The sequence below is a fragment of the Sphingobium sp. WCS2017Hpa-17 genome (assembly GCF_031843765.1).
Lineage (GTDB): Bacteria > Pseudomonadota > Alphaproteobacteria > Sphingomonadales > Sphingomonadaceae > Sphingobium.
This window is the reverse complement of sequence record NZ_JAVTIV010000003.1, coordinates 1-57,671: the sequence shown is the minus strand read 5'-3', so window position 1 is coordinate 57,671 and position 57,671 is coordinate 1. Positions and strand designations below refer to the sequence as shown.

The 57,671-nt window shown below is 64.8% G+C and carries 48 protein-coding genes (1 of these 48 running past the window's edge); 26 read left to right on the top strand and 22 right to left on the bottom strand.

Annotated elements, in window-relative coordinates:
• Together RQH62_RS07570 and RQH62_RS07565 are read right to left on the bottom strand one after the other, a co-directional pair.
• Positions 1-1,317, bottom strand: partial view of an LLM class flavin-dependent oxidoreductase gene (locus tag RQH62_RS07570; protein WP_311268159.1) — the 5' portion only. The gene continues 21 nt to the left of window position 1, outside the view; 1,317 of the gene's 1,338 nt are visible here — the first part of the coding sequence; it begins with the start codon at positions 1,315-1,317; its stop codon lies off the left edge, out of view.
• Between the two features lie 99 nt (positions 1,318-1,416).
• The gene (locus RQH62_RS07565) at positions 1,417-2,769 is read right to left on the bottom strand and encodes an FAD/NAD(P)-binding protein (protein ID WP_311268158.1); all 1,353 of its coding nucleotides are present in this window, start codon (positions 2,767-2,769) and stop codon (positions 1,417-1,419) included.
• A gap of 99 nt (positions 2,770-2,868) precedes the next feature.
• On the opposite strand from RQH62_RS07565, the gene RQH62_RS07560 reads away from it, so the two are divergent.
• Genes RQH62_RS07560 through RQH62_RS07545 form a run of 4 tightly spaced genes read left to right on the top strand, consistent with a single transcriptional unit; the run spans position 2,869 to position 6,128 of the window.
• Positions 2,869-3,006 carry a hypothetical protein gene (locus RQH62_RS07560; protein ID WP_311268157.1) on the top strand — a complete coding sequence of 46 codons (138 nt, stop codon included), beginning with the start codon at positions 2,869-2,871 and terminating at the stop codon, positions 3,004-3,006.
• Positions 2,996-3,985: an ABC transporter substrate-binding protein gene (locus RQH62_RS07555; RefSeq protein ID WP_311268156.1), complete on the top strand. Its 990-nt coding sequence runs from the start codon at positions 2,996-2,998 to the stop codon at positions 3,983-3,985. The genes RQH62_RS07560 and RQH62_RS07555 overlap by 11 nt, the downstream gene beginning before the upstream one ends.
• A gap of 6 nt (positions 3,986-3,991) precedes the next feature.
• Positions 3,992-5,179 (top strand): acyl-CoA dehydrogenase family protein, encoded by a 1,188-nt coding sequence (locus tag RQH62_RS07550; RefSeq protein ID WP_311268155.1) that lies wholly within the window; start codon positions 3,992-3,994, stop codon positions 5,177-5,179.
• A 1-nt stretch (position 5,180) separates the two neighbouring features.
• The gene (locus RQH62_RS07545) at positions 5,181-6,128 is read left to right on the top strand and encodes a D-isomer specific 2-hydroxyacid dehydrogenase family protein (protein WP_311268154.1); all 948 of its coding nucleotides are present in this window, start codon (positions 5,181-5,183) and stop codon (positions 6,126-6,128) included.
• A 60-nt stretch (positions 6,129-6,188) separates the two neighbouring features.
• Here the strand turns inward: RQH62_RS07545 and RQH62_RS07540 are convergent, their stop codons facing one another.
• Positions 6,189-7,025, bottom strand: coding sequence for a LysR substrate-binding domain-containing protein (locus RQH62_RS07540; RefSeq protein ID WP_311268153.1), 837 nt, complete (start codon positions 7,023-7,025; stop codon positions 6,189-6,191).
• Positions 7,026-7,426: 401 nt separating this feature from the next.
• Between RQH62_RS07540 and RQH62_RS07535 the strand changes: the two genes are divergently transcribed.
• The 11 genes from RQH62_RS07535 (at position 7,427) to RQH62_RS07485 (ending at position 19,550) form a co-directional block, all read left to right on the top strand.
• A complete protein-coding gene (locus RQH62_RS07535; RefSeq protein WP_405053531.1) occupies positions 7,427-8,152 on the top strand; it encodes an ABC transporter permease in 726 nt (241 codons plus the stop codon).
• A gap of 2 nt (positions 8,153-8,154) precedes the next feature.
• Positions 8,155-8,937, top strand: a complete 783-nt coding sequence (locus RQH62_RS07530) for an ABC transporter ATP-binding protein (protein WP_311268151.1) — start codon at positions 8,155-8,157, stop codon at positions 8,935-8,937.
• Entirely contained in the window at positions 8,934-9,557 is a 624-nt protein-coding gene (locus RQH62_RS07525) for a cysteine dioxygenase (RefSeq protein ID WP_311268150.1), read from the top strand. The genes RQH62_RS07530 and RQH62_RS07525 overlap by 4 nt, the downstream gene beginning before the upstream one ends.
• The gene (locus tag RQH62_RS07520; protein WP_311268149.1) at positions 9,554-10,816 is read left to right on the top strand and encodes a rhodanese-like domain-containing protein; all 1,263 of its coding nucleotides are present in this window, start codon (positions 9,554-9,556) and stop codon (positions 10,814-10,816) included. The genes RQH62_RS07525 and RQH62_RS07520 overlap by 4 nt, the downstream gene beginning before the upstream one ends.
• A 33-nt stretch (positions 10,817-10,849) precedes the next feature.
• Positions 10,850-11,938 (top strand): LLM class flavin-dependent oxidoreductase, encoded by a 1,089-nt coding sequence (locus tag RQH62_RS07515; RefSeq protein ID WP_311268148.1) that lies wholly within the window; start codon positions 10,850-10,852, stop codon positions 11,936-11,938.
• A 3-nt stretch (positions 11,939-11,941) separates the two neighbouring features.
• Positions 11,942-12,901 carry an ABC transporter substrate-binding protein gene (locus RQH62_RS07510; protein WP_311268147.1) on the top strand — a complete coding sequence of 320 codons (960 nt, stop codon included), beginning with the start codon at positions 11,942-11,944 and terminating at the stop codon, positions 12,899-12,901.
• Positions 12,902-13,027: 126 nt separating this feature from the next.
• Positions 13,028-15,607 carry a TonB-dependent receptor domain-containing protein gene (locus RQH62_RS07505; RefSeq protein WP_311268146.1) on the top strand — a complete coding sequence of 860 codons (2,580 nt, stop codon included), beginning with the start codon at positions 13,028-13,030 and terminating at the stop codon, positions 15,605-15,607.
• Complete coding sequence (locus tag RQH62_RS07500) at positions 15,582-16,547, top strand: ABC transporter substrate-binding protein (RefSeq protein ID WP_311268145.1); 966 nt, start codon at positions 15,582-15,584, stop codon at positions 16,545-16,547. The genes RQH62_RS07505 and RQH62_RS07500 overlap by 26 nt, the downstream gene beginning before the upstream one ends.
• Before the next feature lie 82 nt (positions 16,548-16,629).
• Entirely contained in the window at positions 16,630-17,421 is a 792-nt protein-coding gene (locus RQH62_RS07495) for a class II aldolase/adducin family protein (RefSeq protein WP_311268144.1), read from the top strand.
• Positions 17,422-17,435: 14 nt separating this feature from the next.
• On the top strand, positions 17,436-18,785 hold the full coding sequence (locus RQH62_RS07490) for an LLM class flavin-dependent oxidoreductase (RefSeq protein WP_311268143.1): 1,350 nt from the start codon (positions 17,436-17,438) through the stop codon (positions 18,783-18,785).
• A gap of 102 nt (positions 18,786-18,887) precedes the next feature.
• A complete protein-coding gene (locus RQH62_RS07485; RefSeq protein WP_311268142.1) occupies positions 18,888-19,550 on the top strand; it encodes a peroxiredoxin-like family protein in 663 nt (220 codons plus the stop codon).
• A gap of 32 nt (positions 19,551-19,582) precedes the next feature.
• Here the strand turns inward: RQH62_RS07485 and RQH62_RS07480 are convergent, their stop codons facing one another.
• From RQH62_RS07480 to RQH62_RS07435, 10 genes are all read right to left on the bottom strand, one after another.
• Positions 19,583-19,969: a ferredoxin family protein gene (locus RQH62_RS07480; RefSeq protein WP_311268141.1), complete on the bottom strand. Its 387-nt coding sequence runs from the start codon at positions 19,967-19,969 to the stop codon at positions 19,583-19,585.
• The gene (locus RQH62_RS07475; RefSeq protein ID WP_311268140.1) at positions 19,966-21,561 is read right to left on the bottom strand and encodes an FAD-binding protein; all 1,596 of its coding nucleotides are present in this window, start codon (positions 21,559-21,561) and stop codon (positions 19,966-19,968) included. Before RQH62_RS07475 ends, RQH62_RS07480 begins: the two co-directional genes overlap by 4 nt.
• Entirely contained in the window at positions 21,558-22,910 is a 1,353-nt protein-coding gene (locus RQH62_RS07470; protein WP_311268139.1) for an LLM class flavin-dependent oxidoreductase, read from the bottom strand. The genes RQH62_RS07475 and RQH62_RS07470 overlap by 4 nt, the downstream gene beginning before the upstream one ends.
• A 106-nt stretch (positions 22,911-23,016) precedes the next feature.
• The gene (locus RQH62_RS07465) at positions 23,017-23,703 is read right to left on the bottom strand and encodes a DOPA 4,5-dioxygenase family protein (RefSeq protein ID WP_311268138.1); all 687 of its coding nucleotides are present in this window, start codon (positions 23,701-23,703) and stop codon (positions 23,017-23,019) included.
• Positions 23,704-23,882: 179 nt separating this feature from the next.
• Positions 23,883-26,468, bottom strand: coding sequence for a TonB-dependent receptor (locus RQH62_RS07460; RefSeq protein ID WP_311268137.1), 2,586 nt, complete (start codon positions 26,466-26,468; stop codon positions 23,883-23,885).
• A 108-nt stretch (positions 26,469-26,576) separates the two neighbouring features.
• Entirely contained in the window at positions 26,577-29,798 is a 3,222-nt protein-coding gene (locus RQH62_RS07455; RefSeq protein WP_311268136.1) for a CusA/CzcA family heavy metal efflux RND transporter, read from the bottom strand.
• A gap of 3 nt (positions 29,799-29,801) precedes the next feature.
• On the bottom strand, positions 29,802-30,959 hold the full coding sequence (locus tag RQH62_RS07450) for an efflux RND transporter periplasmic adaptor subunit (protein ID WP_311268135.1): 1,158 nt from the start codon (positions 30,957-30,959) through the stop codon (positions 29,802-29,804).
• A 2-nt stretch (positions 30,960-30,961) separates the two neighbouring features.
• Positions 30,962-32,230, bottom strand: coding sequence for a TolC family protein (locus tag RQH62_RS07445; RefSeq protein WP_311268134.1), 1,269 nt, complete (start codon positions 32,228-32,230; stop codon positions 30,962-30,964).
• A gap of 69 nt (positions 32,231-32,299) precedes the next feature.
• Positions 32,300-32,629, bottom strand: coding sequence for a hypothetical protein (locus RQH62_RS07440; RefSeq protein WP_311268133.1), 330 nt, complete (start codon positions 32,627-32,629; stop codon positions 32,300-32,302).
• A gap of 83 nt (positions 32,630-32,712) precedes the next feature.
• Positions 32,713-35,514 carry a TonB-dependent receptor gene (locus RQH62_RS07435; RefSeq protein WP_311268132.1) on the bottom strand — a complete coding sequence of 934 codons (2,802 nt, stop codon included), beginning with the start codon at positions 35,512-35,514 and terminating at the stop codon, positions 32,713-32,715.
• A 336-nt stretch (positions 35,515-35,850) separates the two neighbouring features.
• Between RQH62_RS07435 and RQH62_RS07430 the strand changes: the two genes are divergently transcribed.
• From RQH62_RS07430 to RQH62_RS07420, 3 genes are read left to right on the top strand one after another with little or no spacing between them, the layout of a single operon-like run.
• On the top strand, positions 35,851-36,615 hold the full coding sequence (locus tag RQH62_RS07430; protein WP_311268131.1) for a hypothetical protein: 765 nt from the start codon (positions 35,851-35,853) through the stop codon (positions 36,613-36,615).
• Positions 36,581-38,053: a DNA polymerase Y family protein gene (locus RQH62_RS07425; RefSeq protein ID WP_311268130.1), complete on the top strand. Its 1,473-nt coding sequence runs from the start codon at positions 36,581-36,583 to the stop codon at positions 38,051-38,053. Before RQH62_RS07430 ends, RQH62_RS07425 begins: the two co-directional genes overlap by 35 nt.
• Positions 38,050-41,229: an error-prone DNA polymerase gene (locus tag RQH62_RS07420; protein WP_311268129.1), complete on the top strand. Its 3,180-nt coding sequence runs from the start codon at positions 38,050-38,052 to the stop codon at positions 41,227-41,229. Before RQH62_RS07425 ends, RQH62_RS07420 begins: the two co-directional genes overlap by 4 nt.
• 677 nt (positions 41,230-41,906) lie before the next feature.
• On the opposite strand, the gene RQH62_RS07415 is transcribed toward RQH62_RS07420, so the two are convergent.
• Entirely contained in the window at positions 41,907-42,578 is a 672-nt protein-coding gene (locus RQH62_RS07415) for a spermidine synthase (protein WP_311268128.1), read from the bottom strand.
• 129 nt (positions 42,579-42,707) lie between these two features.
• Here RQH62_RS07415 and RQH62_RS07410 point away from each other — a divergent pair, with 129 nt between their 5' ends.
• A complete protein-coding gene (locus tag RQH62_RS07410) occupies positions 42,708-43,160 on the top strand; it encodes a hypothetical protein (RefSeq protein WP_056689729.1) in 453 nt (150 codons plus the stop codon).
• Here the strand turns inward: RQH62_RS07410 and RQH62_RS07405 are convergent.
• From RQH62_RS07405 to RQH62_RS07370, 8 genes are read right to left on the bottom strand one after another with little or no spacing between them, the layout of a single operon-like run.
• Positions 43,145-44,938: a carboxypeptidase regulatory-like domain-containing protein gene (locus RQH62_RS07405; protein ID WP_311268127.1), complete on the bottom strand. Its 1,794-nt coding sequence runs from the start codon at positions 44,936-44,938 to the stop codon at positions 43,145-43,147. The genes RQH62_RS07410 and RQH62_RS07405 overlap by 16 nt on opposite strands.
• Complete coding sequence (locus RQH62_RS07400; protein ID WP_311268126.1) at positions 44,935-47,043, bottom strand: DUF4175 domain-containing protein; 2,109 nt, start codon at positions 47,041-47,043, stop codon at positions 44,935-44,937. The genes RQH62_RS07405 and RQH62_RS07400 overlap by 4 nt, the downstream gene beginning before the upstream one ends.
• Complete coding sequence (locus tag RQH62_RS07395; protein ID WP_311268125.1) at positions 47,040-48,182, bottom strand: BatA domain-containing protein; 1,143 nt, start codon at positions 48,180-48,182, stop codon at positions 47,040-47,042. Before RQH62_RS07395 ends, RQH62_RS07400 begins: the two co-directional genes overlap by 4 nt.
• On the bottom strand, positions 48,179-49,072 hold the full coding sequence (locus RQH62_RS07390) for a DUF58 domain-containing protein (RefSeq protein ID WP_311268124.1): 894 nt from the start codon (positions 49,070-49,072) through the stop codon (positions 48,179-48,181). The genes RQH62_RS07395 and RQH62_RS07390 overlap by 4 nt, the downstream gene beginning before the upstream one ends.
• An 11-nt stretch (positions 49,073-49,083) precedes the next feature.
• Positions 49,084-50,073, bottom strand: a complete 990-nt coding sequence (locus RQH62_RS07385; protein WP_311268123.1) for a MoxR family ATPase — start codon at positions 50,071-50,073, stop codon at positions 49,084-49,086.
• A gap of 51 nt (positions 50,074-50,124) precedes the next feature.
• On the bottom strand, positions 50,125-50,826 hold the full coding sequence (locus tag RQH62_RS07380) for a DUF4159 domain-containing protein (protein ID WP_311268122.1): 702 nt from the start codon (positions 50,824-50,826) through the stop codon (positions 50,125-50,127).
• A 16-nt stretch (positions 50,827-50,842) separates the two neighbouring features.
• Positions 50,843-52,177 carry a TldD/PmbA family protein gene (locus RQH62_RS07375; protein WP_311268121.1) on the bottom strand — a complete coding sequence of 445 codons (1,335 nt, stop codon included), beginning with the start codon at positions 52,175-52,177 and terminating at the stop codon, positions 50,843-50,845.
• 20 nt (positions 52,178-52,197) lie between these two features.
• A complete protein-coding gene (locus tag RQH62_RS07370; RefSeq protein ID WP_311268120.1) occupies positions 52,198-53,832 on the bottom strand; it encodes a TldD/PmbA family protein in 1,635 nt (544 codons plus the stop codon).
• A 515-nt stretch (positions 53,833-54,347) separates the two neighbouring features.
• On the opposite strand from RQH62_RS07370, the gene RQH62_RS07365 reads away from it, so the two are divergent.
• From RQH62_RS07365 to RQH62_RS07335, 7 genes are all read left to right on the top strand, one after another.
• On the top strand, positions 54,348-54,878 hold the full coding sequence (locus tag RQH62_RS07365) for a GIY-YIG nuclease family protein (protein ID WP_311268119.1): 531 nt from the start codon (positions 54,348-54,350) through the stop codon (positions 54,876-54,878).
• The gene (locus RQH62_RS07360) at positions 54,871-55,659 is read left to right on the top strand and encodes a DUF5131 family protein (protein ID WP_311268118.1); all 789 of its coding nucleotides are present in this window, start codon (positions 54,871-54,873) and stop codon (positions 55,657-55,659) included. Before RQH62_RS07365 ends, RQH62_RS07360 begins: the two co-directional genes overlap by 8 nt.
• Positions 55,656-56,153, top strand: coding sequence for an XF1762 family protein (locus RQH62_RS07355; protein WP_311268117.1), 498 nt, complete (start codon positions 55,656-55,658; stop codon positions 56,151-56,153). Before RQH62_RS07360 ends, RQH62_RS07355 begins: the two co-directional genes overlap by 4 nt.
• Positions 56,150-56,335, top strand: a complete 186-nt coding sequence (locus RQH62_RS07350) for a hypothetical protein (protein WP_311268116.1) — start codon at positions 56,150-56,152, stop codon at positions 56,333-56,335. Before RQH62_RS07355 ends, RQH62_RS07350 begins: the two co-directional genes overlap by 4 nt.
• A complete protein-coding gene (locus RQH62_RS07345; RefSeq protein ID WP_311268115.1) occupies positions 56,332-56,535 on the top strand; it encodes a hypothetical protein in 204 nt (67 codons plus the stop codon). The genes RQH62_RS07350 and RQH62_RS07345 overlap by 4 nt, the downstream gene beginning before the upstream one ends.
• The gene (locus tag RQH62_RS07340) at positions 56,535-56,987 is read left to right on the top strand and encodes a hypothetical protein (RefSeq protein ID WP_311268114.1); all 453 of its coding nucleotides are present in this window, start codon (positions 56,535-56,537) and stop codon (positions 56,985-56,987) included. The genes RQH62_RS07345 and RQH62_RS07340 overlap by 1 nt, the downstream gene beginning before the upstream one ends.
• On the top strand, positions 56,980-57,671 hold a 692-nt coding region (locus RQH62_RS07335), incomplete at its 3' end, for a hypothetical protein (protein WP_311268113.1). The genes RQH62_RS07340 and RQH62_RS07335, both read left to right, overlap by 8 nt.

Here is a 57,671-nt window from a genome sequence, read left to right as displayed (position 1 = left end):
TCGCGCTGCCGTATAGCGATTGTCCGGTATCGGCAGCCCCAGATGTTCGCGGAAGGTGGTGCCTTCATAGTCGGTGCGGAACAGGCCGCGCGCCTGCAAGATCGGGATCACCTTATCCACGAACAGGTCCAACTGGCCGGGTAGCGGTTCGAACAGCACGAACCCGTCCGCCGCGCCGCTCTCGAACCAGTCCTGTAGCCGGTCGGCCACCGTCTCGGCTGATCCGACGAACGCGCCGCGCGGTGTCGCCAGCCGCTCGGCAATCTGGCGTAGCGTCAGATTGTCCGCCCGCACTTCGGCCAATATGCGCAGCGTGCCGCTCTGCTGGCTGTTGAGGCCGATATGCTCGACATCGGGGAAGGGCGCGTCCAGATCATATTGGCGGAAATCATGGTCGTTGAAGGTCCGCGACAGATAGCCAAGGCCGGTATCGATCGACTCCAGCGCCGCCAGTTCGCGGTAACGCGCCTCCGCTTCCTCATCCGTATCGCCCACGATCGGTGCGATGCCCGGCAGGATGAACAACTGATCGGTATCGCGGCCAAAGCCCTTGGCCCGGCCTTTGACGTCGGCATAATAGGCCTGCCCATCCTCCTGCGTGGCCGCATGGGTGAAGATCACCTCGGCTCGCTTGGCGGCAAAGGCGCGACCGTCGTCCGAAGCGCCTGCCTGAAAAATGACCGGCTGGCCCTGTGGCGTGCGCTTGATGTTCAGCGGGCCGCGTACCTGAAAGAATTCCCCCTTATGGTCCAGCCGGTGCAGCTTGTCGGGATCGACGAACTGGCCGCTTTCCTTGTCGGCGACATGAGCACCATTTTCCCAACTGTCCCACAACCCCTGCACCACATCCAGATATTCGCCCGCGATGCGATAGCGCACGGCATGGGCGGGATGTTCGGCCTTGCTGAAATTGGCGGCGGTATCGCCCAGCCAGGAGGTGACGACATTCCAGCCCGCGCGCCCGCCGCTCAGATGATCGAGCGATGCGAACTGGCGCGCGACGTTGAACGGCTCGGAATAGCTGACCGTTAGCGTGGCGACCAGGCCGATGCGCGATGTGGTGGCCGCCAGTGCGGACAGGATCGTGATCGGTTCGAAGCGGTTCAGATAATGCGGGCTGGATTTCTCGTTGATCGACAGGCTGTCGGCGACGAACAGGAAATCGAACTTGCCGCGCTCTGCGGTTGCGGCCTGCCTCTGATATTGGGCCAGACTGGTGCTGGCATTATTGTCCCGATCGGGGTGGCGCCAGTCGTTCCAGGTGCGCCCCACGCCATGCAGGATGAAGCCGAGCTTGATGTGCCGCTGTTGGGCCATGGAGCGTCCTTTCCAGAAGAAATTGAAAGGCGCAAATTAGGCCGCCGCCGGGCAGCGAACCAACGCGGACTGCTTGGCCATTTATGATTAGGCCAAATACTAAAGCCCCTCGGCCTCCACCCAATGGGCGCTGGTCAGTTCGCGGGCCAGGGTCCAGACCTGCCGCCTTATGTCCGGCACGGCGACGATTTCCCAATGGGCGCCGCGCGTCATCGGGCCGACGACATGCAGCCGCGCCTGCGCATCGCCGTGCGCGGCGATCGCGCGGCACTGGCGATCCACATCGATGCCGATCGCCAGCGGATCGGGCCTGATGTCGCCCCGGTCGAACAGGTTGCGCAGCAGCGGGTCGGTGACACGCCGCAAGTCGCCCAATGGCCCCGTGCAATTGACCACGCGCGCCACCTTCAACGTTTCGCTGTCCGACGCGCCACGTGGCCGCAAACCGATCAGCAGACCATCGCCGTCTGGCGCCGCCGTCGCCACCTTCGCGGCGCGAACCTCGAGCCGCCCCTGCGCACGCAACCCGCCCAGCCGTTCGGCCACGCCCGGCGCGACGCGATGGCGATGCACATCCCAATAAGGGCGCAGATGGCGCAGGAAGCGGCTGCGCTCGTTCGCACTGGCTGCGCGCCACATATCCGGTGTGAAGGGACGCAATTCATCCACGGCGTTACGCCAGCCAATTTCGGCCGCCCGATCGCGCAGCATGCGAACCAGCGTGGAGGCCGGGCCGGTGGGGCGTTCCTGCCGCGCGGCATAGGGCGGGGCGGGGGCGTGCGCCTGCGGGGCAAGGCCACGGCGGGACAGGGCAATGATCTTGCCCTTGTAACCCGCGCTGTCCAGGCTCAGCGCGCAATCCACGGCAGTCAGGCCGCTGCCCAGCAACAACAGAACATCGTCCCGCCCAAGGCCGGCGGCGATATCCGCCGCCCAGGGATCGTTGACATAAGCGGGGCGGCCAAGCCCAGCAAAAGCGGGCAGATCATGCGGCGGCAGATTGCCCGGCGCGATCACGGCGACATCCGCTTCCAATACGCCACCCGATCGCAACCCGACAAAGGCGCCATCATCCCGCACGACCAGATCGACAGCTTCATCGCTGACGATCGCAAAGCGGTCCCCCGCCGCCGTTCGCGCGTCATCCAACATCGCGCACAGATAGGCGCCATAATCGCGCCGGGTGGCAAAACTGCCTTCCTGCCCCAATCCTTGTGCCGTCAACCACTCCACGAAATGGCCGGGCTGGTCGGGCAGCGCGCTCATATTGGCGGCACGCACGTTCAGGATATGGTCCGCCTGCGCCGCGCCATAGGCCAGACCGCGCCCCAGTCGGTCGGGCCGCCGCTCCACCAGCGTCACCCGCACATTGCCGTGCCGCAACAGGTTGATCGCCAGCAGCACGCCGCTGAATCCGCCGCCGATGATGGCGACATGATCGACCTTCAGCATGGATCAAGCATTTCTAATGGTTCCACCAGCATTGCTTGTGGGACATATCTCTACTGCTAAAATAGATAAAGTCCTATCTGCATCGAAGGAAGGACGATCATGAGCCTGTTGCGTTCCCTGCCCCAGCGATGGGCGCGCCTGCGCGAAGCCGCACGCCGGGAATTTCTGCGCGACCCTGACGTCGTGCTGTTCGAACGCGCCGGTGGTCCTGTTCGCGATGGTGTACATGGTCGCTGATCGTCTGTCGCGGCGCGGCTTCATCGGCGCCGGTGCCGCCTCCTGCCTGATCCTGGCTGGATGCAGTGCGGCCAAGGGTGGCAAGCCGAAATTGCGCGTCTCCGTCACCGGCAAGGGTGAAGGCGACACGCGCCTGCTGTTCAAGGCTGCCGGCATCGTGCCCGAAGGCTTCGATCTCGCCTATAGCGAGTTTCAGTCCGGTCATCTGGTGGTGGAGGCGCTGAACGGCGGCTCGCTCGACTATGGCGGGATGAGCGAAATCCCGCCCATCTTCGCTGCCGCTTCCACCATACAGAGCTTCCGCCAGATCGCCGTCGCCCATGGCGACGTCAACAATCAGGTGGTGCTGGTGCCCAAGGGATCGAAGGCGAAGAGCATCGCCGATTTGAAGGGCAAGCGCGTCGGCTATGTCCGCGCCACCACGTCCCAATATTTCCTGATCCGCATGCTGGAGGAAGTCGGCCTTGGCTGGGACGATATCACCCCGGTCGCGATGGGCGTGTCGGACGGTGCGGCTGCTTTCTCGCAAGGCGCGCTCGATGGCTGGGCGATTTACGGCTTCCCGATCCAGCGCGCCATCGCCACCGAGGGCGCCCGCATCCTCAAGACCGCCTATGGCATCTTGTCGGGCAACTATCTGGTGTCGGCCCATGTCGATGCCTTGGCCGATCCCGAAAAGGCGAAGCTGATCGGGGATTATCTGGCGCTGGTGCAAAAAGCCTATGGCTGGGCGGCGGCGCATCAGGATGAATGGGCGGCCATCATCGCCCAGGATATCGGCGTGCCCCGCGACTATGTGCTGGATCAGTTCAAGCGCAAGAGTGCGAACTATGAACTGCGTCCCGTCACGGACGAGGCCATCGCCTCGCAGCAGCAGGTCGCGGATCTTTTCTATCGGCAGAAGCTGTTGCCCAAGGCGATCGATGTGCGTCCGCTCTGGGACGCGCGCTTCAACGATACCATTCCCAAGAGAGGCTGAACCATCATGGCCACACAGGCACTTCAGCAGGACCACGCGCCAGCCCATTCGGCCGGCCCCATCAGCGCCGATCAGCTCGATCGGCTGACCCGGCGTCTCGCAGAAACGGCGGAGCAGTATGACCGCAGCGGGGAGTTTCCGCGCGCCAGTTTCGATTATCTGGCGAGCGAAGGGCTGATCGGCCTGACCGTGCCGCGCGACCTTGGCGGCCGGGGCGCTGGTATTGTCGAAGCGATCCGGGTGCTGGGCGCAGTGGCGAAGGGCGATCCCTCGACCGCCCTGATCCTCTTCATGACCTACCATTATCACGCCACGCCAACCCGTGCGCGCACCTGGCCGCAAGCCATTTACGAACGGCTGGCGCGCGATGCCGTCGCCGGTCGTGGCCTGATCGGCGGTCTGCGGGTGGAGCCGGAACTGGGCACCCCGGTGCGCGGTGGCCTGCCCGCGACCATCGCCCGGCGCACCGCCGACGGCTGGGCACTGACCGGCACGAAAATCTATTCGACCGGCTCGACCGGCCTCGACTGGTTCTCTGTCTGGGCCAGGACCGACGAGGCGGAGCCGCGCGTCGGCAATTTTCTGGTACGGTCGGACAGCGCGGGCATCGACATCGAACCCGCCTGGGATCATCTGGGCATGCGCGCCACGGTCAGCCATGCGGTGCATTTCACCGATACGCCCACGCCGCTCGACCATGCGGTCGATATCCGCCGGCCCGAACAATGGGCGGCCGGCGCAGGCGATCCGGGCCTTGCCATATGGAACGCGCTCGCCATCTCGACCATCTATGACGGGGTTGCTCGGGCGGCGCGGGACTGGCTGCGGGCCTATCTCAATGATCGGGTGCCGACCAATCTTGGCGCCTCGCTCGCGACCCTGCCGCGCGTGCAGGAAAAATTCGGCGAGATAGAGGCGCTGCTACAGGTCAACCGCACATTGATCCGCGATGCCGCCGCCCGGCATGAAGCCGGCGATCCGCCCAGCGCGATCGAAGTGAACAACATCAAATATCTAGCCACCGCCAATGCGATCCGCGCGGTGGAAATCGGCCTCGAACTCACCGGCAATCCCGGCATCAGCCGGAAGAACCCCCTCGAACGCCATTATCGCGACGTGCTGTGCAGCCGCATCCACTCGCCACAGACCGACACCATATTGATTGCCGCCGGTCGGGCGGCTCTTGGGAACTGACATGTCATTGATCATTGCCAGCCAGCTTGACGCCGATTTCAACAAGGGCCTCAGCCAGCATCCGATTGCCCCCATATTGATCGACGTCGCCGATGAAGAGCCATGGTCTGCCGCTGCCGAAGCGGACGTCCTGCTGGTGCGCCCGTCGCCGTCTTGGCGGCAGCCTTCCATCCAGCGTCCACCCGCTTGGCCGGGCCGGCTGAAATGGGTCTATAGCGCGTCGGCGGGGATCGACTTCTATCCGCAATGGCTGCTCGACGCGCCGCTCGTCACCTGCGGTCGCGGCGTCGCGTCGGATGAGATTGCGGACTATGTCATCGCCGCCATCTACGCCCATACCAAGAATCTGGAGGGCATCACCGCCCGCTCACGCGCGCAATGGATCAACGTCCCGCTCGGCCGGGTATCGGGCACCACGATCGGCATCGTCGGCCTAGGCGCGATCGGTCAGGCGGTGGCGAAACGCGGCCTCGCGTTGGGCGCGCAGGTCGTCGGCCTGCGCCGCAGCGGTGCACAATCGGGCATCAGCGGCGTGGAACATGTCGGTGATATCGACACGCTTGTATCGCGCGCCGATCATATCATCGTCGCCGTGCCGGCCACCCCGCAAACACGCCACCTGTTCAACGCCGATCTGCTCGCCAGGGTGAAGCCCGGCGCCCATATCATCAACGTCGCGCGCGGATCGGTGATCGATCAGGACGCGCTGATCCATGCATTGGACGGGGAGGGTGGTCCCGGCTTCGCGACGCTGGACGTCACCGATCCCGAACCGCTGCCCGAAGGCCATCCGCTCTACACCCATCCACGCGTGCGCCTGACGCCGCATGTTTCCAGCAACCATACTTTGGTGCGCCATCGCCTGCTGGAGAAAGTGCGCGACGATATTTCCCGTTTCGCACGGGGCGAGGCACCCAGCGACATCGTCGATCCGGCGCGAGGTTACTGAATGCGAAAGAGGCGGCCGATCCGGATCGGCCGCCTCTTCCAATTCCGTTATAATCCGACGTCAAAGCGCCTCGACCGTCTCCCGCGCCAGTTCGGCCAGTCGGTTCGCCGCCTTGTCCAGCTTGTCGCCCGACCGCAGGATCGCGGCCACGCGCGGCAATTGCGGCAACCGCTCATGCTCCAATGCTTGGCTGTCCTCCAGAAACAGATGCGTGCGGCATGTCACGCCCAATCCTGCGCCCACGGCCGCCTTCAGCGTCGCCAGATTGGGCGTTTCCACCGCGATCCGCCATTGCAGTCCGGCATCCTCCAGCGCCCGGATCGCGGCTTCGCGGAAGCGGCACGGCTCTTCCAGCACGGCCAGCGGAATGACCTCGCGATCGACCAGATGACTGTCGCCATACCAGCTCATCGGCGCGACCGTCACCGCATGGGCATCATTCGGCGCGGCAAAGCCCAGTAATATGTCCAGTTCCCGCCGGTCCAGCAGCGCCTGCAATTCCGCCGTGCCAGCCACGCGCGCATAGATTTGCGCGTCGGGATGCAGTTCGGCAAAGCGAGAGAGCAGCCCGGTCAGCAATGTATCGGCGAAATCCTGCACCATGCCGATCCGCGCCGGCCCGGCAAAGCGCCCGGCGCTGACCGCTGCAACCGCCTCGTCATGCAGCAGCAGCACGCGCCGCGCATAATCGAGCAGCACGGTGCCTGCCGCCGTCAGGTTGAGCCGGCGCCCTTCGCGCAGGAACAGCGTCTGCTGCACCAGTTCCTCCAGCCGCTTGATTTGCAGGCTGAGGGCGGATTGCGTCACGAACACCTGTTCCGATGCGTTCAGCATCGAACCGGTGTCGACGATGGCGACGAAGCTGCGCAACAAGTTGGTCGGCAAATTGACCGGCACGATGAACCCCTTGAATTTTTGAAATGGGAGGAACCGATCCGATGCCGGAAACGGAAGATGGCTTATCGCCGATGCTTATATATCAATCAAAATAGTAGAGATTTAAACGGCCCATAAAAAACTTGGCCAGAACGAACCGTGCCGGGAAAACCGCCTATTCCTGCGGCAATACGCCCCGCAGCGGCGATAAAATGCCACCTATGATCAATGCTGATAGGTCGGCCAAGAAAAACTTAATTGAAACAGTAGACAATTCATGTTGGGCTTTACAGGACTTTACAAAAGGCCCGGACATGGCGGTTTTGACGATCAATGACACATCACAGGCTGCGCGGGGTCAGTCGGCATCGACGCGCCGGCCTTTTTCGCTGTCGCGCTTTGGCGGGCGCTGGCTGTCGCCGGTGCTGCTGCTGCTGCTGTGGGAAGCCGGTTCGAGGACCGGCCTGATCCCTGAGCGGACGCTGGCGGCACCCTCGGCGGTGATCGGCACCTTGCTCGAAATGGTGATCTCCGGCGAACTGCCATCCAACCTGCTGGTCTCCTTCGCCCGCGTTGCCGTCGGCCTGCTGATCGGCGTCGGCCTGGGTCTGGCGCTCGGCCTGATCGCCGGCCTGTCCCGCTCGGGCGAACTGGCGGTCGATCCGCTCATGCAGATCAAGCGCACCATTCCCGCGCTGGCGCTGACCCCGCTCTTCATCGTGTGGTTCGGCATCGGCGAAACGCCCAAGGTCGCGCTGATCGCCTTCGGCACCATTTTCCCGGTCTATCTCAACCTCTATAGCGGCATCCGCAGCGTCGATTTGCGCCTGCTCGATGCGGCCAAGAGCTTCGGCCTCAGTCGTTGGGAGCAGGTCTGGCATGTCGTCCTGCCCTCGGCCCTGCCGCAGCTGCTGGTCGGCCTTCGCTATGCATTGTCGGTATCGATCCTGGTGCTGGTCGTGGCGGAGCAGATCAACGCCTCGGCCGGCCTTGGCTACCTCATCAACAATGCCCGCGATTTCATGCGGACCGACATCATCGTCGTCTGCCTCATGGTCTACGCCATTCTCGGCCTCGGCGCCGACTGGCTGGTCCGTGCCATCGAAGCCCGCGCCCTTATCTGGCGCCCCAGCATAGTGGAGCAATAAGCATGGACGCTCGCCTCGGTTTTTCGGCGCTGGACAGTGCCGCTCACCAACCCCATCCAGAACCCGTCGTCCGCCTGCGCGACTTTACGCGGCGCTTCGGCGCCAACACCATCATCGACGGTCTGGACCTCGACATCGCGCCGGGCGAATTCATCGCCCTGCTGGGTCGCTCCGGTTCGGGCAAGACCACGCTGCTGCGCACGCTGGCCGGGCTGGACGAAGTGCGCGGTCAGGATGTGGAAGTCCCCGACTCCCGTGCCGTCGTGTTTCAGGACGCCCGCCTGCTGCCCTGGAAACCGGTGTGGAAGAATGTCTCGCTGGGCCTCAAGGGTAATAATGGCCGCGACCGCGCCGAAGCGGCGCTCAAGGAAGTGGGCCTTGGCCATCGACTCGACGCCTGGCCTTTGACCCTGTCGGGTGGCGAAGCGCAGCGCGTGGCGCTGGCCCGCGCTCTGGTGCGCGAACCCAAGTTGCTGCTGCTGGACGAGCCGTTCGCCGCGCTCGATGCGCTGACCCGCTACCGCATGCATGACCTCGTCCTCTCGCTCTGGCGCGCGCACAAGCCCGCCGTGCTGATCGTCACCCATGATGTCGAGGAAGCGATCGCGCTCGCCGACCGGGTGCTGGTGCTCGACAAGGGCCGGATCGTCGCCGAAGAACGCATCACCGCCCCGCGCGGCGAACGCGCCAGCTTCGCCGGCCGCCTGCGCGAAAAGCTGCTGTCCCATCTGGGTGGCGACGATCATGGCGAGGGTGTCGTGCCTTTCCCGATCGCCGCCGAATGAGTGCGCTTGCCGCCCTCGACCGCCCGGTGACGGCACCCAACACTAGTCGCCTGCGCGGTTTCGTCACTGCCTTCGCCGACCTGCTGGCCGCCACCCGCGACGAGCAGGCGATACTGGAAAGTGGCCGCGCTCTGCTCAGCCGCCTGATCGCCACCGACGACTGGCTGCCCGAGGAGTTCGCCCAGCCCAATCCCGACCGCTACCAGCAATATCTGCTCCATTGCGACAGCCGGGAACGGTTCAGCGTCGTCAGCTTCGTCTGGGGACCGGGCCAGTCCACGCCGATCCACGACCATAGCGTCTGGGGCCTGATCGGCATGTTGCGTGGTGTCGAAAAGGTGGAAAGTTTCCGCCGCCTGCCCAGCGGTGTGCTGGTCGATGAGGGCGAGGCACTGCTGCATGAAGGGGAGGTGGACGCCGTCTCCCCGCGCATCGGCGACATTCACCGCGTCACCAATGGCCTGACCGACCGGCCCTCCATCAGCATCCATGTCTATGGCGCCAATATTGGCGCGGTCGAGCGCGCGACCTATGCCCTCGACGGCACGCCCAAGACCTTCATTTCGGGTTACGCCAACAGCGTGATCCCCAACCTCTGGGACAGATCGAAAACCGCATGAGCACCGACACGCTGGACAAGATCCAGACCGCCACGCCGCAGGACATCCGCCACACCCTGCTGGTAGGCAGTGAAATCGCCGTCATCGACGTGCGTGAAGAACATGACTTCGCGCAGGGCCACCCGCTCTTCGCCGCGCAAATCCCCTTGCGCCGTATCGACGATGAAGTGCGCTGGCGTATCCCCCGCCTTGCAACCCCGATCATCGTCTATGACAATGGGGAAGGGCTGGCGCACAAGGCGGCCGTCCGTCTCGAAGGTCTTGGCTATACCGATGTGCGCGAACTGGACGGCGGCCTCTCCGCATGGCGCGATGCGGGCTATGAACTGTTCGAGGACGTCAACAGCTATAGCAAGGCATTCGGCGAACTGGTCGAACATCGCCGCCACACGCCCAGCCTCGCCGCCGAAGATGTGCAGGCGCTGATCGATGAAAAGGCCGACATCAAGATCCTCGATGCCCGCCGCTACGACGAATATAATACGATGAGCATCCCGACCGGGACCAGCGTGCCCGGCGCCGAACTGGCGCTGCGCGCGCGCACCATCGCGCCTGATCCCGACACGACCATCATCGTCAATTGCGCCGGCCGCACCCGCTCCATCATCGGCACCCAGTCGCTGGTCAATGCCGGCGTGCCCAACAAGGTGTTCGCCCTGCGCAACGGCACGATCGGCTGGACGCTGGCCGGGCAGCAGCTGGAAACCGGCCAGACCCGCGCCGCGCCCGAAATCGACGACGCCGCCATCGCCGAAGCCGACGTCCATGCCCGCGACGTTGCCTATCGCGCCGGCGTCAAGCGGATCGGCTGGGCCGAGCTGGAGGCTTTCAAGGCCGACACCGGCCGTACCCTCTACCTCTACGACGTGCGCCAGCCGCGCGAATATGAAAGCGGCCATCTGCCCGGATTCCGCAATGCGCAGGGTGGCCAGCTGGTGCAGGAAACCGACCATAATGCCCCGGTGCGCGGCGCCCGCATCGTCGTGACCGATCCGACCGGCGTGCGCGCGGCGATGACCGCCTCCTGGCTGGCGCAGTTGGGCTGGGACGTGTCGATCCTCGACGTCGACTGGTCGGCCGTGACGCTGGAAAGCGGCCCGGACGGCGCACCGTCCCCGCGTGGACCGGAAGGCCGCTACAAGCGTCCCTATGAAGGCACGGACAACAAGGCCGCCGCCATGCAGGCCTATCTCGACTGGGAATATGGCCTCGTCGCCCAGCTGGAACGCGACGGCACCCACGGCTTCAGAGTCATCTAGGTTTTTGGCATTTAAGATTTCAGGAGAGCATCCATGAGCGTCAAGTTCATCGGCTATATCGGTTTCAACAACGGGTCGGAAACCCAATCGGCGGTGCGCAGCCGCGCGCTCGACACCGACTATGTCAACGCCGCGGCCAAGGCGCAGGAAGAGGGCGGCTTCGACCGTGTCCTCATCCCCTTCGGCTCGAACAGCCCGGAAAGCCAGATCGTCGCGGCCCACGCCGCCGCCATCACCACCAAGCTCGGCTTTCTGGTCGCCCATCGCCCCGGCTTTACCCAGCCTACGGTGGCCGCGCGCCAACTGGCGACGCTGGATCAGCTGTCGGGCGGCCGCGTCGCCGTCCACATCATCACTGGCGGTGCCGATGAAGAAATGGCGCGCGATGGCGACACCAAGACGGTGAAGGCCGAACGCTATGCCCGCACCGACGAATATCTCAACATCCTGCGGCAGGAATGGACGGAGTCCAAACCCTTCGACCATCAGGGCAAGTTCTACGACATCCGTCAGGCGTTCAGCGCGATCAAGCCCGACAATCTGCCGGTCTTTTTCGGCGGATCGTCGGAAGAAGCGATCGACGTCGCCGGCCGCCATGCCGATGTCTACGCGCTGTGGGGCGAAACATTGGAAGCGGTGCAGGACACGGTGCGCGCCGTGCGCAAGTCCGCTGCCCGCTATGGCCGCGATCCGGGCTTCTCGCTCTCGCTGCGCCCGGTGATCGCCGATACCGAGGAAGCCGCCTGGAAGCGTGCGGCCGAGATCGAGGAGGAGGTGCGCGAAAACCGCACCGCTGCCGGCCTGCCGCTCACCGGCCATCGCCCGCCCAACGTCGGCGCGCTGCGCCTGCTGGAAACCGCCAGCGCCAATCGGCAGGACAAGCGGCTGTGGACCGGCGTTGCGGCCCTGACCGGCGCGGCCGGCAACAGCACCGGCCTGGTCGGTACGCCGGAACAGGTGGCCGACGCCATGCTCGATTATTATGATATCGGCATCGACCATTTCCTGATCCGCGGCTTCGATCCGCTGGGCGATTCCATCCTTTATGGCCGCGAATTGCTGCCCGTCGTGCGCCGCAAGGTGGCCGAGCGCGAGGCGGCCGGCCTCGCACTGGCAGGCTGATCCATGTCTAAGAAAAACGTCGTCATCCTGTCGGCGTCCCTTGTCGCGGTGGCGGGCCTTGCGCTCGCCGCCGCGACTTTTAAGGGCGGCGATGACAAGGTCTTGCGGGTCGCCAATCAAAAGGGGCAGGTCAAATCCATGATGATCGCATCGGGCGTGCTGAACGGCGCGCCCTATACGGTCGAATGGTCGGAATTCCCATCGGCCCAGCCTTTGCTGGAGGCGGTCGGCGGCGGTGCGGCGGATTTGGGTCTGGCCGCCGACGCTCCCTTCATCTTCGCCTATCAGAGCGGCAGTCCGGTGAAAGCGATCGGCGTACAGGCACCCGCACAACAGGCCGGCGAAGCGCTCGCCATCCTCGTAAAGAACGGATCGCCACTCAAAAGCGCGCAGGATCTGGTCGGCAAGTCGGTAGCGACCACGCGCGGATCGATCGGCCATCATCTGCTGCTTCAGGCGTTGGAGCGCGCCCATATTCCTGCGGACAAGGTGCGCGTCACGTTCCTGCCGCCCGGTGACGCAAAGGCTGCGTTCGACAGCGGGTCGATCGACGCTTGGGCGATCTGGACGCCCTATACCAATGTCGCGATCAAGGAAGGCGCGCGTACCATCGTCGATGCCAAGGACTATGGCCTGCCCATCTATATCGACATCGCCCATGCCGACAGCATCGCGCCGAAACGTGCGCTGCTTGCCGACTTCCTGCAACGTGAGGCGAAGGCCGTCGCCTGGGCGCGCGCCCATCCTGACCAGTTTGCGCAGGTGCTGGCGAAGGAAACCGGCCTCCCGCTCGACATCGCTCGCGCCAGCTTCGACCGCAACAACCGCGTGTCGCAACCGATCGATGCGAAGATCATCGCGCATGAGCAGGATATCACCGCCCGCTTTCAAAAGGCCGGTCTGATCGAAGGCACGCGCGACGTAACGCAAGCCTTCGATTCAAGTTTTCATCAAGCTCATTGAAACAATAAGTTTGAATAGGAAAAGATCATCTAAAGTTGAGTGAAACTCATGGATATTGATTGAAAGTCATTTCCCAACTAAATTTGTAGAAAATAAACGGACGGCCAGTCTGTTGGGGGAATATCCATGTTCAAGGTCGCTCATTATCTCACATCGACGGCGCTAACGGCTGTCGCACTCGCTGTCTCACCGGCGTCGGCACAAGACATCAGTCAACCTGCCGAAGCCGCCGCGACGGATGCCGGAACGATCATCGTCACCGGCGTCCGTGGCGCACCGCGTACCATCGCCGAAAGCCCGGCGCCGATCGACGTGGTCAGCGCGGACAAGCTGCAAGCCACCGGCGCGGCCGAGTTCGGCGAAGCGCTCTCCAAGCTGCTGCCCTCACTCAATTTCGGGTCGACCCATGCCGGCGTCTTTTCGGTCGGCCGTCCCGTCACCAATCGTGGCCTGGCGCCGGCCTATACGCTGGTTCTGGTCAACGGAAAGCGCCGCCATAACGGCGCCTTCCTCAACAACTCAACCACCGACACATCGGGCGCCAATCCGGTGGATGTGGACTTGATCCCGACCAGCGGCATCGACCGGATCGAAGTGCTGAAGGACAGCGCCGCCGCGCAATATGGCACAGACGCGATCGCCGGCGTCATCAATATCCAACTGGCCGAAAAGGAAGGGCTGAGCGGCGATTTCACCTACGGCACGCTCTATTCGGCCAATGGCAAGCCCGATAGCTGGAAGGGCACGATCCGTTACGGGACGAAGATCGGCGACGATGGTGGCTTCCTGACCGTCAGCGGCGACATTCGCAAGCGCGGCGGCGCCTGGTGGAATCTGGCTGCGACCGACACCAATCTCTACGGCTTGCCCGCCGGGCGCACCATCGATCAGGTCGTGGCCTCCAGCGGCCTGACCCGCGATCAGGTGTTGGCGAACATCGCCGACGCCAATGCCCGCAACGCTGCCTGGAACCGCGACGGCGCCCATAATGGCGACCCGCAGATCAAGGCGTTCAACCTAGGCTATAACGCCCAGCTGCCGGTGACGGACAGCGCCACCCTCTACAGCTTCGGCACCTATGGCGAGCGCGACGCCCAGATCGGCAACAACTTCCGCCGCCCGAACAGTACCGCCAATTTTACCGCTCTGTTCCCGGACGGCTATTATCCGCTCAACAATATCGACGAGACGGATTTCCAGTTCGTCGGCGGCCTGAAAGGGACGCTGATCGGCTGGGACTATGATATTTCCTCGTCCTTCGGCCGCAACGCCAGCCGCCAATTTTCCAGGCTCTCCATCCGCCCCTCGCTCGGTCCGGACAGCCCGACCTATTGGCCCAATCTCGCCAATTTCGAGTTCCGCCAGTGGACCCACAATGTCGACCTGCATCGCGAATATGACATCGGTTTCGCCAAGCCGCTGCAAGTGTCGATCGGCGGCGAATATCGGCTCGACCGCTTCCGTACCTTTGCCGGCGATCCGCTGGCTTATGAACCGGCAACCTACACTTTCCAGCCCGGCGATCAACAATATGACTGGAATGTCGGCCGCATCGCTTCCCCGGTGGTGCAGGGCGCGATCGTCCTGTCCCCCGCCGACGAAGCCGACATCAGCCGCAAAGTCTATGCCGGCTATATCGACCTTGGCATCAATCCCACCGATGCCTGGTATATCGGCGCGGCGTTGCGCGCCGAACATTATAGCGACGGCTCCGGCAGCCCGATCGGCTTGAAGCTCAACAGCCGCTACGAAGTCAGCCCGGCGCTCGCCATTCGCGGCACCGTCGGCACCGGCTTCCGAGCGCCCTCGCTGACCCAGATCGGCTATGCCCAGACGGACGGGCGCACCTCGTCCTTCTTCAACGCCGAAACCGGCCAGACCGAACTGCGTCCGACCGTCGCGAAGCTGGTGACGGCGGACAGCAATGTCGGCCAGTTGCTCGGCGCCAAGCCGCTCAAGGCGGAAAAGACCTGGAACGCAGGCCTTGGCATCGTCTTCACGCCCTTGCCCGCGCTCTCGATCACGCTCGATGGCTATTATATCAAGATCAAGGATCGGATCGAGCGCACCGGCCGCCTGTTCGGCACCGGCATTTCCGCCATCCTCGCCGCCAACGGTCTGTCCGATGTGGAGCAGGCGGAATATTTCATCAACGCCGCCGATACCGAAACGAAGGGCTTCGACCTCGTCGCCGACTATTCCACCGGCCTTGGCGATTTCGGCAAGCTGGGCCTCACCTTGGCCTTCAACTACAGCAAGACCAAAGTGACGGACGTGGTCGCCACCCCGGCGCAGCTGTTCGCAGCCAACGGCACATCGTTGCTGGGCGCCGGCTCCGTCTTCTTCGGCGGCGACAAGATCGGCGAACTGGAAGTCCTTCAGCCGCATACGAAGCTGGTCAGTACGCTGAACTGGAGCAAGGGCATTTTCGGCCTGAGCCTCACCAACACCCGCTACGGCAAATATACGCAGCGCACCGCCGCAGGCGACGACCGCTATTTCGGCGCGAAGATCATCACCGACGCCAGCATCAGCGCAAAGGTGACGGACTTCGCGACCCTCTCGGTCGGCGCCACCAACCTGTTCGACGTCCGCCCTGAAAAGAACGGGCCGGGCAATCCCCAGACCGGGCAGGGCTATTATGGCCCGTCGCCCTTCAACCCAGCGGGTGGCTATTATTATGGGCGGATCGCTCTTGCTTTCTGATCGACGCACTTTCCTTGTCGGCGCCGCCGCACTCGGCCTCACCGCCTGCGGTGGGGCCGGGAAGGGCGGGCGGACCAAGCTGGTTCTGGGTGACCAAGTCCACCTCCTCCAGTCGAAAGCGGAGGCGGCCGGCGCCATGGGCAACCTTGCCTATGATGTGGAATGGGCCAATTTCGTCGGCGCCGCACCCTTGCTGGAGGCGCTGAACGCCGGGGCGGTCGATACCGCGCCGGCCGGCGATCTGCCGGTGGTGCTGGCGGCGGCGGCCGGCGCGCCGCTCAAGGTGATCGCCGGCTCGCTCTCCTCCACCCGCGACATCGCCATCATCGTGCCGCCCGGTTCGCCAATCCGCAATGTCGCCGGCCTTGCCGGCCACCGTGTGATCGTGTCGAGCGCGCGCGGCAGCATTTCCCATTACCTCCTGCTCGAAGCGCTGAAAGAGGCGAAGGTCGACCGCAAGGCGGTCGACATCGGTTTCATGCTGCCCAATGACGCCGCTGCCGCCTTCGCTGCCGGGCGGATCGAGGCCTGGGCGACGTTCGGCACCTATCAGATCGCGGCGGAGGATCGCGGCGCGCGGGTGCTGCGCGACGGGCAGGGGATCAACACCGGCCTCACCCTGATCGCCGCGTCTCAGGCGGCGCTGGATGACCCGGCCAAGCGCGCGGCGCTCAAGGACGCGCTCGCCCGTTTCCGCACCGCCAGCCAATGGGCGCAGGCGCATCCCGATATCTACGCTGGCGTCTTCGCCAAGGCGACGGGCGTGGACCCCAAGCTGGCGAAGCTGATCGTGGACCGCCAGAACCCGGTCCTGATCGCGCCCGACGCGGCCGTCATAGAGCCGCTGCAACGGGTGGTCGATCGCTTCCATGCCGATGGCGAACTGCCTGTCCATGTCGATGTCGCAAAGATCGTCGATCCCGGCGTGTTCCCGGCATGAGCGCCGCTCACCCATCCATCAGACATTCTCATTGGGCGGTGGCCTGCCGCCTGCCTAGATTTGCCCGCAAAGGAGCATCCCCATGGCTACAGTCCTGAAAGACGATCGTTTCCGCGCCTCCGGCATCAGCGAAGCGGAATGGAAGGTCCGCATCGACCTTGCCGCCTTCTATCGCCTGTCCGCCCTCTATGGCTGGGACGATTTTCTCTACACTCATATCTCGGCCCGCGTACCGGGGCCGGACCATCATTTTCTGATCAACCCGTTCGGCCTGATGTTCGATGAAATCACTGCGTCCAGTCTGGTGAAGGTGGATCTCGACGGCAATGTCATCGGGGACAGTGAGTATGGCATAAACTATGCCGGCTATGTGATCCATTCCGCGATCCATGCCGCGCGCGACGACGCCCATTTCATCGCCCATTTCCACAGCGCCGACGGCATGGCCGTCTCCGCCCATGCCGAAGGGCTGCTGCCGCTCAACCAGCGCGCGCTAAGCTTGATCCCGCGCATTTCCTATCATGATTATGAAGGCGTGGCGCTTAATCTGGACGAGCGCGAGCGCATCGTCGCGGACCTTGGTGATACGAAGGTGATGCTGTTGCGCAACCACGGCACGCTGGCGCTCGGCGCATCGCCCGGCGAAGCATTCAGCGGCATCTATCATCTGGAGGAAGCCTGCAAGGCGCAGGTCCGTACCCTGTCCATCGGCCGCGACCGTGTGCTGATCGCTCCGGAAGAGGCGCAGGAGGAAGTGCGCCGCCAGATGAGCCGCGAACGCAAGCCGGTCGAGGGCGCCAAATCCCATTATGATCTGGTCTGGGAAGCGGCCCTGCGCAAGGCAGGCCGTCACTCCCCCGGCTTCGACGCCTGACTTCAAGGATATATATGACCACGCGCCAACTCAAACTCGGCCTCGTCCCCACCGGCGTCGGCGGCCCCGGCGACAGCAATCGCTGGCTGGACACGGATATCCCGCTCGACGCCAGCGTCAGCATCGACTGGTATATCGACGTCGTCCGGCAGGCGGAGGCGGCGAAGTTCGACCTCGTCTTCATCGTCGACAGCCAGTTCATCACCGCCAACTCGCCGCCCCATTATCTCAACCGGCTGGAACCGCTCACCCTCCTGTCGGCGCTGGCGGTGGCGACGAAGCATATCGGCCTCGTCGGCACGCTGACCACCTCCTATAACGACCCATTCAACCTCGCCCGACGCTTCGCCTCGCTCGACCTGATCAGCAAGGGGCGCGCCGGCTGGAATGTCGTCACCAGCGGAGACGCGGGCACGGCCGGTAATTTCAGCCAGCCGGAGCATTTCGACTATGACACCCGCTATCGCCGCGCGGTCGAGTTTCTCGACGTAGCGCGTGGCCTCTGGTCCAGTTGGGAGGAGGGGGCCTTGGTCCGCGACCGCGCGACCGGCCAGTTCCTCGACGCCGACAGGCTGCATCGCCTCGATCATCAGGGCGAATTCTTTCAGGTCGTAGGCCCGCTCAATCTCCAGCGCTCGCCGCAGGGCGAGCCGGTCATCTTCCAGGCGGGCGACAGCGATCAGGGCCGCGATCTGGGCGCCACCATCGCCGACGCCATCTTCACCCATGCCGCAACGATCGAGCAGGGGCAGGCCTTCTATGCCGACCTCAAGGGGCGCGCCATAAGGCAGGGCCGCAACCCGGACGAGATCGTCATCCTGCCGGGCTTCTCCGTCTATGTCGGCGATACGGATGCGGATGCGCAGGATATCCAGCGTCGTTATCGCGAACTGGACCAGAGCTTCGATCAGGCGCTGGCCGAATTCGGCCGCCCCTTCGGTTGGCATGATTTCCGCCAATATGATCCCGACGCGCCCTTCCCGGTGCAGGCGCTGGAAGCCGCGAAGAACAGCTTCTACACGCAGGCAAAGAAGGTCACGGATCAGGCCGTCGAACAGGGGCTGACCCTGCGGCAGGCGGTCGAGCGGGCACGGGCCGGGCGCGGCAGTCCCTTCGTGGGATCGGCGGAAACGGTCGCTAACGAAATCCAGCGCTGGTTCGAAGGGCGCGCGCTCGACGGCCTCAACGTCCATCTCGGCCATCCGGCGCAATTCCGTCGCTTCGTGCAGGAAGTCGTGCCGATCCTCCAGGAGCGTGGCCTGTACCGCACCGATTATGAAGCCGACACGCTGCGTGGCAATCTCGGCCTGCCGATCCTGCCCAGCCAGCACCAGCGGAAGGTGGATCGGCGCGACGCGGCCTGAAGTAATCGCCTGAAACTATGAAAAATCTTCGACCCTCATCCGCCAACTCTCATTGGTGGTGAGGGTCGTCGCTTGCCATCATGACCTCAACTCCAGGAGATCATGATGGCCACTCTTCTTACTGAATCGCTCAAGGATCGTTTCGCCGCGCTCCAGGCCGAGCGTACGCGTAGCTGGACCCCGGCGCAGCTGGAGGCCAATGTTGCGGCGCGCCGCCAGCTTGTCGACCGGTTCGACCCTGCCGATGTGGCGCAGCCGGGCGACAGCCTGCCGCCCTTGTCCTTCACCGAAGTCGGCGGTGATACGTCGACGCTTGACGCGCTGACCGCCGACGGGTCGGCGCTGCTGCTCCTCTTCCGCTTCGCCACCTGCGCCGCCGACAATATCGCCTTGCCCTATTATGCGGAGGCGCTGGCGCCGACTTTGGCCGATCGCAACATTCCGCTGCTGGCGCTCAGCCCGCAAATCCCCGATCGCCTGCGTGACATCAAACAGCGCCATGGCCTGCCTTTCCCGGTCGCGACCGATGCGGACAATGGGCTGGCGCGGCTGATCAATGTCACCTTCCAGCCCGACGATCGCCCCTCGCCACCGCCGGCCGGCTGGATCGGCGAAGTGACCGGCACCGATAGCTGGGAATTGCCGCAGCCCACCGCGCTGCTGGTGGGGCCGGGCCGGATCGTCCAATGGCTGCATGTCAGCCCCGACTGGCTGGACCGGCCAGAAGCAGCGGACATCCTTCGCCAGATCGACGGCAGGGTTTGAGATGAAAAGGGGGCGGATAACGCCCCCTTATCTTATCCTCGATCGGCCTTGAACGCCGCATAGCGCCGCGTGGCGATCTCCGCCCCTTCGCGCAGCAATGGCCCCAGACGCCAGAAATCGCTCAGATGGCCTTCGCCGGGCGCGGCGTCCTGATCCCATCCATAATCATGGCGCAACCGCCCCAGCTGGCCGCCGTCCAAAATCGCCTGCGGCGTGATGGTCGACCGGGCCAGCTGGTCGGGATCGACATAGATAGCATCGGACTCGCAATAAAGTTCGCACATATAGCAGGTCTGGCACTGGTCGATCCGCGCAATCACCGGCACGCCGTCCGTCCGCGCGTCCAGCACATGGGTGGGGCAGGCGGCGACGCAGCTGTTGCAGCCATCGCACCGCTCCTCGAAAATATGGGCGATCATGCGGCAACGTCCTTTTCACGGATCAAAGGCTTGGCGTGATCGAACCGGGTCCAGACTTGCTCCAGCCCACCGGTCAGCAATCGCCGGGCCTGTGCCGGATCGACCTGCGGCCTGTCCTCGCGCATATGCAGCCCCCGGCTTTCATCACGCGCCAGCGCGGCCGCACCGACCCAGCGGGCGCTCGCCAGCATCGCCGCCTGCTCGCGCAGCGCGACCCGGCCCAGACCCTCGGCATGGCCATGGTCGGCCATGTCCCGCCACAGATCATCGAGCCGCTCCTGCGCAGCCTCCAGCTTTGCCGCGCTGCGCCAGAGCGTCCCATCGAAGGCGATAGTGAAGGCCTGCACGGCCGGAACCACAGGCGTCAGGTCGATGGCGCGCGCGGTCGATGCCGGCCGCAGCCCCGCCCGCCCGATGGCCCGACCGGGCGCACTCCGGCCCGACCGCAATGCCGCCAGCGCCGCCGCCTTGCCAGCCACCCGGCCGGACGTCAGCGCCCAGGCGGCATTTTGCGCGCCCCCGCCGCTGGTCGCCCCGGCGATCAGTTCGCGCGTCGCGCAATCGCCGACGGCATACAATCCTTCGACGCTGGTGCGGCAATCCTCGTCGATAATCTGCAAGCCCCCGGTGCCGCGCACCGTGCCTTCGCCGAACAGCCGGATGGGGAAGCGGTTTTCGAACAGGTCGATGCCGCGCCGCTCGAAGGGCGGCAGCGATGCCGGCTGGATGCGCCGCAACAACTGCTTCAGCAGGTCCGGCGCATCGCTCAGATCCGCCAGCACCGGCCCGGCATCCATAGCCCGCGCCAGCGCCTTCAAATGCGCAGCCTCGCCGCTCATCGGCGGCGGCACGTCCAGTTCATGGCCCGCCGCATCAAAGAAGCGCGCCGCGAAATAGGGCAGGGTGCGCGTCGAATTCCACGCAGGCGACAGCGAATAGGAAGCTGAAAACTCCATCCCCGACAGCACGGCCCCGGCCTCCGCCGCCATCAGCAGCCCGTCGCCCGTATTGCCATGGCTGCCGATCAGCCCTGACCGGAAAGCGCAGCCGCCCGTCGCCAAAATCACCGCCGGTGCCCGTACGCGCCAGTCGCGATCGTCCAGCCGCGCATGACCCGCAGCGCCGACGATGGCGCCATCTTCATCCTGCAACAATTCCAGCGCCGGATGATGGTCCAGGATAGTCACGCCCCGATCGACCGCAAAGCGGCGCAGCGCCCGCATATATTCCGGCCCGCGCACGCCCGAATAGAAAGTCCCGCCCCGGCCATCCGTATCGAACGGATAGTAAGGTGTCAGTTCCGGCAGTGCGCGCCATGTCTCCTCGATGATCCGCGCCATCCAGTCGCGCTCGGCGAGGCCGAAGGATCGCGCATGCCGCTCTTCCACCGCCTGCGCCCGCTTGTCCGGCGCCACCCACCAATGATTGGGACCGCCCGTCGCCGTGACGCCACTGGTGCCGACAAAGCCCTTGTCCGCCAGCACGACGCGCACGCCGGCCCGCGCGGCCGATGTCGCCGCCCAACATGCCGCCATCCCGCCGCCGATGATCAGAACATCGGCGGTCAGGTCCAGCCTGTCCCGCTGGCTCATTCGGCGGCGATCGCCTGCGTCTGCCGCGCAGCCTCGCTATGGCGGTTTTCCGGCACCGGCAGGCCCAGATGGCTGCGCAGCGTGTCGCCTTCATAGTCCGTGCGGAACAGTCCACGTTCTTGCAGGATCGGCACCACCCGCTCACGGAACAGCGCAAAGTCGCCCGGCCGGGTCACGCGCAGGATGAAGCCGTCTGCGGCGCGGCCGACGAACCAGCGTTCGATTTCCGCCGCGATGGTCTCGGGCGATCCCACGAAGTCCGACTTCCACTGGCCGAAACGATAGGCCGCCTGCCGCAGCGTCAGCTTCTCCTCGGCGGCGACGCGGATAAAGCGTTCGGCCTGCCCCTTATAGCTGTTGAGCGTCACGCCCGACAGATCGGGGAAGGGGGCATCCAGATCATAGACGGAAAAATCATGATAGTTGAACGCCCGGCCCACCTGCGTCAGCAGCTTGCCGATATCCAGCGCCCCCTGTGCAGCAGCGGCGATGGCCTGCGCTTCCTCGTCGGTTTCGGCGATGGTTGGCACCAGCCCCGGCAGCACCTTGATCAGGTCGGGGTTGCGGCCCAGCGCAGCGGCCCGCGCCTTCAGGTCCGCATAATAGGCCCGGCCAGCCTCGAAATCCTGCGATGCGGCAAAAGTACCCTCGGCGATCGCCGCGCCCAGATTGCGGCCTTCGCTGCTATCACCCGCCTGGAAGATGACCGGCTGCCCCTGCTTCGACCGGCTGAGCGCCAGCGGCCCGGCGACCGAGAAATGCGCGCCCTTATGGTCCAGCCTGTGCTGCTTGCTCCTGTCCAGGAAGGTGCCCGTCGCCCGATCGCGGGGGAAGGCATCATCCTCATAACTGTCCCACAGGCCCTGCACGACATCCACGAATTCGCGGGCGCGGGCATAGCGGACCTTATGGTCGAAATGCTCCTCCCGCCCATAGTTGCGCGCCGCGCCCTCAAGGCCGGTCGTCACCACATTCCATCCGGCGCGGCCCCGGCTGATCTGGTCGAGCGAACCGAACTGGCGCGCCACATTATAGGGTTCCCAATAGGAAGTGGTCAGCGTGCCGACCAGGCCGATATGGGACGTCGTCGCCGCCACTGCCGACAACAGGGTGAGCGGCTCCAGCCGATTGAGGAAATGCGGCGCCGTATCGGGCGTGATGTAGGGGGAATCGACGATGAAGACGAGGTCAAACTTGGCCTGTTCGGCAAGGCGCGCATGCTCGATATACCAGTTGATGTCGATGCTGGCATCGCCGGGCAGGTCGGGATCCTGCCAGCTATGATGGTCCGCGCCGACGCCTTCCAATATCGCGCCCAGATGCAACTGCCGCTTTGCCTGTTCCACCATCGTCATATCCTCATGTCTGTCAGAGGATCAGGCTAGGCGGACTGCATCGCCCTGAATAACGAGGGCTGCTCAATCGCTGGTGATTTTGTCCAATATTGCGAACCCTTCATCCACGCTCGATCGCGATGGTCGGACGGGTGTTTGGATAGACTTGCTCGACCGCCGGTTCGCCCGCCGCCAGATCCGGCTTCTTCATGCCATAGGCGTTGACCGGCTGCGACCGGTTCACCCACAGCGCATAGTGAAGATGATCGGCGCGCGGGTCGTCCGTATTGGGATGGATCAGGATCGTCAGCCCCAGGCTGTTGAGTTGCAGCCAGGGCAGGATGAGCGGCTGCAAATCCGTGCCGAAACCGAAATAGAAGGACGGGGTGACATGCGGGCCGCGCGGCTCAAGGTTCCAGTTGCCCAGTTCGACCGCAAAGCGTTCCGCCGACCATTTGCGGATCAGCGCCGCCTTTTCGTAGCTGTCTTCGTCGAAATAGATATGGGCGTGATAGCTTTTGATGTCGGTAAAGGCGCGCGGCCGGTCCGGCAGGCCGTTTTCCTCGCCCGGACGCACCGATTTGGGGCGCGGCGTCGGCTCCTTGTCCGTTTCATAGCCCCACGGACTTTTGCCGGTCCGCGCGGCGATGGCGGCGGGGGAGAGTTTGGGCGTCGGCTCGGCGGCGACGGCCGGCGCGCCTATCAAACCGCCTGCGGCGATCAGCCCGCCGCCCCGCAACAGGCTGCGTCGGCTTGGCGCCAACAGGTCGGCCCAATGCTGATCCGCGGGATCGTGGGACGGGGGCATGTGCAAGCTCCTCTCAGGACTTGGAAATCATGATGCGTATGGGGATCGATGCGCGAAGGACGGCGACGCTGCCGCCCCATTCCCGTTGGTAGCACCGGGAAGAAGGGCGAAAGCGCCGCCGCAGGGTTGAGCCGCCTATCGACCGAAAAGGGCAAAACGGTCGACGACGGCCCCGAACTTTAGAAGCTGGCTGAAGCCCGCAAATACCAGAAGCCGCCCAGCACCCCGAGCGGGGAGGCATCCGGATAGATGAAGCCGCTCGCCGGCGCATTGGTCGACGGATAGAGCAGACGGCTTTCCCGGTCGGGATAATTGTTGAAGATATTCTCCGCACCCACGGCGATGCGATATTTCTCCGCGATCTTCACCCCGACCTCCAGATCGAAGGAGACTTCGGCACCGAACGTCTTGTCGCCGCCATTGGCCGCCAACTGGTTGTTGGTGAACTTGCCATAATAGTTGGCGCGGGCGACGATATCGACCGGCCCCACCTCGGCGCTCTGGGTGAAGACTCCGCGCCAGCGCGGCAGCAGGCTTTCGATGTCGCGCTTGCGCACATCGTCGATCAACTGACCGGTGCGCCCGTCCGCCAGCGTGATGGTCCGCCGCGACAGCAATTTGGTGCGATTGTAATTGATCGCCAGCGACGACGCCAACCTGCCCCAGCCGGGGTTCGCCCGATAGCTTGCCACAAAGTCCACCCCCTGCGTCCGGGTAGCAAAGCCATTGGTGAAATACTGGACGACGCCCAGCGAATTGGGATCGACTACGCCCAGCGCAGCCAGTTGCGTCCGGTCGGCGTCGGTCACGGTGAAGCGGCTGGTCAGGCCGATCCGGTTCGTGACCTTGATATTATAATAGTCCGCCGTGACGGTGAAGGTCGATGTCGGCGTCAGCACCACGCCGCCGCTGAAGTTGACGGATTCCTCCGGCTGCAACGGGGTGGAGCCATAATAGCGGGCGGCCGCATCCCCGGCGGACAGCGTGGCCACCTGCACCGGCACCGGATTGGTGCCGATGAAGCTGGTTTGCAGGTTGCGCAGATAAAGCTGCCCCGGCGTCGGCGCGCGGAAGCCGGTGCTGGCCGCGCCACGCAGGGCGATGGCATCGCTCACGGCGTAGCGCGCGGTCGCCTTCACATTGGTCGTACCGCCGAAATCCTCGAAATGTTCGTAGCGTACCGCGCCACCCAGCGTGAAGCGCGGCGTCACATCCACTTCCAGGTCGAGATAGGCGGCATAGCTGGCCCGCGACCGGTCCACGATCGACGTCGGGCCATAGCCGGGAAAGCCGTTGGAGCCGACCGGATGGGTGACGAGGAAAGTGGTGCCATCGGCCCGCTTCACCGTCTGCGACGCATATTGGCCCTGCGTGTAGGAACCGGCATCGCCCGCGCCGATCAGGAAGCTTTCGCGCCGATATTCCAGCCCGCCGGCAATGTTGAGCGGGCTGGCAAGACCGATCTCCAGCGGATAGCTGAGGTCGATATTGCCGTTCAGTTCCCGCTGTTCCAGCGCCCCGGCATAGAAGCTGGTCGGCGAATCCGGCCCCAGCGACGGGTTGAACGTGTCGAAGATATAATATTTGATCCGGTTCTGGCCGTAGGACAGGCTGGCATCATAGGTCAGGCCGAAATCCGTCTCGCCCTTATACCCGCCGACCGCCGATACATCGGTATTGGTGCTGCGGAAACGGGGGGTGAAGCCGTTGGGGAACAGGGTGGCATCATTCCATGTCCGCCCGTCGGCATCCCATGTCCCGTCTGCATTCTTGTCGAGATAATAGATGTTGATCGACTTGCCAAAGGTGAAGGGCGTACCGGCCGGGCCTGTCGTCGTCACCGCGATCGGACGGCGATAGTTGAAGTCGATCACCTGATCGCTATGGCCATAATTGCCGAAGACATAGAGCGTATCGTCACCCAACGGCAGTTCGGCATTGAGGAAGAAGCGATAGGCCTCCGTATCCGGGCTGCCGAAACGGGTCACCGGCTGCTTGACGTCATAGCCCAGCGATTCCAGCACCAGCGCGTCGGGGCGCTGCACCGCGCGATTGGTGTCGTTGGCGTTGATATATTCGCCGGTCAGGTTGATGAAGCCGCCATCCTGCCCCAGCTTCAGGCCCAGATTGCCCGACAACTGGATGTCGCGCCCGTCGCCCTTATAATATTCGCCATAGCGGGCGTTGAGTTCCAGCCCTTCGGCGTTACGCTTCAGCGCGAAGTTCATCACGCCCGCGATCGCGTCGGACCCATATTGGGCGGCGGCGCCGTCGCGCAGCACTTCGACCCGCTCGATCGCCGCGCCGGGAATTTGCGACAGGTCCGCGCCCTGCGATCCGGCGGCGAGCGATCCGCCGCTCACCTGCACCAGTGCGGATCGGTGGACGCGCTTGCCGTTGATCAGCACCAGCGTCTCGTCTGGCGGCAGGCCGCGCAGCGTCGGCGGGCGGACGAACGCCGATCCGTCGAACAACGCATTGCGTTGCAGGTTGAAGGACGGGACGAGGTTCTTGATCGCCGTCTTGATGTCGCTGGTCGCCTGCGCCTTCAGGTCATCGGCGGAAAAAACGTCCACCGGCACGGCGGATTCGCTGACGGTGCGGTCGGTCCTGCGGGTGCCGGTGACGATAATCGTGTCACGGCCCGTGCCGCCTGCCGCCGCCGCCGGCTCCTGTGCGACAGGTTCCTGCGCCTGCGCCGCCTGGGCGAGCGCCACCGCCGCCAGAGCCACGCCGGCCCTGACCAGAATCTTTACCGATGTCATGAAGTCCCCCTGACTATTGCCACCTTATGGTCCGCCGGGGAAACAGACCCTCTCCCCGGCGGTCATTTACTACTAATATGGTAGAATAATCAGGCAATCGAGTTTTACTTATGGTTGGGCGGCTACCGCCAAACTACTGTCCAACTCGCTGTCTCCTTTCTTCCGCTGCGCGCCATAGCGGGCGTAAAGTGTGGGCAGCACGAACAGCGTCAGCAGCGTCGCCGACAGCAGCCCGCCGATCACCACCGTGGCCAGCGGCTTCTGCACTTCTGCGCCGGCCCCGCTGCCGATCGCCATGGGCACGAAGCCCAGGCTCGCCACCAGCGCCGTCATCACCACCGGCCGCAACCGCTGCACCGCGCCCAACCGTGCTGCCTCCAGCCTATCCATGCCGGATCGCATCAGATCCTGGATGGAGGACACCATGACCAGCCCGTTCAGCACCGCGATGCCGGACAGGGCGATAAAGCCCACCGCCGCGCTGATGGAAAAGTCCATGCCGCGCAGAAACAGCGCCAGCACCCCGCCGACCAGCGCCATCGGCACGCCGGTAAAGACGATCGCCGCATCGCGCACCGACCCCAGCGCCGCATGCAGGAGTAACAAGATCAGTATGAAGCAGGCCGGCACCACCAGCATCAGCCGGTCGCGCGCCGACGCCAGATTTTCAAACTGCCCGCCCCATTCCAGATAGCTGCCCGCCGGCAGGCGGACGTCTTTCGCGATTGCCGCCTGCGCATCCTGAACCACGCTGGCGATATCGCGGCCCCGGACATTGGCCTGCACCACGACGCGGCGCTTGCCATTTTCGCGGCTGATCTGGTTCGGGCCGTCGATCACCCGGATCTGCGCGACGCTGGCCAGCGGCACGAACCCGCCGCCTGCCACCGGCATCTGGATTTGGGCGAGGGCGGGCAGGTCGGCCCGCTGGGTATCGGACAGGCGGATGACCACCGGGAAGCGCCGGTCGCCTTCAAAGATCATGCCGGACGTCCGCCCGCCGATCGTCGCGGTCACCACATCCTGCACATCCTGCGCCGTCACGCCGACCCGTGCCATCGCATCGCGATCGACGCGAATGTCCAGCATCGGCAGGCCGGCGGTCTGCTCCACCTTGACGTCGGTGGCGCCCTGCGTCTTGCGCAGTACGGCGGCGATCTTGTTGGCCGTGCGGTTCATGGCGTCGAAATCCTCGCCGAACACCTTGACCGCCACGTCGCCGCGCACGCCCGCGATCAACTCGTTGAAGCGCATCTGGATCGGCTGGGTGATTTCATAGGCATTGCCCGGAAACTGCGCCAGCTTGCCCTCCAGTCGCGCGATCAGATCCGCTTTGCTGAGGCGCGGGTCGGGCCATTGCTCGCGCGGTTTCAGGATCACGAACATGTCGGTGGCATTGGGCGGCATCGGATCGGATGCCAGCTCGGCCGTGCCCGTCTTGGAAAAGACGAACTGAACCTCGGGCTGTTTACCGACCATCTGTTCGATCGGCTGCTGCATCGCCTGGCTCTGCTGCACTGATGTCGCGGGAATGCGCAGCGCCTGGATCAGCAGGTCGCCCTCATCTAGTTGCGGCAGGAACACCTGCCCCAGCGACAGGAACGCCACGACCGCGACCGCGCAACCGGCGATGCCGGCACCGATCGTCATCGTCGGCCGTCGCATCGCCCGATCAAGGCCGGGTTCGTAACGTGCCTTCAGCCAGCCAACGATCCGCCCGTCCTTCTCCTCGACCCTGTTCGACAGCCAGATGGCGATCGCCGCCGGCACGGCCGTCAGCGACAGGATGAAGGCGAAGGCGAGCGCGATGATGACCGTGGCGGCCATCGGCACGAAGCTCTTGCCCTCCACCCCGGTCAGCGTCAGCAGCGGCACATAGACCAGCATGATGATCGCCTGCCCATAGACGGACGGCCGGATCATCTCCCGCGACGCCAGCGCCACCATATGCAGCCGCTCATTCTTCGTGAGCAGCCGGCCCTGCCGATGCTGCGCCTCCGCCATGCGGCGCAGCGCATTTTCCACGATGATGACCGCGCCGTCGACGATCAGGCCGAAGTCGAGCGCGCCAAGGCTCATCAGATTGGCCGACACGCCGATCTTCAACATGCCAAAGCCGGTGAGCAGCATCGTGACCGGGATCACCATCGCCGCGATCAGCGCCGCGCGCCAGTTGCCGAGCAGCGCGAACAGCACGACGATGACCAGCAGCGCGCCTTCGGTCAGGTTCTTGGCCACCGTCCCGATCGTTGCGTTGACCAGCGCGGTGCGATCCAACACCGGCTGCACGATCACGTCGGGCGGCAGGGATGCGTTGATGCTCTTCAGCCGATCGGCCACGGCGGTTGCGACGGTCCGGCTATTCTCACCGATCCGCATGACGGCGGTGCCGACCACGACTTCGGTGCCATTCTCCGAAGCCGATCCCATCCGCACGGCCTGACCCGTTTTCACGGTTGCGACCTGCCCCAGCGTGATCGGCACGCCCCCGCGCGTCGATACGACGATGCGCGACAATTCGGTCGCGTTGCGGATCAATGCGTCGGATCGCACTGCCAGCCCCTCGCCATTGCGGTCGATGAAGCCGCCGCCCACGGCCGTGTTATTGCGCTCCAATGCGGTGCCAAGGTCGGTTAGCGTCAGCCCCAGCGCGGCCAGCCGCTGGACGTCGGGAATGACCATATATTGTTTGCTGTACCCACCGATCGCGTCGATCCCGGCCAGTCCCTTGGTATTTTTCAGCAGCGGCGCGACGATCCAGTCCTGCGCCGTGCGCAGATAGGTCGCCTTGTCGATGTCGGTGGTCAGCCGGTCGCCTTCGGGCGTGATATAGCTGCCGTCGGGTTGCATCCCCGGTTCGCCGGGCAGATGCGTGTCGTCGCCGCGATGCTCCAGCCGCACCGTCCACATATAGACTTCGCCAAGGCCGGTGGCGATCGGCCCCATTTCCGGGCTGACCCCGGCGGGCAGGTTTTCGGCGACGCCGTTCAGCCGCTCGCCCACCTGCTGGCGGGCGAAATAGATATCGGTGGATTCATCGAAGACGGCGGTGATCTGGGCAAAGCCGTTGCGGCTGATCGACCGGCTATGGTCCAGCCCGGCGATACCCGCCAATGCCGTCTCGATCGGATAGGCGACCTGCTTTTCGACCAGTTCGGGCGACAGGGCAGGCGCGCGGACGTTGATCTGCACCTGATTGTTGGTGATATCCGGCACCGCGTCGATCGGCAGGCGATGCAGGGCGATGCCGCCGATGACGGCGGCGATGGCGGTCAGCAGCAGGACGAGCCAGCGCTTGTGGACCGCCCAATTGACGATAGGGGCGATCATGGCTCAATGATCCTCATGTGTGGCTTCGCCCTTGCCGAGTTCGGCCTTGAGCGTGAAGCTGTTGGTAGTGGCGATGGTTTCGCTGCCTTTGAGGCCCGACTTTATGATCACCATCGCGCCGCTGGTCTGGCCCAGCGTGACGGGCACGCCCTGAAAACCGCCGGGCGTCCGCACGAAGACCATGGGCTTGCCCTCGACCGTCTGGACGGCGGTGGATGGCACGGCGATCGTCGTGTCGCCGCCTTCGCCCGATAGCTGCACGGCGGCCGTCACCGGCTCCCCCGCGCGCCACTGGCCGTCGCGATTGTCGAGGATGGCGATGACCGGCACCAGCCGCGTCTGCGCATCCAGCACTGGCGACACGAAGCGCACGCGCGCCTTCGCCTGACGCCCGGCCGCCGTCACCGTGACGCTGTTGCCCGGCTTCACCCGCCCGGCATCGGCCGGCTGCAACTGGAGCGAGAGCGACACGGTGGACAGGTTGGCGACGCGATAGAGTTCGGCATTGGCATCGACCGCCTGGCCCAGCGCGACGCTGCGCGATATCACCTGCCCGGACGCCGGCGCGACAATGCCGATCCGGTTGAGGCCGCCGCCACCGCCGCCGGTCGCTGCCAGTTGCCCGGTGGCTTGGCTGTAGGCGATGCGCGCCTCGGTCGCGGCAGTGCGGGCGGCGATCAAATCCTGCTCCGGCGATACGCGCTGCGCGAACAGCCTTTGTTCGCGGGACAGGTTGCTGTTGGCCAGCGCCAGCCGCGCGCGCGAAGCCTCGACCTCGCCCTTCATCAGCGCCGCCTCCCGGCTTTCGATCACGGCCAGCGTCTGGCCGCGCCCGATCGTCTCGCCCAGATTGCGGGTCAGCGATACGATCCGCCCGCCGATCGCGGCGGACACGACCTGCATCGCCTGCGGATCGCTTTCGATCGTGGCGGGCAGTTCCAGCGTGCCGGACCCGCCGATGGTCGGCCGGCCGATCTGGATCGCGGCCGACCTTATCTGCTCGTCGGACAGGGTGATCTTGCCCTCATCCGCATGGCCTTCCTCGCCATGCTCTTCTTCGCTGGCGGCGGTGGCATTGCCCGCCTCCATCCCGCCACCACAGGCGGCCAGCATCAGGGCGAGGGGGATCGGCAGCAACGCCGCACATATAGTCTTTTTCATGGTCAATTTTCCTCCTGCGGCGCGGGAGCGGTCAGCCGCTCCAACCGGGCCTGGGCATTATGATGGGCGGCGAGCGCGTCGATCGCGGCCAGTCGGGTGTCGGCCAGCGTCCGCTCGGCATCGAGCAGGTCAAGCTGCCCAAACTTGCCCTCGCGATAACCGATGCGGGCGATCCGCGCGGCTTCCTGCGCGGCGGCCATCGCCGGCCCCTGCGCGTTGCGGGCGAGGGCGGCGGTGATGTCCGCCTCTGCCTGCGCGTCCGTAATCGCCTGCTCCACGTCCAGCGCGGTCATGCGCTTCTGCGCCTGCGCCATCTGCTGTTCTGCCCGTGCCTGCGCCACGCTGGCGCGACCGGCATTGAACAGCGGGATGGGCAAGGAGACGCTGAACACCGCCGCCACATCGTTGGTGGCCGACAGGCGCCGCACGCCCGGCCCGACCGTCAGGTCCGGCACGCGCTGCGACCGGGCGAGGCGGACGCCGGCGTCAGCGGTGGACAGGTCGGCATCGGCCGCCGCCATGGCCAGCGTAACCCGACTGTCCAGTTGGTGCGGCCCCTGCACGGCAGGCGGCAGCCGATCGAGCAGCCCCTCGTCCAGCGGCGCGTCGACCGGCTGGCCGATCCGCCGGACCAGATTGGTGCGCGCCGCCATGGCCAGTCGCTGCGTCCGATCGGCATTGGCCTGCGCATTGAGGCGTGCGACATCGGCGCGCTGTTCCTCGATCGGGGAAGCACGTCCCGCCCGGACCCGCAGCGCGGCGGCATCATAGGCGTTGCCGGCAATGCGCAGCTGATCGGCGGCGATCGTGCCGCGCCGCTGCGCCGCCACCGCCTCGATATAGAGCAATGTCACCTGAAGCCGGACGTCGGCCTGCGCGATCGCCGCGCCCAATCGGGCACGATGCGCCTGCGCATCGGCCACCGCCACGCGCGCCGGGCGCTTGCCGCCCAGTTCGATGGGGATGCTTAGCCCGACCGTGGTTTCGGCCTGATCGAAGCCATTATAGGCGCCCGATCCACCGACATTTTCCAGTTCGGTCTGGATGGTGGGATTGGGGCGCAGGCCCGCGACGGTGCGGGCGGCCTGCGCCACCTCCACGCCGGCCTGTGCGGCATCGGCGGCGGGCGCGCTGGCCCCGGCCGCGCTCAGCGCCTGTTCAAGGGTGAAGGGTATGGCGGCAGGGGCGGATGTCGGGGCGACATCCGTCTGCGCCTGCGCCATCGCGACGCAGCTTGTGGCGGCCCAAAGGACCGCGATGATCTTGTGCATGGGAAAATATCCTGATCGAATCGCATCAGGCCGCGATCCGCATAGGCGGTCACGGCCGGTGAGACAGGATCAGGCGATGGGCGGCCGCAGATCGGGGCCGGAAATCCAGCGACCCAGCGCGGACCGGTCCTGCGGTCGGGCGGGGCTGTTCAGGAAGGCGAGGATATTGGGAGAAACGCTGCGGGCCGGCAGGAAAGCGGCGGCGCCATGGCAGCTGCCATGATGATGGGTCACGGCCTGATCGCTGTCGCCGGGCACGCGATCCTCGTCCGTATCGCTATGCACATAGCCGGAACATTCGATGTCGAACGCCCCGGCCAGTTCGCGCGCATGGATCGCCGTCGCGGTCGTCAACGACGCGAGCAGCATGCACATGAACAGGAAGGCCCCACGAAACATCGACCCGCTCCTAGCCGATTTTTCCACCCCTGTCATGGCAAACTGCATGCCGGCCGGGCGAAGGCCGCCCGGCCGGCATCGGATCAGAACTTCACCGACGCATTGACGAAGAAGGCGCGGCCATAGGCGTCATAGGTCGACGGATAGGTGTTGGCCTGATCCTGATTGTCGCCCAGGATCGGCGGCTTCTTGTTGAACATATTGTTCGTGCCGATCGACCAGCCAAACCGTTCGGTGGCCTGCACCTGCAAACCCAGGTCGAACAGATTATAGGCTTTGATCTTCTCGACCGTGTAGGTGGTGGTGTCGTCATCGTCGCGGACGCTCGACAGATAACGATGGGTCAGGCCCAGCGTGATCGGCCCGCTGGTCCAGGTGATGCGATTGTTCAGGCGCAGCTTCGAATAAGGGTTGCCGCAATTGATGCCGAACTTGCCCGCGCAGCTCTGGTTCAGCTCTGAAATCGCCGCCACCGGATTGAGGTCGTAGCGGATCAGGCGAGTGCCTGCGACGCGGAAGGCCAGCTTGCCGGTCTTGGCCCCGAACACGCCGAAGTTCAGCGGCACGCTATAATTCAGCTCGAAATCGACGCCGGAGGTCTTGAGGCCGCCGGTGTTCGACTGAAGGTTCACCGCCCCTTCGATCTCGCTGCTGGTCGCATTGCGCGGCAGCAGGGAGCAATAGCTGCTGTCATAGGGCGTCCAGCCATTCGCCTCGTCACCATAGCAGGCGCGGATGATGTTCGCGGTGCCGGCGGTCGAGATATAATTGTCGATCTTGATATTATAATAATCGACGGTCAGCGACAGGCGCGGCGCGAAGCTGGGTTGCAGGACGACGCCCAGACCCCAGGTGTTCGACGTTTCTTCGCGCAGGTCGGGATTGCCGCCGGTGACGGATTCGATCTGCGAGCTGCCACCGTAGAAATCGGTGCCCAGCGCGCTGGACGACACGCCGCTGGCAAGGCAACTGGCCGACAGCGTCGCGCTGGTCGTGGCAGCCGAGGTCGAGCACGGATCGGTCGCGGTCGGGAAGTCCTGCGACTGGCCCGAATAGAGCTCATAGACCGATGGCGCACGCACGGCCCGGCTATATTGGCCGCGGAAGGTGATGTCCTTGATTGGCGCGTAGATCAGGCCGGCCGAGAAGGTGCTGACATTCTTCGCTGCGGTTGAATAATGGGAGAAGCGATAGGCGCCGTTGAAATCCAGCTTGTGGACCAGCGGCAGGTCGGCGAGCAGCGGCACGCTGATTTCCGTGAACAGCTCCTTCACATTATAGCTGCCGCCCAGACCCTGACCCGCGTTGAAGCCGACCACGTCGCCCGACGACAGCGCTTCGTCGGGATTATAGCTGCCCTTTTCGGACCGATATTCCGCGCCGATGGCGATGCCCGCCGGGCCGGCGCCCAGGTCGAACAGATTGCCGTTCGTGATCGCTGCGTTCGCCACCTGCTCGGTGATATAGCTGACATTGCGCGTCGTGATCGAAATGAAGTCGGCGGCTTCGTCGCTGATATTGCCCGCGCCGAAGATGTTCAGCGGCACGCAGCCATTGCTGGTGTCGGAACAGACCAGATTGCCGTCCGCATCATAGGTCGTCTTGAGCGCCTGCTCGACCCGGCTGCGCGACACATTGCCATATTGCGTTTCGACCTGCTTGGTCCGCGAATAGCTGTAATAGGCGTCATAATTCCAGTCGCCGCTGATATTGCCTTTGGCCCCGATCAGCGCGCGATAGGCGGTATTGTCGACATTGGAGATGCGATCGCCCACCTCGGTCAGGCGGCGATAGATGTTGGCGGAGGTATAGCCGTCGCCATCGGTATCGGCCGCCGCCAGCAACGCCTGCGAGTCTGCCGACAGGAAGGAGGAGTCCGTGTCCAACTCGACCGTGCCGGTAAAGGGGGTGGGCGCCAGCTTGTTACGCACCTTGTTCTTGATGAACTGCCCCTCGCCATAGAGGGTCAGGTGATCGCTGACGTCGAAATGTGCCTGACCGCTCAGCAGGATGCGCTTCTGGGGCACCTGCAGATAGTTGGACGGGGCATAATTATAGGCGTCGGTCGCAGCGCTATAGGCGGAATAGCTGCCATCCTGATTGAACTTATACTGGCTGTTGTTCAGCGCCATGCGCGTGCCGGGGATGGAGCCTGATCCGCCCGCGACCAGATTGCCATCGCCATCGTCGGTATAGGTCTGGCGGGTGTAGCTGCGCGCGCTCTGGTCCACGCCGTTGCGCTTGATATAGTCGGCATAGAGGGTGATGTTGCCGCGGCCGTCGGCGAAATTCTGGCCCAGCAGGATATTGCTGTTGAACGTGCCACCATCGCCTTCCTCATTCAGGCGATAATTGGCGTTCGCTTCCACCCCGGAAAAATTCTTCTTCATCACGAAATTGATGACGCCCGCGATCGCGTCGGAGCCATAGACGGCGGAGCGGCCGCCCGACACGACCTCGACATGGTCGATCAGGCCGGCGGGCACGGTGTTGAGGTCGACCACCTGATTGGAGTCATAGGACACATAACGATGGCCATCGACCAGAACCAGCGTGCGCTGCGCACCCAGACCACGCAGGTCAGCGGTCGATACGCCGCCACCCGGATTGTTCGACGCGGCGGTCGTGCTGGGGATCAGCTGCGGCAGGTCGTTGATGATCGCCTCGACATTGGCCTTGCCGCTCAGCTTCAATTCCTGCGCGCTGACGATCGAGATGGGCGATGCCTGTTGCAGGTCGGGACGGGCGATGCGCGATCCGGTGACGACGATCGTGTCGTCGCTGGCAGGGGCAGCATCGTCGCTGGCCTGGGCAAAGGCCGGCGTCGCCAAGCCGAGCAGGACCGTCGACGCCAGAAGGCGCCGGCAAAATTCAGCCGATGTCATGAGATATTCCCTTCGATACGCTGGTTGCGACCCGCGCAGTCTATGAGGCTGACCGCTTCGAGTTGATGCAGCAGGCGTGCCTTGGGATGGCGCATATCGTCAATATTGCGCTTTTGTTAAACAACGACTTTTCGCGCTATGTGACTTTTAAGAAACAAGAATTTCGGAACATTACGGCGCATTGCGTAATATTGCGCAAATTTCATCGCATGACGAAATGTTGCGGCATCGAATATGTTTCGGTTCCCTTTCAACCGCCTGCCTTGACCCGAAATTCCAGAGTGGACGCCAGTCAGAAATAAGAACATAAAGAGAACATATTAAGCGATTCGAGATATGGCAGGCAGCGTTCCCATCAACGGCATCCGTCCGACAGGACGGCAAGGGCCAGCGGCAGACATGCCCTTCCCGGCGCTTGCGCGGGGGCATCTGCATGAAATCCACTGCACCGCACCGGATCGGGCGGCGGCGTTCGCCTTCGCTCTGACCCAGGACCTGATCCAGAAACAAGGGGCGCAGGCAGGGGCAGTTTTCGCCTTGCAAGCGGTACGGCGCCAGCGCTTGCCGACGCTCTTTTCCGGAGACGGGCTGGCCCTGCTGGGGATCGACCCCAACAGGCTGACGATCGTAGAGGCGGGCAGCGAAGTGGAGATGCTGCGCGCGGGGCTGGAGGCGGCGCGCTGTCCGGGCGTTTTTATGGTGCTGATGGAAAGCGAGGGCCGTTTTGCCGACTACGACCTGACTGCCAGCCGCCGTCTGGTGCTGGCGGCCGAAGCCTCCGGTGCCAGCATCATGCTGCTGCGCGGCGATGCGGAACAACGATCGAGCGGCGCGCAGACCCGCTGGTCGATCCGCAGCGCACCCTCGATCCCGCTGGAGGCCGATGCCCCCGGCCTGCCGACTATAGAGGCCGAATTGCTCCGCTGCCGAAGCGGGCCTGCGGGTGGGCGCTGGCTGCTGTCATGGGATGCGGAACATGGATGTTTCAGGGACAGGGACACAGGAGAAGACGACAAGCGACCGCCTGTGCCTGGCGCTGTGGTTCCCTTTTCTCGCCTGCGAACGGATGCAGGCAGCGACAGCCAGCGACAGGTCGCCTGACGCGGAACCGGTACCCTTTGCTCTCGTGGCGCGGGTCAGCAATGCACTGCGGCTGGCCTCGGTGGACAGGATCGCGTGTCGGCAGGGGCTGGCGGCCGGCATGACGCTGGCCGATGCGCGGGCGCGCTGCCCCACGCTGGTCACGCACCCGGCCGATCCTCCCGCCGACGCGCGCGAACTGGACCGCTTGCTGGAGGTGATGCGCCATTTCACGCCGATGGTGGCGCTCGATGCCCCCGATGGCCTGATCCTGGATATTAGCGGCTGCACCCATTTGTTCGGCGGCGCGCAGGCGCTCGCGCGGCAGGCGAGGGCCATGGCCGGCTATGCCAGCCGCCCCGGCTTCGGCACCAACGCCATGGCGGCCCGCGCCCTTGCCCGCCATGGCCGCGCGACCAGCGATATCCACGCCCTGCCGGTCGCCGCGCTCGACCTGGACGATGGCGCACTGGCCGCGCTGCGCCGGGCGGGGTTGCGCAGCATCGGCGACCTCGCCCGCCGGTCCATGGGCATGATCGCCGCGCGCTTCGGGGAGCAGGCCGTCACCCGCCTGCGCCAGATTTTGGGCGAAGCGCCCAGCCCGATCGCGCCGCGCCGCCCATCCGCCCCCATCCGCGCCGAAGCCCGCTTTCCCGAACCCATCGCCCGGACCGAGGATGTGATGGATGTGATCGAGGATCTGCTGGGGCAGGCGGCGCGGCAGATGGAGGCGCGCAAACTGGGCGGGCGTCGCTTCGTCATCCGGCTGCTGCGCAGCGACGGCGCACGGCAGGGCTTGGCGATCGAAACGGGCCAGCCGGTGCGCGATCCCGCCGCCGTGCTGCGCCTGCTGCGCGAACGCATCGACACGATGGCCGACCCGCTCGACCCCGGTTTCGGCTTCGACGCGGTGCTACTGGCGGTGCCGCTGGTCGAGCCGCTGGCTGAACGCCAGCAGGCGATGGAGGGCGAAGAGGCGAGGGCTGGCGAGGAGAGCATCGTCGCCCTGATCGACCGGCTCGGTATCCGCCTCGGCCCGGACAAGGTCCGCCGCCTCCAGCCCCGCGACCGTCATATCCCCGAAAGCGCGCAGGCCTTCATACCCGCAATGCAGGCAAAGGCGCATCCATGGCCCGCAACCCCGGATCATCCCCCCCGACCGCTACTCCTGTTCGACCCGCCTCAGCCTGTCGCGGTAATCGCCGGCGTACCCGACGGCCCGCCCCAGCGCTTTCGCTGGCGCGACCAACTGCATGAAGTGCGCCTTGCCGAAGGGCCGGAGCGGATCGCGGCCGAATGGTGGCGCCGGCGCGACGGGCATCAGCCGGGCGGGGCAGGGCGCACCCGCGACTATTACCGGATCGAGGACAAGGACGGGCGCCGCTACTGGATGTTCCGCCACGGCCTGTTCGGCGAGGAGGTGAATATCCGTTGGTATCTGCACGGCCTGTTCGCATGACCAGCTTTGCGGAGGTCGTCGCCGCCACCAATTTCAGCTTCCTGCGCGGCGCATCCCATCCCAAGGCGATGGTGGTGCAGGCGGCGCACCTCGGCATGACCGCCATCGGCATCGCCGATCGCAACACGGTCGCCGGTGTCGTCCGCGCGCATCAGGCGATGAAGGATCTGGGCGCGCTGGCTGGCGGCATGCGCCTGATCGTCGGCGCGCGGTTGGCGTTCGCCGATGGCACGCCCGATATCGTCGCTTACCCCCGCACGCGGTTCGGCTGGGGCCGGCTGACCCGCCTGTTGACGCTGGGCAACCGGCGCACGATCAAGGGCGACTGCACCCTCAACCTGCCCGACCTGCTCGATCACGCGCAGGATATGGCGTTGATCACGATGGACGGCGACGCGGCGTTGCTGGCCCAATTGCGCGCGGTGACGCCCCATCTCTGGCTCGCTACGACCATGGGCCGGGCCGGGCGCGACGCGCGGATGCTGGCCCGGCGGCAGACGCTGGCCGCGGAAACGGGCGTCCCGCTGATCGCCACCAATGACGCGCTCTATGCAGAGGCCGACGACCGCCCGATGCAGGATATCCTCACCTGCATCCGCGAAGGGCTGACCATCCAGACCGCCGGCAAGCGCCTCGCCACTAATGCCGAAAGGCATCTGAAGCACCCCGATGAAATGGCGCGCCTCTTTGCCGACTGCCCGCAGGCGATCGCCGCAACGCAGGATCTGCTCGCCTGCATCGCCTTCACGCTCGACCAGCTCGTTTATGAGTATCCGCATGAACCGGTGCCCGAAGGCTGGGCGCCGCAGGACTGGCTGGAACATCTGGTGCAGGACAAGGCGCAGGCGCGCTTCCCCGACGGCCTGCCGCCTGCCTATCGCAAAACGCTAAAGGAAGAGTTCGACCTGATCCGCAGCCGCAACTACGCCTATTATTTCCTGACCGTTCACGACATCGTCGCCTATGCTCGCAGCCTGAACCCGCCGATCCTTTGTCAGGGGCGCGGGTCCGCCGCCAATTCGCTGGTCTGCTATCTGCTGGGCGTCACCCCGATCGACCCGGTGCGCGAAAAACTGCTATTCTCCCGCTTCCTCTCCGAAAACCGGCATGAACCGCCCGATATCGACGTCGATTTCGAACATGAACGGCGCGAGGAGGTGATGCAATATATCTACCGCCGCTACGGCCGCGAACGGGCGGGCATCGCCGCGACCGTCATCCGCTATCGCTCCCGCAGCGCGTTGCGCGAAGTCGGCAAGGCGCTGGGCCTGACCGAGGATGTGACGGCCCGCCTGTCCGGCACCATCTGGGGCAGCCATAGCGGGGAAGATGTGCCCGAAAGCCGCGTCAGCGAAGCCGGCTTCGATCCCGCCAATCCCGAACTCGCCCGCCTGCGCGACATGGCGGGCCGGCTGCTGGAATATCCCCGCCATCTGTCGCAGCATGTCGGTGGCTTCGTGCTCAGCCAGAGCCGGCTCGACGAACTGGTGCCGATCCACAATGCCGCCATGCCCGACCGCACTTTCATCGAATGGGACAAGGATGATCTCGATACGTTGGGCCTGATGAAGGTCGATGTGCTGGCGCTCGGCATGCTGACCGCGATCCGCAAGAGCTTCGACCTGATGCGCCTGCACGGCCTTGGCGACCTGACGCTGGATCGCGTGCCCGTGGCGGATGAAGCCACCTACAAGATGCTGCAAAAGGGCGACAGCATCGGCACCTTCCAGGTCGAAAGCCGGGCGCAGATCGCCATGCTCCCCCGCATGAAGCCGAAAATACTCTACGACCTCGTCATTCAGGTCGCGATCGTGCGACCCGGCCCGATTCAGGGTGGCATGGTCCATCCCTATCTGCGGCGGCGCGCGGGGGAGGAAGCCGAAGATTATCCCGGTCCGCCCGGCAATCCGTTCGAATTGAAGGAGGTTCTGGAAAAGACCAAGGGCGTGCCCCTGTTTCAGGAACAGGCGATGCGCCTCGCGATCGTCGCGGCCAAATTCACGCCGGCGGAGGCGGACGGCCTGCGCCGCTCCATGGCGACCTTCCGCAATCGCGGCGACATTGGCAACTGGCAGGAAAAATTCATCACCGGCATGACGGTACGCGGCTATCCGCTCGATTTCGCCGAACGCTGTTTCGAACAGATCAAGGGCTTTGGCGAATATGGCTTTCCCGAAAGCCATGCGCAGGCGTTCGGGTGGCTCGCTTATGTTTCTTCCTGGCTGAAATGCCATTATCCGGCCGTCTTCACCTGCGCCCTGCTCAACAGCCAGCCCATGGGCTTCTACGCCCCCGCGCAACTGGTCCGCGACGCGCAGCAACATGGCGTGGAAGTGCGGCCGATCGATGTGCAGGCCAGCGACTGGTACAGCAGTCTGGAGGGCGAGCGGATATTGCGTCTAGGCCTCGATCGCATGGACGGCTTTCGCGAAGAGTGGGCGAACGCCCTGATCGCCGCACGGGCGCAGGCGCCGATCCGCGACATGGAGGATCTGGCCCGCCGCGTCGGCCTGCCGTCCCGCGCGCTGCATCTGCTGGCCGATGGCGACGCGCTCCGCTCGATCGGCCAGAGCCGGCGCGAAGCCGGCTGGGAAGCGCGCCGGGTGCCGCCCGCACAACTCCCGCTGTTCGCGGCGCAGGACTTGCCGGAACTCGGCCGGGAAGCCGACGCCGCGCTGCCCGCCATGCCCCTGTCGGAGGAAGTGGCGGTCGATTACGCCACCCACCGCCTGTCGCTGAAGGGGCATCCGATGCAATTTCTGCGCAGCCATTTCGCTTCCCAGGGCGCGATCGACTGCGCCGGCGTCAATGCGGCAAAGGACGGTGCAAAGGTCCGGGTGGCAGGCGTGGTGCTGATCCGCCAGCGGCCGGGCAAGGGCAATGCGGTCTTCATCACGATCGAGGATGAAAGCGGCATCGTCAACGCTTTGCTCTGGACCCGCGACATGGAAAAGCAACGTCGCGCGGTGATGGCCGCCCGCCTGATGCTGATCGACGGCGAAGTCCAGCGCAGCAAGGAAAATGTCGTCCACCTGATGGTCGACCGGGTGACCGACGCGAGCGAAATGCTGGGCAGGCTGAATGACGGGCAGGAAGGTGGAAAGGCAGAACGGCCGTCCCCCAGAAGACACCCGCGCGATGTGCGGATATTGCCGAAGTCACGGGATTTTCATTGAGGGAGGATGGCTGGATTGGGTGGGGAGCGGACGTTCCATTTTAATCGTCATCCCAGCGAAAGCTGGGATCTCTCTTTTCTTTCAAGCGCATTCCCAGAAGAAGTGAGATGCCAGCCTTCGCTGGCATGACGGGAGTTGGTCGTGAACGGCCATTCTCTTATCCCTCTCCCTTGAGGGAGAGGGCTGCGCAGACTTGGCAGCTTGCTGCCTAGTCGAAGCTGGGTGAGGGGGATGCACCCTCACGACGACACGCCACGCTCGCGCCAGTCCCCCTCATCCAACTGCACCTGGCCGCTGCGCGGCAAGGTTCCGTATCCTTCTCCCCCAATGGGGAGAAGGACTTCCGCCTCCGGCCGCCGTCCCCTCCAACAGCCTTCCAATGTAGGATTTCTTCTGATCTATCCTCAGGAATGAACCCGGCTCGCCCGATCCACGCGCTCGCGCATCACCACCGCTCCCCATCAGCAGCGCATGGCCGGCGCGTAGCTGTCGCGTTCTGGTCGCGCATTTGTGCTCCCGATGGTGCGTCACCGGCGCGCCTCCATGACCCGACTGACCCGTACCTGTCTCATCGGTGGCGCTTCGCGCGCGCTTTGCAGGGGCATTTCGCCGATTTTGCCCGACGACACTGTGAACTTCGAGGTGTCGCGTCGAAATGCGCCGCGTCGTGTCCCGCCCTATCGCTTCAGCGCGAACCAGATCACATGACGCGGCCCCTTGCCATTGTCGCGGGCCTTGACCGCGACTTCGTCCACCAGAAAGCCCGCATTGCGCAGGCGATTGGCGAAGACATCGTCCGATCCGGCCGACCATACCGCCAATATGCCGCCCGGCTTCAACGCGGCCTTGGCCGTTTGCAGCCCCGCCCGCGAATAGAGCCGGTCGTTCGCCGCTGCTGTCAGCCCGTCCGGCCCATTGTCCACGTCCAGCAGGATCGCATCATAGGTACCATGGCCCGCCGCGATCACCGGCACGACATCGTCGATCACCAGGTCGACGCGCGGATCGTCCAGGCATCCGGCCATCAGATCCACCATCGGCCCGCGCGCCCATTCGATGATCTTGGGCACCAGTTCGGCCACCGTCACCTTGGCCGCCTTGTCCAGCACGCCCAGCGCCGCGCGCAGGGTAAAGCCCATGCCATAGCCGCCGATCAGAATATGCGGCGCCTTGCGCCCGCGCAGCCGCTCGATCGTCATCAGCGCCAGCTGCTTTTCCGATCCGCTCATCTGGCTGCTCATCAATTCGTTCCGGTCCAGCACGATCATATGATCGGCGCCGCGCCGATAGAGTTTCAGCTCCTGCCCGCCCGGCACCTGTGCCGAATCCAGATATTCCCGCGGGATCATGTCACGTCCTTCCAATCTATCGCACAGCCTGTCGCGCGGGGTGCGCATGGCAGCTTGGCTTCCGTCGCGCAAATGCTACAGGCACCGGGGCATCGCATCATCCTATCACGGCAGGCAGTTTCTTCCTTCATGCGCTATTTTCTCGACACCGAATTCAATGGCTTTGGCGGCACGCTCATCAGCGTCGCGCTGGTCCCCGAACATGAAGGGGATGAGGAATTCTATGTGTCGCTGCCACTGCCGGACGATATCGAGCCATGGGTCGAAAAGCATGTCGTGCCCTATCTGCGCCATGTGCCGCCCGCCATCGACCTGCAACTGGGTCGGGTCGAAGCGGCCGACCATGTCGCTGCCTATCTGGAGGGGGATAGCGATCCCGTCATCATCGCCGACTGGCCGGAGGATCTGGCCCATTTCTGCGCGCTGCTCGTCACCGGGCCGGGGCGGATGGCGGGGGTCGATTTCGGCCTGCGCCTCGAACTCATCAACGCGGCGGGTTTCAGCGCGGCGGCCAACAGCCGCGTGCCACACAACGCCCTGCACGATGCGCGGGCGCTGCGCGACTTCTACATGGCGGACTGAAGCGTTTTGGCTGGTGCGCTGTGGCGGCCAAGGCGCGACCGCTCCAGCCACCAAAGGAGCGCGCTGACCCCCAGCCAGCCCAACCACCAGATCCATGGCGTGCCGGACTGGCCGGGTAGGGCGGCGCTCGCCTGTTGCACTTCGGCAGCGGAGAGCAGCGCCATCGCCTGTCGATCTCGCGCAGCGCGCATGGTCGGCAGGGCGTCGGCAGGCTGGACGTAGAAGGCGCTCGCTGCATCCTTGCTGCGCAGCATATGCCATCCAGCCTGCGTCGGCCAATAGCCGCCACAGCCATTCACGGGCAGCACGCGCACCCGGCCATCGACCTGCGCTTTGCCAGTCAGGCCGCACAGCGTCATCCGCTCGCCGACCCAGCCCGTATCGGTCAGGACGCGGCTGCCGGGCACCGGGCGCGCAACGGTATCGAGCAAGGCGCTCCACCAGTCGCCATAAAGGTCGCGGCGCCCCGTCAGGGTCAGGCCATAGCTGTCAATGCCGGTGAACAGTGCGACCCGGCCCGCACCCAGAGCGCGCCATGCGCCCAATGTCGCACCCCCTGCATCGCGGAGCAGCGGCACGGCGTCATAGCCGCCGGGCGTCAGGCCCAGTCGACTGATATCGGGCAGATAATCGTCGGTCGTGGCGATATCGACCGGGACTTCCTCGCTGCCGATGCCTTGCCGCGTGCTGGCGACGGCTTCTGCATCGACCTTGGGCAGGGCCAGCGGTGCGACGCCGCCGGGCCCGCTGAAGCTAAAGCCAAGCGCCTGCCATTGCGACCGTGTCGCCCCGTCGATCGGTCCACCAGGTCGCAGCACCAGCCCCATGCCGCCCCGCGCCCCCGCCAGCAGCACGCCGCGCGCACCACTCCAACTGCGGTCATCGACAATGGCGGCGTCGAAACGGCGCAGGCTCGCGGCATCCAGCGCGACCGGCGCATCGCCCAGCGCGATGCCGCCGCCCGCGCTCATCTGCGTGGTGACGTCATAGCCGGCATCGATCGCCCAGCGGCGCAGAGTTTTGACCTCCGCCCCCGGTGCGCCGGCCAGGATCAGCAGTTTCGGGCGCGCATTGTCCGCGACCCAGACCGGCACGTCAGCCTGTTCGATGAGGCGCTTGTCCCGCCGCACCCGCAGCGTGAAGGCCGTGGTGCCTGCCGCTCGCGCGGTTCCCGCAAGCAGGACATGACCATTTTTGTCGGGCGTGCCGCTATCCGTCACGCGGCCGGCCGGATCGACCAGTTCCGTCGTCGCGTTGGGCAGACCCGCGAGCGTCACTCCGACGGTGAAGCGCGCGCCCGGCGCCACGACTGGCGGCGGCGCAAGGTGCCGGATGCCGGGATGCAGCGGCGGCGGATCGAAATGCACCGCCAGTCCGCGCGCGGCGTCGATATCGCGCGGGCCAAGGCCATCGCCCACTATCGTCAGGCTGGTGACGCCGGGATGGCGGCGCAGCGCGGTGGCGAGGTCGGGCACGGCTTCCCCGCCGCTGATGGCGTGCGCTTCGGGCAGCAGGATCAGCGGCGATCCGCTCGCGGCCGCCGATAGCCGGGATGTATTGGCGGTGGCGATGCGCAGGCTGGATACGCCGTCGGCCGCGTCCGGCGGGAACAGCGCCATATAGAGCAGCCCGGCCGCAATCGGCTGCAATAGCAGCAGCAGGCTAGTCCGCACCGGCGAGGCAAGCGCTCCCGCCGCGCGATGCCAGAGCAGCAGGCGAACGCCGCCGATCAGCACGGCAAGGGTCAGGACCAGCGCGACGATGATGTCCGGGGTCATTGCGCCCCTCCGATCCTGTCCAGATAGCGTGCGCCGGCGGCATCGGCCGGACGGCGGCGGGCGAGATGGCCGGAGGGCCGCTCCATAGCGGCCCAGAGCAGCGCGCGCAGCTTGGCCCGGCAGGCCGTGCAGCCGGGGTCTTGCCGCACCACGTCTATCGCACCGCTCAGCGCCAGCGCATCGGGCAGGCGCGTGGCGTTGGTTCGCACCCAGCCGTCCAGCGGCGCAAGGTCGATCTGCCCCCGGATCGCATCCGGCCCGTCGCCCAGCGCGCGCCATGCCGCCGCTGCTGGGCCGTCCTGCTGCTCGATCGGGGTGATTTCCAGCTGCCGGCTCGCCAGCCCCTCGCGCTTGCCGGTCATGCGGCGGCTGGCGTCGATCGGCGGCAGTTCCGGCCCGACCCGCGACAGGAAGATCCGCGTAGCCTGCTGCACCTCCTTGATGAAACGCAGCGCCTTATAGGCATAGGGCAGAGCCGCGTCGGGATGACCGGTTTTGAGTTCGCGTTCGGACTGCCACATTTCATCGACCGCCTGTTTAAGGATCGCGCGGGTTTCGGGATCGAGGCTGGAGGCGGGGCTTTCGTCATGCGGATGGCCAAATTCCGCCAGCACATCTTCCTTTTCGCCAAAGACATTGGGCGCCGCGACGGGCGGGCCGCCATGGTCATGGCCGTCGCCATCGCCATGCGCTTCGGCGGTGGGGAGTTCGGGCGCGCCCTCATTCTCGCCGCCCAGAAACTGGCTGTAGCGGCCGCGCAAAATTTGTTGATCGCCGCCAATGGAGGCGGAACGGGCGAGAGTGCGGTCGGGAGCGATTCCGCGCTTCTCCTTCAGCAGCTTTTCGATATCGATGATGATCTGCCGCTGGCTGCGGAAATAGGCGGGCAGGGTGGTGTTGACCATGCCGGTGAGGCCGCTGCTTTCGGGCTGTTTCGGGGACGCCCAGCGCAGGATCAGGCTGGGGCCGCGCACCTCCTGCGGATTAGGTGCGCGATTGTCGCGGACGATCAGTTGCACGACCATGTCGCCGCCCGCGGCAAAGCCGAAGGTCGAAAAATCGAGCCGTGGGGTGAAGCGACGGTCGCGTGCCGGGCCGCTGCCGCTGACCGGGATTTCCCGTTCGGAGAAGGTGACATTCTCACCCTCGCCGATCGCCAGCGTGACACGCAGCCGGGCGTTGGCGGCGACGCCATAATCGTCAGTGGCGGCGAAGGCCGGCAACCAGCTGCGCTGGCCCGGCTTCACCATGGTCAGGCTGTCGGTCAGTGCCTTCACTTGCGGAGGGGCATCGGCAATGGCGTCGACGCGGTGGAGCGGCGGCGTCGCTCCGCGCCCGGCCGCAGGATCGACGCGATACAGAAAGGCGACGTCGGCGGTGCGGCTGGCGATCCAGTTAGCGCCATCGGGATGCAGCGCAAGCGGTTGGCCGGCCAGCATCAGCAGCTTCGGCGTGCTCGCCTGCGGATTGAATCGCAGCGTCCATTCCAGCTGCGATCCCTGTGGCACGCGGGCATCGAGAGAGGCGGAATCGCGCACGGGCAGACCGGTATAGGCGGGGGGGATGATGCGCAGATTTTGCCCGACGAGGCGGGGGATGCCGGGCCTTGCGGGCAGGCCTTCGCTGCTGGGGGCGAGTATGGGCGGACCTTCGCCCGCGCGTGGCCAGAGCAGGGCGGCAGCGATTAGTCCGGCCGCGAAGAGGCTGGACAGGAACAGCAGGCGGCTGGACCATGCAGGCGCCAGGTCTTGCGGCGCGCCCTGATCGAGGCGAGCGGCGATACGGCGGCGCTGGAGCGATTGCAGCGGAGAGGCAGGCGCTTCGTCGGTGAAGAGGAGGGCGCTGCTATCTTCCAGTTCGGGGCGCGTCGTGTCGAGGCTGCGGATCAGCCAGGGACGATCGAAACGTGCCATGCGCTGACGGGCGACGGCCAATGCGACAGCGAGTGAGACAGGTACGACGAGAATGGCAGCGACGAAACCGCCCCATCGCCAGCCGATGACGGCCAGCGCCAGAATCAGCGGGAGGGCGAGCGCCAGCATATTGGCGAAGCTGCGGCGGCGCGCGGGCGCGATCCATAAGGCGAACAGGGCGTCGCCGCTCATGGCGCGATGCTCCGGCAGCGACGGGTGGCGATCCAGCGCTCGGCGAGCAGCAACAGCGCAATCAGGATCGCTAGCGGGGAGCGGAGCGGCTGTGGCGGCTGGTCATAGGCGCGGCCGCCGGGCAGCGGCGCATAGTCGGCAGCGGCCACGCGGGTCGGTGCAAGGACAGGGGACACCAGAGTGCGCAGCTGCTCCGGAAAGTCCGCATCCAGCAGCACGGGCATTTGCGAGGGCATCAGCGGACGGGTGAAACGGATGAGGCGGCCTCGTCCCAGCGACATTGCTTCGGCCAGCGGCTGCCCCTCTGCATCGCGCCAGACCGGTATCATCGGCTGATCGGCGGGCAACCTCGCATCGCTGGCGACGACCGCGGTGCCGCCTTGTCTCACCCAGTCGACAACGCTGTCCAACATCGTCCCGCCTGCCAGGCAGACGAGGACATGCCCTTTGTGGGGGAGCGGCGCATCGGTCGTTTTGCTGTCCAACTCGCTGTCTCTTTTGGCGGGCTGCCAGGCGAGGGCCGCCGCGCTGATATAGCGCAACGCAGCGCGATGATCCGCATCATGGCGGATGGACAGGATGAGCGGCGGCGTGGCCTTGTCGGCTGAGGCCGTGGCGCTGCCGGTAATGCGCCATGTCATCTTGCGCGACAGGTGCAGGCGGTCGGCATCGGCGCCGTCCAGGATGGTCGGGGTGATGATGGTGAGCGGCGTCTTGGCCGGAAGTTCAGCGTCAAGCTGGCGGATCAGGCTGGCGATGGGCAGCGGGCCAGTGGGCACGACCTGATCGATCCCGGGAAAGTCCGGGGCGAGCCAGTGGATACGGGCTTCGCCGAGCGCCTTGATGTCAATCTGCGCGCCCGGCACTACCGCGACATAGGGCCGATCGTTACCAGCGCCGAACAGCACCGGCTGCGCCAGCCACAGCGCTGCCAGCGCCAGAAGCGCGAGGCGCAGCAGCAGCAGCGGCCATTCGTCGAAGCGCAGACGCGACCGGGGTTTGGGCCGTGACCGCAGCCAGCGCAGCGCGGCGAAGTCGGTCGGTAGCTGCTCACTCTTGCGCGCGATATGGATGACGAGCGGCAGGAGCAACGCCGCAAGCGCGGCCAGCGCTACCGGGAACAACAGACCCATGCTCATAGATATTCCGCCGCGCCCTGGGTCGCGAACAGACGGCGCAGGGGCAGGTCGACCGGTTCATCGAGATAATGGACGGCATGGCGAATGCCGATGGCGTCCAGCCGGGCGTGGAGCGCATCGCGTGCCTCGCCAAATCGGGCGAGAAATTCGGCGCGCAGGGCGGCACCGTCGGCCAGCAATTCTTCGCCGGTTTCCGGGTCGCGGAAGCGATAGCCGCCATCGAAGGGGAAATCCCGTTCGGCGGCGGTCAGCATTTCGATCACCAGCGTCTCGCGTCCCGCCGCAGAGAGTTTTTCCGCCAGCGCCACCGCGCCCTCATCGAAACAATCGGAGAGCAGGAGGACCAGATCATGCGCGCCGATCCGCTCCCACACCGGGCCTAGTTGGCTTTCGGGCGCGAAGCCGCGCGCCGGGCGGACATTCAGCAATTCCAGTAGCAGCCTGTCGCGCTGACGCAGGCCGGTGGCGGGGGGAAGGAGCGTCAGTCCATCATCGCCCAACGCCATGAAACCGAAACGATCGCCCTGTTGCATCGCCAGTTCGCCGATGGCGGCGGCCATCGCCTTGGCGGCGTCAAGGCGGCTAAAGTCCGGGCGTGTCGCGTCGGACTGGCCCATGGAGGCGCTGGCGTCGATCAATATCCACACCGCGACCGGGCTTTCCCGCTCGGCCTCCCGCACGAAGAATTTGTCGGAGCGGGCGTAGAGCTTCCAGTCGATCTGGCGCAGTTCGTCGCCCGGCTCATAGGCGCGATATTGGGCGAACTCCAGCCCCGCGCCTCGGCTGTGGCTCTGATGCAGGCCGATGCCATGCGACCCCACCGCCCGGCGCGTGACGAGGCGCAGGCCGCGAAGGCGGCTGCGCACGTCGGGAGGAAGAAGATCGACCATGGCGGATTGGATCAGGCGAGCGGAACGGCACGGACGAGGGCGGCGACCACATCGTCGGCGCTGCGCCCTTCCGCTTCGGCCGCGAAGGACAGGAGCAGGCGATGGCGCATGACCGGTACGGCGAGCGCGGCGATATCGTCTCGCGTGGCGGCGAGCCGGCCGTGCAGCAGGGCGCGCGCCTTGGACGCCAGGATCAGCGACTGGCCGGCGCGCGGACCGGCGCCCCATTTCACATATTTGCGAATATCCTCCGCCATGCCCTCGCCGGGGCGGCTGGCGCGGATGAGGCGCGTGACCCAGTCGAGCAGATCGTCGCTGAAATGGACGTCGCGGACGAGCGCTTGCAATGCCAGCACTTCCTCCCCCTGCATCACGGCGGGGACGGTGGCGGGTTTGGACCCTGTTGTCTGGGCGAGGATCGCGCGCTCCTCCGCCTCGGTCGGGTAATCGACGCGAATGTGCAGCAGGAAGCGGTCGAGTTGGGCTTCGGGCAGGGGATAGGTGCCGGCCTGTTCCAGCGGGTTCTGCGTCGCCAGTACGAAGAAGGGCTTGGGCAGGACATGGGTGACGCCAGCATAGCTGACCGTCTTTTCCTGCATCGCTTCCAGCAGGGCGGCCTGCGTCTTGGGCGGGGTGCGGTTGAGTTCGTCGGCCAGCAGCAGGTTGGTGAAGACCGGACCTTGCTGGAAACGGAAGCTGCGATGGCCGGTGCCATGATCTTCCTCCAGCAATTCGGTACCGAGAATGTCGCTGGGCATCAGGTCGGGCGTGAACTGGACGCGGCGGAAATCGAGCTTGAGCGCTTCGCCGAGCGAGCGGACGAGCAGGGTCTTGCCCAGGCCCGGCACGCCCTCCAGCAGGCAATGGCCGCCGGCCAGCAGGCCGATCAGAAGCTGTTCCACCACATCGGCCTGCCCGACGATCGCCTGTCCGATCGCGGCGCGCAGCCCGGTCAAAGCGTCAAGGCGGGTCTGGATGTCGGCTTCGGTGAGGTCTGTCATGTCATGTCCCTTGCTGGACGAAAGGCGGGAAAGGGGAGGCGTGGAAAGGCATCACACCGACAGCGCGTACATCACGATATTGACCGCGAATTTTGTGTTGTCTTCGGCCAGGAAGCGCTTGTTGCGCCAGTCATAATCCCATTCGCAGCCATAATCCTTGTTGCTGTAGAGAACGCCCAGCCGGCCATTCACCTCTATGCCCTTGAGATAGTCGTGGACGAGGTCGTCGCCCCAGCCATTGAGTTCGAGGCCGGTGTTGGGCGGACCGTCGAACTTGAAGAAGCTGCGGTAGAGGCCGTGGCTCTTGGGCAATTCCTTCAGAGCCTTGGGGCCGAAAATCTTCGCCATCTGCGCTTCGAAGGAGCGGGCGAAGAGGCCGTCTATGTCATGGTTGCAATCATCAACCATGACGAAGCCGCCATTGCGGACATAGCGTTCGAAATTGCGGCGTTCGGCCGGGGAAAACTCCACCAGCTTATGCCCCGCCATATAGCAGAAGGGCGCGGTCAGCATCTTCGGGTTCGAAAGGGCGATGACATGCTCCTTCGGATCGACGCGCAGCGTGGTGTAATCGATCAGCGAGGTGATGATGTTGGATGGCGTGCGCTGGTCCACATCCCAGTCGCCACTGTCGTAGCGCAGGCGCGTAAACCAGAAATCATAGCCTCCCGCAGCTTCGGCAGCGAGCGGCCGGGCCAGCAATGTGCTGGCCAGACCACCCGCCATCAACCGAAGAAATTCACCGCGAGTCATGCAGAGGTGATCGGCGTCACACCGCGTCCGACAGCGAGGTGAAGGTGAAGTCGCGCAGCTTCATCGGCGGCACGACGATGTTCATCGACACTTCGTCCGGCGGCACGCGGACCGGCTTGCCCAGTTCTTCCACATTGTTGAGCATGATGACCGGGCTTTCGTTGAACCGGAAATTCTTGATCGGATATTTGATCTGGCCATTTTCGATATAGAAAGTGCCATCGCGGGTCAGGCCGGTCAGCAGCACGGTCTGCGGATCGACCATGCGGATATACCAGGTGCGGGTGACGAGCACGCCGCGCTCGGTGGAACGGACGAGGTCGGCGGTCGACTTGTCGCCGCCCGTCATCAGGATATTGCCCATCTGGCCGGCGGCGGGCTTGCCCTGCTTTTGCGCCCAGTAACGGCTATAGTTCAGGTTCACGATCTTGCCGTCCTTAACCATGTCCATGCGCTGGCGGGCAAGGCCGTCATCGTCCCATGGTTCGCAGGGGGCGACCGGATCCCAAGGATCTGTGTAGAAATTGACCTGAGGCCCGAACACCTGTTCGCCCAGCTTGTTGCCGCCGCCCTTTTTCGACAGGAAGCTGCGGCCTTCATCGGCCTCGCGCGCGCCAAAGAAGTAGAACATGAAGCCGATCAGGCCCGCGGCCGCCATGGGTTCCAGAATGACGGTATATTTGCCCGGCTCCAGCGCCTTGGCTTCGGACGAGGCCGACGCCTTGCGCATGGCGATCTGGATGTCGCTGTCCGTCTTGAAGCGGGTGGCATCCTGCGTGTCGGTGCCGACCCAGCCCGAACCCCGGCCATCCTCGGTGCGGACGGTGCAGGTGTAGTCGAGCATGGTCGAGCGCTGATAGCCGAAATTGCCCTTGCTGTTGGCGATCGCGGTGAAGCTCTGATTATCCTCCAGATAGCCGGCCGCGATCAGCTTCTGCGATTTGCAGGCGTCGATCGAGGTCTTGGCGACCTGCGCGCGATAGGCCGGCGTGATGTCGGCGGTCGACTGGGCGAAGGTCGGGCTGGGCTTGTACGTTTGCTTGTCGACCGCCGGCATGAATTCCGGATTGTCGGGCGCCAACGTCGCCAGCGTTTCGGCGCGGCGCACGACTCGCTCCAGCGAGGCGTCGTCGAACTGGTTGATGGTGGCGGTGCCGACCTTCTTGCCAAAGGCGACCTGCACGGCGAGTTCGATATCGTCGGTCAGGCCCGCGGTCGACACGTCGTTGCGGGCGAAGCGGACATTGCCCTGAATCTTGCCGGTGAGTTGTGCGGTACATTCGTCCGCCTTGGAGAGCGCGACGACCTTGGTCAGGATCGCCTTGGACTGCGCTTCGGTGAGGATGCTCATATTCTTGTCTCCCTGAACGATCAGCCGAGCGAACGCGCGGTGTTGATGACGTTGATGCCGTTGAAGCGCGCGGTCGATGACCCGTGCGACACGGCGGAGACCTGAGCCGGCTGACCCTTGCCGTCGAAGAAGGAGCCGCCCAGACGATAATCGCTGCTGTCGCAGACGCCGGTGCAGGCGTTCCAGAATTCCGGGGTGCGGATCTGGTAGGCGACATCCTCGATCTGTTGGGTAATCTTGCCCTGCTTGATCTCGTAGAAGAGCTGGCCGCCGAACTGCGCGTTGTAGCGCTGCTGGTCGATCGAGAAGCTGCCGTCGCCGATGATATAGATGCCGTCCTCGACACCCGCGATCATGTCCGCGACGCTCTTCTTCGCCTTGCCCGGCTCCAGCGAGACGTTGGCCATGCGCTGGAACTGCACATTGGACCAGCTATCGGAATAGGCGCAGCCGTCCGATTCCTTCTTGCCTTCGATATGGGCCTGATCGCGGATCGCCTGATAGCCGACCAGCTTGCCGTCGCGGATCAGATCCCACTTCTTGGTCTTCACGCCTTCATCGTCATAGGCGACCGCGCCCAGGCTGCCGACCTGCGTCTTGTCGGCGACGATGTTCACATTGGGGCTGCCATATTGGAAATGGCTTTCCAGCTTGTCCATCGTGGCGAAGCTGGTGCCGGCATAGTTCGCCTCATAGCCCAGCACGCGGTCCAGTTCGAGCGGATGGCCGACCGATTCATGGATGGTGAGCCAGGTGTGCGACGGGTCGAGGACGAGGTCGTACTTGCCCGGCTTGACCGAAGGCGCCTTCAGCTTCGCGCGCGCCTGCTTGGCGGCGGCGATCGCATCTTCCTTCATGTCATAGCTGTTGCCATAGACGACCACGCCATTGGGTAGCACGGTCTTACCCGATGCTGCGCCGTCCAGATATTCATAGCCAAGGCCCATGGGCGCGGACAGGCCTTCACGGGTGCGGAACTTGCCGCTGGTCTTGTCGACCGCCGTGATGGTGGTCGGCGCCCAGATGCGATGGACGTCCTGATCGATATAGCTGCCATCGGTGCTGGCGAAATATTTCTGCTCATTGACCAGGAACAGGATGGAATTGATGAAGTCCGCGCCCGCATCCATGGCGGCAGCGTTGACGTCCATCAGCAGCGCGACCTTGTCCTTGATCGGCACCTGCATGGCGTTCTTGACGATCGGCGTCTTCCAGCTGACTTCGCCCACGCCCCTGGTCGGGGCAAGCTGGACCGGAGAGGTCTGGGCCGGGGCATTCGCCTTGGCGATGGCGACGGCCTGCTGCGCGGCCTTGGCCACGGCGTCGGCGGTCATTTCATTGGTGGCCGCAAAACCCCAGGCGCCATTGGCGATCACGCGGATGCCGACGCCGCTCGATTCGGTGTTGACGATATTTTCGACATTGCGTTCGCGGGTGATGACGAACTGACGCAGGTAGCGCCCGACGCGCACGTCGGCATAGCTGGCGCCCGCGCTTTTGGCGGCATTCATCGCGGTATCGGCCAGACTCTTCTTCACCGCCACGTCGATGGCGCTGTTCAATTCCTCGGCGGCGATGACCTTGCCGAACATGGAGGGGAGGACAAGGCCGCCCACGCCCATGGCCCCAAAGGCCAGAAAATCGCGTCTATGCAAGGTAAGTCTCCTGCCTGACTATGCCCGCATGGCGCGGGTCGGATTGTGATTGGGTGACGGCACCGGAGCCGCACCGGGGTGATGGCGGGATCATCGCGACCCGGACAGGCGGGGTCAAACATCTTTTACGGATGCACAAGAACGACCCGTATACTTTCGACAAATGTCATCTGTCGAAAAATCATCGGCTTGGCGGAGGGGGCTGGACGGAGCGCAGACGCAAAAAATCGGCGGTGATGGCTATGCCATCCCGCTGATAATTCGCTTCTTCCTGTGAAGAAAGTTGGTCGGGGAAAGAGGATTCGAACCTCCGGCCCCTGCCTCCCGAAGGCGGTTATCCTAGCCGCATACGGCGCTTTTCCGACATTTCTACCGGCTGCGACGGCTCATCTGATGGGCCGTGTTCCCGTTAGATTCACGGTCGGAGGTTCAGGCAAAACTCCCGGCCCCTGTCTTAATTTGGGCCGGAATGCGCCTACGCAACGCACCCGGCCCGTCACGCGAAAGGCTCTCGCATGACCGCTCAAGCTATATCTGCCGATCACCCATTTAGCCAGCTTCGGCGGGCCGTCCCGCTGCTCGTCGCGAAGAGGCCGGGTCTTTTGGCATGGGGGAACCGCGTCCCCGGCACCAACTTCATCGCCATGTATGCGTCCAATGGACGAATCGACCATTTCATCAATCTGGCTGGTAAGGACGTCGTTCCTTTTCAGGAAGGGCCGGATGAGCCGCGCAATGTTTGGCTACATCGCCGCGTCGATCAGGCGTCGGGGCGGGGGACGCGCGGCGTATGTTACTTCATCGGCGCGCAGTCTGGCCCGGTCAAGATCGGCTTCACGGTGGATTTAAAGGGCAGGCTGGCAAAGCTGCGCGCTTCATCGCCGCTGCCTTTGGAAGTGCTGGCCACCCGCTCCGGCGGAGAGGCGCGGGAGTCGGTCTACCATGAACAATTCGCCGCCGACCGCCTCCACGGCGAATGGTTCGCCCGCACCCCCGCCATCCTCGCGGAGATCGAACGCCTTAACGGGGAGGCTCATCATGGGTGAGACGACCGCAATCGAGTGGACCGACCACACCTTCAACCCGTGGATCGGCTGCACAAAAATCAGCCCGGCTTGCGACAACTGCTATGCCGAGAACCTGATGGACACGCGCTATGGCCGCGCTCGCTGGGGCGCCGGTGAAGATCGCGCCAGGACCGCGCCAAGCAATTGGTCGCAGCCTCGCAAATGGGACCGGCAGGCGGTGAAGGCTGGCACCCGGCCTTTCGTGTTCTGCGCATCGCTGGCTGATGTGTTCGACAATGAGGTGGACGAGCGGTGGCGCGCCGACCTGTTCGCGCTGATCCGCGAGACGCCGAATCTGGTCTGGCTGCTGCTCACAAAGCGCATCGGCAACGTCCTGCGCATGACCGATGTGGAGGCGCGCGGCTCTGACTTCCATCTGCCTGACAATGTGGCGATCGGCGCAACCATGGCCAATCAGGCTGAATATGACCGTGACCGGATGAAGCTGCATCAGGTGAGGGAGAAGCGCAGGCCGCTGTTCACGTTCGGCAGCTTTGAGCCGCTGCTGGGGCCGATCATCCTCGATAGCTACGCGCCAGACTGGATCATCGTAGGCGGCGAGAGCGGACAGAGCGCGCGGCCTATGGATCTGGATTGGGCACGCCTCATGCGCCAGTCAGCGAACAGCTATGGCCGCGTATTCAACTTTAAGCAGGCTGGCGGACGCGGCGGTGACAAGGGTGGCCATGAACTGGACGGGGAGAAGTATTTCGATCGCCCTCTCGCCACCCGCCCCACCGATACGGGGAGAGGGTCATGAGCAGCGGGTATCTCGTCCGCCCGGTCACGGTGACGGCGGCCAAGGCGTGGGTGCGCCAAGTCCACCGCCATCTGCCTGAGATCCAAGGCGGCCTGTTCGCCTCGTCCGTCTGGAACGAGGATGGCCCGGCAGCGATGGGAATCGCCATCAATCCTCCGCGCGTCTGGCTGGGCACCGGCCGGATCGTAATCGGCCGTGTCGCCGCGATCGAGGGGCTGGAGCCGGTTGGCGACCATGCCGCGCCAGCCTGCACGATGACTTATGCCAGCTTGTGCCGGGCCGCCAAGGCGCTCGGATGGCGTGAGGCGTGGACCTACACGCTGCCGGGCGAGAGCGGCGCCAGTCTGCGAGCTGCTGGCTTCATCTACATGGGCGAGACGCGGGGCGAGGAGTGGGATCGTCCGTCCCGCCGACGCAAAGCCGCTGTCAGCCCCGCGAAGAAAGGGCGCTGGATGCGTGTTCTTGCGCCAACACCAAGGAGCAAGGCCCCATGACCCGCCCCCTCTTCAAAGCCCTCGACGCCGCGCTGGCGGTCGCCGTCTTGTCTCAACTCGGATGGCTGACCGATGCCAGACCCGCCCACACCGCCGCCGTGTTTGGCATGGGCTTCCTTTTGGTCGTCGCGCTTCTGGGTGAGCGCCTGGATCGCGCGGGATATTTCGGAGGTCGGGCATGACCCAAGCAGAGCTAATAGCGGCTGGCTTGTCGGAGGCGCAGCGGCGTGAACTGAAGCGGCGCGACACTCAGGCGATGGACGATCTTCCGTCCAGCAATGTGCGCATGGCCAACGCCCTACACCGGATGGGCCTTACATATGTCTGCCTGTCACCTCTCGGCGAACAGGTCCGCGCAATCCTCCTGAAAGGAACCGAGTGATGGTGGATATTGAGAAATTGCGGGAGCGCTTAGGTCAATGGCGGCCCGAAAGTATGACCACTGAAACTGCGCCCGAATGGCTTAAGCATCTTTCGCCAGCAGATTATGCGGCGCGCAGAAATGATGAGAATGCATCGTCCCTCCAAGACTTGAGATTTCATAAGGACTGGCTGACTGTCTCTGCATCATGGCTGTGCGGACTTGGCCAAGCTGCCCCAAGCGAGTTTGGCAGCTACGGCCACCATTGCCTCATCCTATCCGATGCGTTGGTCGGGACTCGCGACCAAATTATCGCCCTCCTAGACGAACTGGAGCGCAAGACGAAGGCGTTGGAGGCGATCGAATTGCTGGCGACCAATCATGGCGGCTGGCTCGAAACTGATCCGCGCAAGCTGGTTGCAGATATCCATGCCGCCGCTTCCGCCGCCCTGAAAGGAACCCCCAATGACTGAAACCCCCTCGCATGACCTGCGTAGCGCGCTGTATCCGAATGAGCTTGAGTTGGTCGCGCTGCTGAAACGAGAGGCGGAACACAGCGGAGTCTGGTTCTCGCATAGCCTTGTCAGTGCGGCAAATCTGATCGAGCGCCTCGCGCGCCTTCGCCTCGCCTCCGACACCATCGGCAACGGGGGTGGGGAGGCGATAGCCTTGGAAGCTTACCGTGCCGCTGTTCGCTGGGTCGCTTCCGATAGCTGGGATGGCTGTTCGGATTGCATTAAGATTTTGCAGATGGCCCGATCACTGGACGATTTTGAGTGGACGCCAGACCATCACGCGCAGGCATTGAAGCGGCTTTACGAACGTAGCGGAAGCGCCCCGGTCCACCCTCCCGCCGCTGAGCCGGTTGGGCTGCGGGAGGCCGAGGACGTTGGCTTGCGGATCGCTGATCGCATCCGGCAGGAATTGACGTCTGGTCGGCAATGGTCGCTTGGCAGTATGGACAAGGCCCAGCGCGAAGAGTTTGAAGCGGAAATCACATCGACATGCGTGGCCGTCTGCGAGCAAGAGTTCGCCACCCCAGCGCGAACGGATGATGCCGCGCAGGCGGGCGGGAGCGTGACGCAATCCGATGCCGACGCGGCCAACGCATGGATGCGCGATCATCTGGACGGCGGCAATGCGCCCGGCAGTCTGTG

What these genes read in the sequence shown, in the direction of transcription:
- RQH62_RS07565 (WP_311268158.1), bottom strand. Translation starts at nt 2,769, where the DNA reads ATGCTGAAGGTCGATCATGTCGCCATCATCGGCGGCGGATTCAGCGGC.
- RQH62_RS07560 (WP_311268157.1), top strand. Translation starts at nt 2,869, where the DNA reads ATGAGCCTGTTGCGTTCCCTGCCCCAGCGATGGGCGCGCCTGCGCGAA.
- RQH62_RS07555 (WP_311268156.1), top strand. Translation starts at nt 2,996, where the DNA reads ATGGTCGCTGATCGTCTGTCGCGGCGCGGCTTCATCGGCGCCGGTGCC.
- RQH62_RS07550 (WP_311268155.1), top strand. Translation starts at nt 3,992, where the DNA reads ATGGCCACACAGGCACTTCAGCAGGACCACGCGCCAGCCCATTCGGCC.
- RQH62_RS07545 (WP_311268154.1), top strand. Translation starts at nt 5,181, where the DNA reads ATGTCATTGATCATTGCCAGCCAGCTTGACGCCGATTTCAACAAGGGC.
- RQH62_RS07530 (WP_311268151.1), top strand. Translation starts at nt 8,155, where the DNA reads ATGGACGCTCGCCTCGGTTTTTCGGCGCTGGACAGTGCCGCTCACCAA.
- RQH62_RS07525 (WP_311268150.1), top strand. Translation starts at nt 8,934, where the DNA reads ATGAGTGCGCTTGCCGCCCTCGACCGCCCGGTGACGGCACCCAACACT.
- RQH62_RS07520 (WP_311268149.1), top strand. Translation starts at nt 9,554, where the DNA reads ATGAGCACCGACACGCTGGACAAGATCCAGACCGCCACGCCGCAGGAC.
- RQH62_RS07515 (WP_311268148.1), top strand. Translation starts at nt 10,850, where the DNA reads ATGAGCGTCAAGTTCATCGGCTATATCGGTTTCAACAACGGGTCGGAA.
- RQH62_RS07510 (WP_311268147.1), top strand. Translation starts at nt 11,942, where the DNA reads ATGTCTAAGAAAAACGTCGTCATCCTGTCGGCGTCCCTTGTCGCGGTG.
- RQH62_RS07505 (WP_311268146.1), top strand. Translation starts at nt 13,028, where the DNA reads ATGTTCAAGGTCGCTCATTATCTCACATCGACGGCGCTAACGGCTGTC.
- RQH62_RS07500 (WP_311268145.1), top strand. Translation starts at nt 15,582, where the DNA reads ATGGGCGGATCGCTCTTGCTTTCTGATCGACGCACTTTCCTTGTCGGC.
- RQH62_RS07495 (WP_311268144.1), top strand. Translation starts at nt 16,630, where the DNA reads ATGGCTACAGTCCTGAAAGACGATCGTTTCCGCGCCTCCGGCATCAGC.
- RQH62_RS07490 (WP_311268143.1), top strand. Translation starts at nt 17,436, where the DNA reads ATGACCACGCGCCAACTCAAACTCGGCCTCGTCCCCACCGGCGTCGGC.
- RQH62_RS07485 (WP_311268142.1), top strand. Translation starts at nt 18,888, where the DNA reads ATGATGGCCACTCTTCTTACTGAATCGCTCAAGGATCGTTTCGCCGCG.
- RQH62_RS07480 (WP_311268141.1), bottom strand. Translation starts at nt 19,969, where the DNA reads ATGATCGCCCATATTTTCGAGGAGCGGTGCGATGGCTGCAACAGCTGC.
- RQH62_RS07475 (WP_311268140.1), bottom strand. Translation starts at nt 21,561, where the DNA reads ATGAGCCAGCGGGACAGGCTGGACCTGACCGCCGATGTTCTGATCATC.
- RQH62_RS07470 (WP_311268139.1), bottom strand. Translation starts at nt 22,910, where the DNA reads ATGGTGGAACAGGCAAAGCGGCAGTTGCATCTGGGCGCGATATTGGAA.
- RQH62_RS07465 (WP_311268138.1), bottom strand. Translation starts at nt 23,703, where the DNA reads ATGCCCCCGTCCCACGATCCCGCGGATCAGCATTGGGCCGACCTGTTG.
- RQH62_RS07460 (WP_311268137.1), bottom strand. Translation starts at nt 26,468, where the DNA reads ATGACATCGGTAAAGATTCTGGTCAGGGCCGGCGTGGCTCTGGCGGCG.
- RQH62_RS07455 (WP_311268136.1), bottom strand. Translation starts at nt 29,798, where the DNA reads ATGATCGCCCCTATCGTCAATTGGGCGGTCCACAAGCGCTGGCTCGTC.
- RQH62_RS07450 (WP_311268135.1), bottom strand. Translation starts at nt 30,959, where the DNA reads ATGAAAAAGACTATATGTGCGGCGTTGCTGCCGATCCCCCTCGCCCTG.
- RQH62_RS07445 (WP_311268134.1), bottom strand. Translation starts at nt 32,230, where the DNA reads ATGCACAAGATCATCGCGGTCCTTTGGGCCGCCACAAGCTGCGTCGCG.
- RQH62_RS07440 (WP_311268133.1), bottom strand. Translation starts at nt 32,629, where the DNA reads ATGTTTCGTGGGGCCTTCCTGTTCATGTGCATGCTGCTCGCGTCGTTG.
- RQH62_RS07435 (WP_311268132.1), bottom strand. Translation starts at nt 35,514, where the DNA reads ATGACATCGGCTGAATTTTGCCGGCGCCTTCTGGCGTCGACGGTCCTG.
- RQH62_RS07430 (WP_311268131.1), top strand. Translation starts at nt 35,851, where the DNA reads ATGGCAGGCAGCGTTCCCATCAACGGCATCCGTCCGACAGGACGGCAA.
- RQH62_RS07425 (WP_311268130.1), top strand. Translation starts at nt 36,581, where the DNA reads ATGCAGGCAGCGACAGCCAGCGACAGGTCGCCTGACGCGGAACCGGTA.
- RQH62_RS07420 (WP_311268129.1), top strand. Translation starts at nt 38,050, where the DNA reads ATGACCAGCTTTGCGGAGGTCGTCGCCGCCACCAATTTCAGCTTCCTG.
- RQH62_RS07415 (WP_311268128.1), bottom strand. Translation starts at nt 42,578, where the DNA reads ATGATCCCGCGGGAATATCTGGATTCGGCACAGGTGCCGGGCGGGCAG.
- RQH62_RS07410 (WP_056689729.1), top strand. Translation starts at nt 42,708, where the DNA reads ATGCGCTATTTTCTCGACACCGAATTCAATGGCTTTGGCGGCACGCTC.
- RQH62_RS07405 (WP_311268127.1), bottom strand. Translation starts at nt 44,938, where the DNA reads ATGACCCCGGACATCATCGTCGCGCTGGTCCTGACCCTTGCCGTGCTG.
- RQH62_RS07400 (WP_311268126.1), bottom strand. Translation starts at nt 47,043, where the DNA reads ATGAGCGGCGACGCCCTGTTCGCCTTATGGATCGCGCCCGCGCGCCGC.
- RQH62_RS07395 (WP_311268125.1), bottom strand. Translation starts at nt 48,182, where the DNA reads ATGAGCATGGGTCTGTTGTTCCCGGTAGCGCTGGCCGCGCTTGCGGCG.
- RQH62_RS07390 (WP_311268124.1), bottom strand. Translation starts at nt 49,072, where the DNA reads ATGGTCGATCTTCTTCCTCCCGACGTGCGCAGCCGCCTTCGCGGCCTG.
- RQH62_RS07385 (WP_311268123.1), bottom strand. Translation starts at nt 50,073, where the DNA reads ATGACAGACCTCACCGAAGCCGACATCCAGACCCGCCTTGACGCTTTG.
- RQH62_RS07380 (WP_311268122.1), bottom strand. Translation starts at nt 50,826, where the DNA reads ATGACTCGCGGTGAATTTCTTCGGTTGATGGCGGGTGGTCTGGCCAGC.
- RQH62_RS07375 (WP_311268121.1), bottom strand. Translation starts at nt 52,177, where the DNA reads ATGAGCATCCTCACCGAAGCGCAGTCCAAGGCGATCCTGACCAAGGTC.
- RQH62_RS07365 (WP_311268119.1), top strand. Translation starts at nt 54,348, where the DNA reads ATGACCGCTCAAGCTATATCTGCCGATCACCCATTTAGCCAGCTTCGG.
- RQH62_RS07360 (WP_311268118.1), top strand. Translation starts at nt 54,871, where the DNA reads ATGGGTGAGACGACCGCAATCGAGTGGACCGACCACACCTTCAACCCG.
- RQH62_RS07355 (WP_311268117.1), top strand. Translation starts at nt 55,656, where the DNA reads ATGAGCAGCGGGTATCTCGTCCGCCCGGTCACGGTGACGGCGGCCAAG.
- RQH62_RS07350 (WP_311268116.1), top strand. Translation starts at nt 56,150, where the DNA reads ATGACCCGCCCCCTCTTCAAAGCCCTCGACGCCGCGCTGGCGGTCGCC.
- RQH62_RS07345 (WP_311268115.1), top strand. Translation starts at nt 56,332, where the DNA reads ATGACCCAAGCAGAGCTAATAGCGGCTGGCTTGTCGGAGGCGCAGCGG.
- RQH62_RS07340 (WP_311268114.1), top strand. Translation starts at nt 56,535, where the DNA reads ATGGTGGATATTGAGAAATTGCGGGAGCGCTTAGGTCAATGGCGGCCC.